Source organism: Streptomyces sp. NPDC034049 (assembly GCF_055575575.1).
In genome coordinates this window covers 109,953-167,210 of record NZ_JBVISJ010000003.1, presented here as the reverse complement: position 1 = coordinate 167,210, position 57,258 = coordinate 109,953, and the positions used below count along the sequence as shown (strand labels likewise).

Here is a 57,258-nt window from a genome sequence, read left to right as displayed (position 1 = left end):
GCGCCGCTCATGTTGACGTAGCCGTTCTCCGGCCGCCAGCCGACGGTGTCGTACGACTTTCCGATCTTCACCTCGCCCTCCAGGACGGAGAGCGCCCCGCGCTTGTACCAGCCGGCGTTGGGGTCGGTGGTCGCGCCGTTCATCATGACGATCTGGCCGCCGTCGGCCTTGTCGCCCATGGCCTTCAGGAGTTCCTCGGCCTGGAGTCTGCCGACCGTGTCGCCGTCGAAGGTGACGTAGCCGGAGATGGGGCCCTGGGCGAGCCGGTCGTAGGCGACGACCGGGATGTCGGCCCGCTCGGCGGCCTCGATCGACGAGCGCAGCGCCTTGGGGTCGACGGCGGCGACGATCAGGACGTCGACGCCTCTGGTGATCATGGCGTCGAGCTGTTGCCGCTGGACGGCCGGTTCGGCGGTGGCGGCGACGCGCGCCGCCGGGCAGCCGGGGCACAGCTCCTTCAGGCGTTTCTCGATCAGGGGCCGGTCGAACTGCCCGAAGCGGGAGGCTCCGCCGCCCGGCAGCAGCACGCCGACGCTGAGGTCGTCACCCCCGCTCCCGCCGCCCCCGTCCCCGCCGCCACACGCCCCGGTCAGGACCAGCCCGACGGCGACCACGACCGCCGCGCCCGCCCGCCCGAGGGCCCTACGTTTCACGGCCGAAAGGCCGACACCGAGACCCATGTTCGGTTCCTTAGGGAAATTGCCCGCTCTTGCCCTGCTATGGGCGCCTCTCCTCCAGCGTAGCCAAGCGTGGGGGACGGCGGCCTCCGCGCGGTCGGCGTCCGTGTCCTCGTTGAGGGCGGCCGGTTGATCGTGTGGGTCCTGGCCGGGGGCAACCGTCGCGAGATCTACCGGCAAGTTCCGTAGCTTCCGTGGCGCGGCTGGCTTCGTGGCGAGGTTGCGGTGCCCGCGTGCGGCGCTGAGCATGGGCCGAGGGGCCGCGACGGAGGTCGGTGCCTGTATGAGCGCGAACCGTGCGTACCGCGACGACCGCCCCCAGCGCTGTCTGGTCACCGGGGCCACCGGGTACATCGGGGGGCGGCTCGCGCCGGAGCTGCTGGACGCCGGGTACGAGGTGCGGTGTCTGGCGCGTTCGCCCGGGAAGCTGCGGGATCATCCGTGGGCCGGGCGGGCGGAGGTCGTGCGCGGGGACGTGACCGACGGGGAGTCCGTCGGGGCGGCCATGGAGGGCGTCGACGTCGCGTACTACCTCGTGCACGCCCTCGGCACCGGGCGGGGGTTCGAGGAGACCGACCGGCGGGCGGCCGAGGTCTTCGGGGAGCGGGCGCGCGCCGCCGGGGTGCGGCGGATCGTCTACCTCGGCGGACTCACCCCGGCCGGAGTGCCCGAGCACGAGCTCTCGCCCCATCTGCGGTCCCGCGCCGAGGTCGGCCGGGTGCTGCTGGCCTCGGGCGTGCCGACCGCCGTGCTCCGCGCCGCCGTGATCATCGGGTCGGGCTCGGCCTCGTTCGAGATGCTGCGGCATCTCACGGAGCGGCTCCCCGTGATGGTGACGCCGAGCTGGGTGCGTACCCGTATCCAGCCGATCGCCGTCCGGGACGTGCTCCGTCTCCTCGTGGGCTGCGCGGGGCTGCCGGGCGACGTGAACCGGACCTTCGACATCGGCGGGCCGGACGTCGTGACGTACGAGGAGATGATGCGGCGGTACGCGGCCGTCGCGGAGCTGCCGAGGCGGGTGATCGTGCCCGTGCCGCCGCTCACCCCCTGGCTGTCCAGCCTCTGGGTCGGGCTGGTCACCCCCGTGCCGGGCGCACTCGCCCGCCCGCTCGTCGAGTCGCTGCGACACGAAGTGGTCTGCGGCGAGCGGGACATCGTCCGCTACGTGCCCGACCCGCCGGAGGGGCCGGTCGGCCTGGACCGGGCGATCGCGCTGGCCCTGCGGCGGGTGCGGGACGCCGACGTGGCGACCCGGTGGTCCTCCGCCGCGACGCCCCGCGCCCCGAGCGACCCGCTGCCGACCGACCCCGACTGGGCGGGCGGCAGCCTGTACGAGGATCGCCGGGAGCGGGTGGTGGCGGCGTCGCCGCGGGCGCTGTGGCGGGTGGTGGAGGCGATCGGCGGCGAGAACGGCTGGTACTCCTCGCCCGTGGCCTGGTCCCTGCGCGGCTGGGCGGACCGCCTGGTCGGCGGGGTCGGTCTGCGCCGGGGCCGCCGCGACGCCACCCGGCTGCGCGTCGGCGACAGCCTCGATTTCTGGCGGGTCGAGGAGATCGAGCCGGGCCGGCTGCTGCGGCTGCGCGCGGAGATGCGGCTGCCGGGCCTGGCCTGGCTGGAGATGACCGTCGACCGGGACGAGGAGGGTCGTACGGTCTACCGGCAGCGGGCGCTGTTCCACCCGCACGGTCTCGCCGGGCACGCGTACTGGTGGAGCGTGGCCCCCTTCCACGCGGCGGTCTTCGGCGCCATGGCCCGCAACATCGCCGCGGCGGCCGAGAGCACCGCCCACGAAGCGGTCCGTACGCGCTGACGGACCGGTTCGTGGGCGGGTTCCAGGCGTCTCTCAGAACATGGTGTTGTCGTTCGCCGAGGTCTCGGGGACGTTCTGGGTCACGTCCCAGTGCTCGACGATCTTCCCGTTCCGTACCCGGAACAGGTCGACGACGGCCTGGCCCCGCTCGCCGGGCGCGTTGACGTAGTGGGCGTGGACCGCGACCAGGTCACCCTCGGCGACGACGCGCTTCCGGGTGATGGTCAGCTGCGGGAACTGGTTGAAGTAGCCGCCCAGCCCGGACCTCCTGGCCGGTGTCCCAGTGCTCGGCGAGCTTCCCGCCCTGGACGCGGAAGATGTCGAAGACGGCAAAGCCGCGCGTGCCGGGGGTGAAGACGAGGTTGGAGTGCACGACGACGAGGTCGCCCTCGGAGATCACCCGCTTGACGTCGTACTTCGCGTCGGGGAACTGCTGGGGGAACGTCTGGGCGAGGTTCTTCAGCGGCTCCTTGCCGTCGGGGGCCTGCGGGCTCGGGTTGCCGACCCTCGCGGCCCACAACACGGCGATGATCGCCATCGCTGCTGATCTCCCACCGAAACGTCACCAGCGACCTCTTCGGCGTCCACGTCAACACCGCCGTCGAGTGGTCCGTACTGGCGCAGGACAGCTGGGCGGACTACCTGGCAGCCCGGAAAGCCACCGAATAGCGCACGGCCGGAACGCTGCCGCTTCATCAGTAGACCAGGCCGCCGTCGACGCGTTCCGCGCGATGCTCACCGCCCGCAAGAACCCGCAGCCCTGAACGCCGCGCTGCGACCAGGACGTCGCCATATTCGCCGACCACTAGCTTGACCTTGACACCGTGACAAGGTTTTCACTTGGGCGCAGGAGGTGGTCCCGATCAACACGACCGACATAACCCCGCAGAACACCCGTGTGACCAACGCCCTGGGCGCCGAGGACTCGTCGGTCCGGCTTCAGACGGCCCTGGCGGTCGGCTCGAACCCCGACCCCGTGTTTCTGGAGACGCTCGTCGAGCGGTGTGCGGTAGAGCCGGACTTCTTCGTACGAGACATGCTGTCCTGGGCGCTGACCCGCCTCCCGCCGGAGACCACCCTGCCCCGGATCCGCCATGAGCTCGACTCCGAGCGTACCCAGGCCCGCAGCCAGGCGCTGCACACACTCTCCAAGATCGGCGACAAGAGCACGTGGGCCTGGGTCACCCGCGACATGTTGCGGGACGCCGACGACGAGGTCGCGCGGACCGCGTGGCGCGTCGCGGTCGTCCTCGTGCCCGACGGCGAGGAGAAGGACCTGGCCGACGAACTGGTTCTGCAACTCGGCCGTGGCGACCGCACCGTGCAGCTGAGTCTCAGCCGGGCCTTGGCCGACCTCGGTGACGTGATCAGGTCGGCCCTGGAGAGGGCCGCGGAGAGTTCCGACCCGGCGGTGGCCGCGCACGCCCGTGCCACCGAGTTGCTCCGGCAGAACCCGGAGACCGGTTTCGACGTGGCCCTGGACGAGGCGAAGCGCGTGGTCGCACTCGGTCCGGAACGAGCCGCTGCCGCCGCGGCTGCGTCGGCAGGCACCGAAACCTCGGAGGCCGCCGAGCCCGCGGAGACGACCGAGTCGATGGAGGCCGCGAAGGCTGCAGAGGCATCGGAGGGCGGGGATTGCTGATCGGCGATGTGGCCCGCCGCTCCGGGGTGAGCACCCGGATGCTCCGGCACTATGACGCCCTGGGGTTGGTGCGGCCCACGGGCCGCACTGTCGGTGGCTACCGGGAGTACTCCGCCGAGGATGTCCGCAGGATCTTCCATGTGGAGAGCCTGCGGTCCCTCGGGCTCTCGCTCAAGCAGATCGGGCGCGCGCTGGAGGACCCGGCCTTCACGCCGTCCACCCTGGTCAGCGACCTCATCCGGCGGACTGAGGACCGCCTGGCGCGGGAACAGGAGCTGCTCGAGCGGCTCCGTGCGATCGACGCGTCGGCGCCCACCGACTGGCAGGGAGTTCTACGCATCGTCGCACTCATGCGGGAACTCAACTCGCCCAGCGCCGCGCGCAGACAGCAGGCCGTCCTGGCCCGGCCGGAGGACGTGTCGGTACCCGCCGACCTGCTGGCTGGGGCGGTCCTGACCGAATCAGACCCGCACGTCGCAGGCGCCCTGCGCTGGGCGCTCGCCCGATCGGGCGGCGACGGTGTGGCGACACTGTATGCCGGCACCCACTCGGGGGACGCCGACATCCGGCGGCGCGCGGTGCTGGCGATCGCCGAGCTGCCAGAGGCTCCGGGTGCTACCGCGATGCTCGCGGACGCCCTCGGGGACCCGGACACGACGGTGCGCAGGCACGCTGCTCTGGCTCTGGGCAGGCAGGGCGTGGCCGCGGCCGTGCCCACACTCGTCAGCATGGTGGTGGAGGGCTCCAACGACGTGGACGCGGCGGAGGTTCTGGGAACGCTATCCCTGGACCCCCGGTGCAGGGACTGGATCACGACCGCCCTGGTCGACGAACTGGCCGCGCCCACCGCGGACTCCGTGACACGGATCCGCCTTACCCAGGCGCTGGTCGAGCTCGCGGGAACCACCGCGCAGGAGGTCCTGCGCCGACTGGCCCACGACGACGACAGCGCTGTCGCCCTCGTCGCCTCAGCCCTTGTCGGAGTTCTCAAAGAGAGGTCCCTCGAAGACCAAGCTGACGAGCATTCCTGAAAGCGCGATCTGAACGAGGCATCAGCCATGGCCTCTCAAGGCGCTTCACGAGAGGCTCGCCTGGGAGGCAGAAGGTGTCACGGGCATAGCTGGACGGCAGTGTGTGCACACCGCAGGTGCGTCTCGGCCCGGGAACCGCCGGGTGAGCGCCTCGGCCACCCGGACGCTGGCAGAGGGTCGGTGCTCATACGTCGATCCTCCAGGCGGCCGAATAGCGCAGCCCTGGAAAACTGCCCCTTCACCAGTCACTACTACACCCCCGCATAGGCCGGCGGGAGGACTGTCCGTGAGCTCAGGCGGCGATGGCCACCCGGAACCGGATCGGAGCCAGAGCGGTACTCCTGGAAAGAGGTGCTCTTGGGGGCCATGGTGGCGGCCGTGAACCTGAGCAGCAAGATGGCTGAGGCGTGAGTGGCACCCGACTCGCGAGACCATGGCTCGGACCTCCTACGCGTCCGGCAGGGATGCCGTCAGCTGCTCCCACGCCCCGTGTGTCTGCTCCCCCACCATCCCGAACTGGGTGATCACCGCGACGCAGTCGCCGTGTTCGTCGTCGAGTTCGAGGGCGGACGTGGGGCCGTGGGCGGCGGGGGAGCGGACGAGGTGGCAGGAGTGGACGGCGGGGAGGTCCAGCTCCAGGGAGGCGTTCGCCACCGCCGCGTACACGCGTCCTTTGACCGTGCGGTCGGTGACGTGGACCTGGCCCGCGCACGCCTGCATCGCCGACGGGGCGAACACCGCGACGCCGATGGGCAGGCCGACCGAGCAGACATGGTCCAGGACGGAGGGGATGAGGGCGGGATCCACCTCGCGGTGCTCGCCGCCGTGGCGGGTGAACGCCGCGCGCCGGGCTGAACCGCCGTCCGCGAGGATCGCGTCCAGCTGGGCGAGTTGGTCACCGTTCTCCCAGGTGGGGACGGGGGGTGACGGGGCCGTCCTCGTCCCTGACCCCGCCTCGACCGTCCCCGCGAGTCCGGCCAGGAGGCGGTCTCCCTCCGACAGCAGGCGCCCCTCGTGCACGGCCCGGCCGTACGGGTCGAGCAGGCGTATCGAGACCGCGTCCTCGGCGTCCCGGGTGACCACCGCCGAGGTCACCCCGTCGGCGTCCAGGCGCAGCGCGATCGAGTCCGAGCCCGGATGGACGGCGAACGCCTCGCCGCGCAGGCTCGGTACCGCGTAGCTGCCCGCCTGGTCGATCCGGGCGACCGGGCCGCCGGTGAGTGCCTGGACGTAGCGGAAGAGGGTCAGGCTGCGGGCCAGTTCCGGCATCCGGGGATCGATCAGGCGTGCGGTGCCGGACCGTCGGCCGCAGCATGCCTCGAAGCCGCAGCCGTGCTGGTCGGTCATGGTCAGTACACGTCCCGTACGTAGCGCTTCGCCCGGCGGAGCGCGGCCAGGTACTCCGCCGCGTCGTCGTCGCCGCGCCCACGCTGCTCGGCGATGACGCCCAGCAGGGCCGCCTCGACGTCCTTCGCCATCCGGGAGGCGTCGCCGCAGACGTAGACGTGCGCGCCGTCCTCCAGCCACGCGTACAGCTCCCGCGACCGCTCCCGCATCCGCGTCTGGACGTAGACCTTCTCGGCCTGGTCGCGGGAGAAGGCGAGGTCGAGTTCGGTGAGGACGCCGCGTCGGCGGAGGTCCGTCAGCTCGTCCTCGTAGACGAAGTCCGTCTCGCGGTGCCGGTCGCCGAAGAACAGCCAGTTGCGGCCGGTGGCGCCCCGCGCGGCCCGCTCGTGCAGGAAGCCGCGGAAGGGCGCGATGCCGGTGCCGGGGCCGATCATGACCATCGGGGCGTCGTCGTCGGCCGGGACGCCGAAGGCGGCGTTCGGCTGGAGGTAGACGCCCACCGTGGCGTCCGCGCCGACCCGGTCCGCGAGGTAGGTCGACGCGACGCCCCCGTAGCGGCCGTAGCGGACGGACGCGACCGTGAGGTGGACGCTGCCCGGGTGGGCCAGCGGGCTCGACGAGATCGAGTACTGGCGGGCCTGCAACGGCCGCAGGAGGGGGAGGAGTTCGGCGAGGGTGGGGGCCTTGGAGCCGGCGTCCCGGAGCAGGTCCAGTACGTCCCGGCCCCAGAGCCAGGAGTCCAGGTCCGAGCGGTCGCCGTGGGCGACGACCGAGGCCAGCTCGCTCGTGGGGGCCCGGTCCACGAGGTCGGCGATCAGCTCCTTCGACGGAGTGCGGATCTCCCGCTCGGTGCGCAGGAGTTCGGCCGTCTCCGCGTCGCCGCCCGCGCCCAGGTGCTCCAGCAACGCCCCGACCAGCGCCTCGTCGTTCAGCGGTACGACGGCCAGTGCGTCGCCGGCCTCGTAGGTGATGCCGCTGTCGCCGAGGTCGAACTCGTAGTGGCGGATCTCCTTCGCGCTGTGCGGGGAGGACAGCAACCGGTTCTCGGTGAGCCGGGACGGGTACGGGGTGCGCTTGTTCCACGGGGAGCGCGGGCGTGCGGGCGCCTCCGGCGACTTCGACGCGGTCGTGCCCGTGCCCGGCGCGCCGGTCTCCGCGACCAGGCGCTCCAGGACCGCCGCCGTCCACTCGGCCGCCGGCTCCTCGAAGTCCACGTCGCAGTCGACGCGTTCGTGCAGCCGGGTCGCCCCCAACTGCTCCAGCCGGGTGTCGATGACCTTCGCGGCCTGGCAGAAGTCGTCGTAGCCCCGGTCGCCGAGCCCGAGGACGGCGTAGCGCACGCCCTCCAGACGGGGCGCGGTGTCGGACTGCATCGCCTCCCAGAACAGCCCGGCGTTGTCGGGCATCTCGCCCTCGCCGTACGTCGAGGTGACGACGAGGACGTGGGACATCGCGGCGAGCGCCTCGGGGGTGACGTCGTCGAGGGCGGTGGTCCGGCCGCCGAGGCCGCGGGCGCGGGCGCCGGCGACGACGTCCTCGGCGACCAGCTCGGCGTTGCCGGTCTGGGTGCCGATCAGGACGTCGATCGTCGCCGTGGGCGCGTCGGAGCCCGCGCCCTGCCGGCGTCCGGCGGCCGCCACACCGGCGAGGAACCCGGCGAGCCAGGCCTCCTGCTGGGCGGAGAACGGCGCGTCGGCCGGGATGAGGGAGCCGGTCGGGGGGAGGGCCGAACCGGTCGCGGGCAGGGCCGGGGGCAGGAGGGTCACGCGGTCACCGTCTCGGTCGGGGCCTGCGGGGCGAGGCGCGCGGCGAGGTCGTCGAGCGCGGCGTTCGCGAGCAGTTCGTCGAACCGGGCGGCGCGCACGCGGCCCGCGTTCTTCGTGGTCTGGTGGACGATCCAGCCGTAGGTGCCGGGCGCGTCCACGCTGAGGTTGTTGCGCTGCTTCAGCGCGCGCTTGTAGTCGTCGAGCCGCAGAATCGCGATGAGCGTGGCGAGTTCGCCGTCGTCGAAGCGGTCCAGCGTGCCGCGCAGGTACTTCACGACCCGCTGCTTGACGAAGAAGTCCTCGGTGAGGATCAGGTTCCGCACGGCCTCCGTGACCTTCGGGTCGTCCGGGCCGCTCGCGCCGGGCACCCGCTGGAGCGCGAGGTCCTGCGCGACGCCGAGCACCGTGTACGACGACAGCAGGGAGAACATGTCGTCGCTGCCCCGGTCGCCGAAGGCGGGGGCCCGGCCGCCGAGGACGGTGCGGCGGTCGCGGTAGTCGACCTTGAACGCGCGGAGCTTGTCCGTCGCGATGGAGGTCGCCAGTTCGTCCAACAGCTCATTCCGGGTCGCCGCCGCGAGGATCTCACCGGCGTCCTGGTAGAGCAGCAGCGCGCGGGGCATCCCGCAGTACACGTGCTCCCGCTCGCTCGGCCAGTTCTCCAGCAGCCGGGCCGCGAGCGGCGAGCCGGTGGCCTCCACGTGCCAGGTCAGCAGCAGCCGTACGGCCTCCTCGTGGAAGGCGCCGTGCGCGGTGTCGGTCACGGGGAAGACGAGCAGCGAGTCGGCGCTGACCCGGCCGGGCAGCTCGCCGGAGGGGTCGTACTGGTAGAGGAACCCGCCGCTCATGCCGTTGCCGAGGCCCTTGCCGAAGCCGCCGAGGTTGAGGACGGTGCCGCCGGTCATGTACTCGCAGCCGAAGTCGCCGACGCCCTCGACGACGGCCGTCGCGCCGGAGTTGCGCACGGCGAACCGGTCGCCGGCCTCGCCCTGTACGAAGGTCCGGCCGCCGGTCGCGCCGAACAGCGCGAAGTTCCCGACGAGCACGTTGCCGCCGCGTTCGGCGCTGCCGCCGCCGGGGGCGCGGACGACGATCCGGCCGCCGCTCTGGCTCTTGCCGACGCCGTCGTTGGCGGTGCCGGTGTGTTCGAGGGTGATGCCGTCGTTGCAGAACACGCCGTACGACTGTCCGGCCGAGCCGGTGGTGCGGATGCGGACCGCGTCGTCGACGAGGCGGCGGCGGCCGCGGTCGTCCGTCGTGACCGCCGGGACGGCAGCGGCGTCCTGGTGGTTGAGCAGCCGCTCGATGTCGATGCTCAGCTGGCCGCCCACCGACTTGTCGCTGTTGCCGAGGCGAACGTCCTCGACGAGCAGGGACGGCTCGCGCCGGTCGAGGAGCGCCTCGCGGACCCGCTCGATCAGGGCGTCGTCGGTGGTGAAGTCCTTCTCCAGGTACTCCGGGTGCTCGACGACCTTCTCCGGCACGCGGGCCAGCAGCCGCCGTACGTCGAGACGGCCGACGCTCGCCGGGTGGTCGAGGAGCTGGAGCAGGTCCGTACGGCCCCGGGCCTCGCGCAGCGAGCGCAGGCCGAGGCGGGCGAGGATCTGCCGGACGTCGTGCGCGATGTTCAGGAGGTACTGGGCGAGGGCGCGCGGGTCGCCCTCGAAGACCTCCGGGTTGGTGGTGAGCCCGGCCGGGCACTTGACGTTGCAGTTCTTCGCCATGACGCAGCCGAGCATCATCAGCGCGGTCGTGCCGAACTCGAAGCTGTCGCCGCCGAGCAGGGCCGAGGTGACGACGTCACCGCCGGTCTGGTGGGCGCCGGAGCAGCGCAGCACGACCTTCTGCCGCAGCCCGTTGGCGACGAGCGCCTGATGGACCTCGGCGACGCCGATCTCCGCCGAACGCCCGGCGTACTTGAGGCTGGTGACGGCCGCGGCGCCCGTGCCGCCGGTGTTCCCGGCGACGTTGATGACGTCCGCGCCGGCCTTGGCGACGCCGACCGCGATGGTGCCGATGCCCTCCGAGGAGACCAGCTTGACGATGACGCGGACGCGGGCGGCCTTGCAGTCGTGGATGAGCTGGGCGAGGTCCTCGATGGAGTACGTGTCGTGGTGCGGGGGAGGGGAGATCAGCTCGATGCCGGGGGTGCCGCCGCGCGCCGCCGCGATGTCCACGGTGACCTTCGGCGCGGGCAGCTGGCCGCCCTCGCCGGGCTTGGCGCCCTGCCCGATCTTGATCTCCAGCTCCTGGAGCATCGGGTCGGCGAGATAGCCCGCCCAGATGCCGAAGCGGCCGGAGGCGAACTGCTTGATCCGGGAGCCCCGGATGGTGCCGTACCGGGTGTGGTGCTCGCCGCCCTCTCCGCTGTTCGACAGGGCGCCGACCATGTTGGTGCCGTGGGCGACGGCCTCGTGCGCGGTGGCCACGAGCGCGCCGTGGCTCATCGCGCCGGAGGCGAGCGAGCGGGTGATCTCGTGCGCGGGCTGGACCTCGTCGAGCGGGACGCTGTCGGGGGCGCTGTCGAGGAGGGCGAGGAGCCGGGCGGCGGTGCCGGAGGCGGTGACGACGACCCCCTCGGCGTCCACGGCGACGGCCCGGACGTCACCGAGGCGGGCGAGGCCGTCGGCGAGGGCCGCATGACGCTCGGCTGCCTCGGGCCCCGGGGAGGTGAGGCGCAGGTGGACGCCTTCCGCCGTGACCGTCACGGCCATCCCGCGCACCGTGACGCTCGCGTTCCCGTCCGTGGAGAACCGGCCCAGCTCCCGGGCGAAGTCCTCGGCCGTACGCAGGCCCGTGACATCGGCGGGCAGTGCGAGCACGTCCCGCAGCGCGGCCGGGCGGCGGGAACGCTCCTCGTGCGTGGTCCGCAGGAAGGCGCGGTAGCCGGGGGTGATCCGGAACGCGTCGATCTCGGCGTCGCTGAGCGCGTCGTAGCCGGTGTTCCGGTACGCGGTGTCGGTGATGCCGAACGCGTCGTCGAGCTGGCCGAGGGTGAGCAGGCGCAGCGCGTCGGAGTCGTCGGGCTTCCCGAACTCCGGCCGCTCCTCGACCATGTCGCCGAAGCCGCGTACGGCCGTGACGCCGAAGGAGTGCCCGGCGCCGTCCGACCGTTCCTTGAACAGCCCGAGCAGCGGGATCTGCTGCTCGGTCTCCACTGTGCGGGCCCGCTCGTGCCAGTCCGTGGCGGCCTGTGCGATACGGGCGAACCCGACACCGCCGACCGGGGCCTCCATGTGCGGGAAGGTCCGGGCGAAGACGTCGTCGCGGGTGTCGAGGTAGTTGGGCTCGAAGAACTCGCCGCCGATGTAGCTCTCGGCGGTGCACAGACCGACGCGGCCCATGGTCTTGGCGAGGGACTTCTCGGCCGCCTTGCGGAACTTGGCGAGCGCCCGGTCGGTCTCGGTGATCTCGCCGGCGGGTGCCGCGGCGCTGGGGAACTTCTCCTCGGCGCGCAGCCGCGCGCTCAGGCTGTAGACGGCGGAGGCGCCGAAGCCGAGCGCGGTCGCGACATGGTGCGAGGACGCCAGCTGGCCGCTCTCCACGACGAGCGAGACGCGCAGCCGCAGCCCGGTCTCGATGAGCCGCTGGTTGACGGCGGCGACGGCGAGGATCACGGGCAGCGGCGCCCGCGTGGAGGAGACGGCCCGGTCGGTGAGCAGCGCGATGCCGCCCTGCTCGGCGGCGAACCGCTCGACGTCGTCGCAGAGCCGGTGCAGCGCCGTCCGCAGCGCGTCCGCGTTCGCGGTCTCGTCGCCGGCGACGGGCTCGTAGAGCATGGCGAACCGCTCCAGCGGCACGATCCGCTGGTCCCGCAGCCGGACCATGTCGAGATGCCCGAGCACCGGCGAGGAGACGACGAGCTGGCGGCCGTTGGTGGCGTGGGTGCCGTCGGGCTTCGGGCCGAGCGCGACCCGCATGCTCATGCCGTCGGCCTCGCGGATGCTGTCCAGCGGCGGGTTGGTGACCTGGGCGAACCGCTGCGAGAAGTACTTCGCCATGCCGCCCTCGGTGTCGCTGAGCGCGTTGATGGCGTTGCCGTAGCCCATCGCCGAGATCCGCTCCGAGCCGGTGGCGAGCATCGGGTCGAGCATGAACCGGAAGCTCTCCTGGTTCAGCGCGTACGCCACGTACCGGCCCGCGAGGCTCAGATCGCCGTCGTAGCCGAGGGTCGTCGTGCCCCGGTAGTAATCGGGGGCGGGCAGGTCGTCGAGGTTCACCCGGGCCGCGTCGAGCAGCTCGCCGTACGGGCGGCGCGCGGCGAGGGCGTCGAGGACCTCGCGGGTGCGCAGCACGCGTCCGGCGCGGTGGTCGACGACGAGCATGCCGCCGGCCTCGATGCGGCCCCGGTGCACCACCTCGTCGTCGGGGAACGCGACCTGGCCGGCCTCCGAGGCCACCATCAGGTACTCCGCCGTCTCGACCGTACGCAGCGGGCGCAGCCCGAGCCGGTCGAGGCGGGCGCCGACGACGTCGCCGTCGCTGAAGATGAGGGCGGCGGGGCCGTCGTTCTTCTCCTCGTAGAGGGAGAAGTACTCCAGCATGGCGCGGACGGCGTCGGGCAGGGTGCGGTCGTTCTCCCAGGCCGGCGGCATCAGCGACACGACGGCCTCGACGAGGTCCAGACCGTCGTCGAACACGCGGCTCTGCAGGGTCTGGTCGAGGCGGCTGGAGTCGGACTGCCCCGGCGGGCGCACGATGCTGCGGGTCCGGGCGCGCGCCAGGGCCTCGTCGGAGAGCCGGTTCTTGCGGTCGGTGTTCAGCTCGCCGTTGTGCGCCATCAGCCGGAACGGCTGCGCCATGGTCGGGTGCGGCTCGGTGTTCGTGGAGAACCGGGTGTGGAAGTACAGGGACCGGACGGAGTGCCGGGGGTCGGTGAGGTCGCGGAAGTACCGTACGAGTTCACCGGAGTTGAGGCGGCCCTTGAGGACCTGGGTGCGCGCGCTCAGCGACAGGGGGTAGAGCCCGGCGTGGGTGTCGTCGGCGTAGGCGACGGCCTCGACGGCGAGCAGCGCGCGGTGGGCGGCCGCGTCGACGTCCTCGCGCGACCACTCCTCCGGGGCGCGGAACACCCACTGCACGATGGGCAGTTGGTACTGCTCGGCGGCGGGCCGGGCCACGCTGTGGTCGACGGGGACGTCCCGGACGAGCAGTGTCTCGAAGCCCTGCTCGGCGACGCACCGGCCGACGAGGCCGACCGCGTGGGCGCGGCGGTCCGGGTCGGTCGGCACGAAGCAGTTGGCGACGCCGAAGTGCCCGGCGCGCAGCTCCTCGCCGGTGAGCGCGCCGAAGAACTCCACCGACAGATCGACGCTGACGCCCGCGCCGTCGCCGACGCCCTCCGCGGAGGAGCCGCCGCGGTGCGGGATGGCGCGGAGCGCCTCGTCGCCCTTGCGGATGACGTCATGGCTCGCTGTCCCGTCGAGGCGGGTGAGGAAGCCGACACCGCAGTCGCTGTGGTCGCGGGCGGGGTCGTACAGACCGACGGGCGTGGCAGATGCGTGATTCAAGAGAGGGTCCCGTGAGCGTGTTCCGGCTGGGGGTGCCTCCCAGGCCCTCGGGGCACCGGGGAGGAACGGCCAGGCTGCGTCGGTGGAGCGCTCGCCGCGGGCGGACCGGTGTGACGGCCGGGGCCCTGAGTGGTGCGACTGACCATTGTAAGGCTGGCCTAAGTTCCCGGCAAGGGTGTGCGGTGCACGTATGTGGCGGGTGGGGCCTGCGCTCACCATCGCCGTACTCGTCGGCGCCTGGGCCTTGCGCGTGTGGACGTCCGCGAGGAGCGGCGTCATGTCGGACCCACCGGCCCCGGCGAGGGCCTCGTAGACCCCGGCGCACTCCGTGAGCACGTCGAGCGCCTGGTCCGCCCGGTCCGCCTGGTCCGCCTGGTCCGCCCGGTCGGCGCCGGCCGGCATGGAGCCCGGGCCGTACAGAAGGCTGCCGAGCATCCGCCGGGCCTGCTGCTGGAGCGGCACGGAGGTCCCGGACTTCGGCCGACGACGCCGCTTCACACGACCACCCCGCCCCTGTCCCGCCCTGCTCCTCTCCTCTCCCCTCCTCTCAACTCTCCTGTGACCAGAGCGAGTTGCTCCACACTCGCGGGCGGGCGCCGGGGGAGGCGGGGGCGGCCCCGGACCGGATCGTGAGAGGGCGGACCGAGGGGCGGACGGCCGGCCGCCCAAGTGGTCCGAACGGCTCCGCATCGTGCTGCCCCTGGCGTACATCCAAGGCGGCGCCGTGTGCGTCTTACAGGGAAGTCCGTTGCCCGAAAGGGAAGTTCAGAGGGAAGTTCACCGCCACCGGAGGACCCGATGCAACGTCGCCTCGTGATCTCGGCCGTCACCTCAGCCCTGTGTGCCACCACGCTCGTCGGCACCGCCACATCAGCCTCCGCCGCCCCCCGGGCCGTCGACTGCCGCAAGGTGAAGTGCGTCGCCCTGACCTTCGACGACGGGCCGGTCAAGGACACCCAGCGGCTGCTGGGCATGCTGAACGACAGGAACGTCAGAGCCACGTTCTACGCCGTCGGCACGAACGTCCAGAAGAACCCGGCGACGATGCGCGCCGCGTCGCAGGCCGGCCACCAGATAGGCAACCACAGCTGGGACCACGCGAATCTGACCAAGCTCAGCGCCGCGAAGGTCAAGTCGCAGCTCTCCCGCACCGACACGGCCATCAAGCAGGCGACCGGCAAGAAGCCGACCACCTTCCGTGCCCCCTACGGCGCCCACAACGCGACCGTCCGGTCGGCCGCCGGGCGCCCGCTGGTGCACTGGAGCGTCGACACCCTCGACTGGAAGTACAAGGACTCGGCCCGGCTCGTCAAGTACGTCAACGCGGAGACCAGGCCCGGCGACATCGTCCTGATGCACGACATCCACCGGACGACGGTCGACGCGGTGCCGGGCATCATCAAGGCCCTCACGGCCCGCGGCTTCCACTTCGTCACGGTCGACCAGCTCTTCGCCCCCACCACGCTCGCCGCCGGCAAGGTCACGTACCACAACCGCGCCGCCTACCGCCCCTGACCAGCAGCTTCACCGGCGCGGCAGCAGTACGGGGGGCGTGCGGCAGCAACACGGCACCCGGTGCGCCGCCCCGCCGGCGCACCACACTTCCGCACCACCCGCCCCACACGTTTCTGCAACCAATCGTGTTCGTTCCGTTGACACCCTGCACATCCCCTCCTAATGTCTCGCCATCATCCCGACCATGTGACGAGATTTCGAACGGTTGAAGGTCCGTGCCCGCGTATTACCGAAATCAGCCCCTATGTGGTCGGAGTGCCGTGACGCGGCACGACCCGTGTGACGGTGCGTTCCGGTGGCGGGGCCGGAACGGCCGGTGCGCGGCGAGCCCCCGACGACCTCGGCGGCCCCGTGCCGTTCGCGGGGTCGCCGTGCGGCTGCTTGCCGGGACCACTCGTACACCCAGCTCCGCCGCCCGTCCGCGGTCATCCGGCGCGCCGTCAGCCTCCCCCACGACCACCAGAACGGGAAACGATCACCATGCGCAACCGTAGAGCCGCCCTCGCGGCCCTCGCCGGAGCGACCTCCCTCGCTCTCACCGTGTCCGCCTGCGGCGGCGCGGAGGTCGAGGCCCGCTCCGAGGGCGGCACGATCGGTATCGCCATGCCGACCCGGGCTTCCGAGCGCTGGCTCACCGACGGCAAGAGCGTCGTGAGCGACCTCGAGGCCAAGGGGTACAAGGCCAAGCTGGTCTACGGCGACGACGACCCGAAGCGGCAGGTCGCGCAGATCGAGAAGCTGGTCCAGCAGCGGGTCGACGCGCTCATCGTCGCGGCCATCGACAACAAGGCGCTCAACGGGGTGCTCAAGCAGGCCGCCGCCGCGGACATCCCGGTGATCTCCTACGACCGGCTCATCCTCAACACCAAGGACGTCGACTACTACGTCTCGTTCGACAACGAGCAGGTCGGCCGGCTCCAGGCCCGCCACATCATCGACAAGCTCGGCCTGGAGGACGGCAAGGGCCCGTTCAACATCGAGCTGTTCGCCGGCTCGCCCGACGACAACAACACCAAGTTCTTCTTCGACGGCGCGATGCACCTGTTGCAGCCGTACCTGGACAACAAGCAGCTGGTCGTCCGGTCCGGCCAGACCGACATGGCCGACATCACCACGCTGCGGTGGGACGGGCCCACCGCGCAGAAGCGGATGACCGAGATCCTCGCCGAGTCGTACGGCTCCCAGAAGGTCGACGCGGTCCTCTCGCCGTACGACGGCATCTCCATCGGCGTTCTCAACGCCCTGAAGGCGGACGGCTACGGCACCGCCGGCAACCCCCTGCCCGTCATCACGGGCCAGGACGCCGAACTGGCCTCGGTGAAGTCGATCATCGCGGGCGAGCAGTCGCAGACCGTCTACAAGGACCTCCGGCAACTCGCCGAGCGGGCCGCGGAAATGGCCGACGACATCCTCAACGGCGACATTCCCGAGCTGAACAACCGGCGCGCGTACAAGAACGGGGTCAAGGCGGTCCCCGCGTACCTCCTCCAGCCGATCAGCGTCGACAAGTCCAACTACGAGTACGTCCTGCTCGGCAGCGACTACTACACGGCCGAGGATCTGAAGTGACCGACCGGGGCCGGGCCGGGACGGGCCCGGCCGGGACAGGAAGGGACGCGACCGCCATGGCCGAACCTGTGAAGGGCCCCGCCGGCTATTTCCCCTCGATCGAGAAGAAGTACGGCCGTCCGATCGCGGAGTGGAAGGAACTGATCCGGTCGTCGCCGTTGAGCCGGCACATGGAACTCGTCGCCTGGCTCAAGAGCGAACACGGTCTCGGGCACGGCCACGCCAACGCGCTCGTCGCCCACACGCTCGCCGAACAGGCCGGCTGAACCGGGCGCCCCTGACACCCCGCTCGCGTCAGGGGCCGGTCGCCCCGTTCAGCGGTTCGGTCGTCCCCTTCAGTACGGCCAGGAGTTCGCGCATGGCGGCCAGGCCCGCTCTGGCCTGGTCCGCGGCGCCGTCGAGGTCGTCGCGTTCGGCGTGAGCCACCACCTCGTGCGCGTGGCGCAGCACGGCCTGACGCAACTCGGCGGCGATCCGCTGCCGCTCGGCGTGCGCCTCGATGACGGCGGACCACACCACCGCCGTCAGATGGCTGTCCTCCCGCCGGGTGACGTACTCGCGACGCCTGCGCACGAAGACGCCCGCGCCCCACACGCCGGCCGTCACCAGGGCCAGGGGCAGCGTGAGGAGGACGCCGAGGAAGACGTGGAACCAGGGGCCGATGCCCTCCGCCCGGGCCGCGTCGGCGCCGTCCAGCAGGCCCAGCGCGATCGTCGTGGCCGCGAGACCGGCGGCGACCAGCCCGATCGCCGGCCAGGTGCGGCCGGCCGGGCCCGCGAAGGCCGCCACCGCGTACAGGGCGACGCACTCCGCGCCGGCCCCCGCCAAGGTCAGCGCCCACGCCACGTCCGCCGGCAGCAGCCCGAACGCCAGGCAGAGCGCCGGGATCCAGGCGGTGACCAGCACCGCGAGGAGCGCGGTCCAGGGGGCCCGGCGCCGCCACAGCAGCGGCAGCGCGTGCAGGAGGGCGGGCAGGCAGGCCGTGACGGTGGCGCCGGGCCGCTCGATGAGCACGACGACGACCGGGAGCGCGGTCAGGGCCAGCGCGGTCGCCCCGTCGGTCCAACTCCAGTGCGGGCGGGCCGAGTTGACGCCACCCCCCGACGGCGGCCACGGCAGCCGCGCCCGCACCGCCCACCCGGGGACGTCCCCCCGAGCCCCCGCCACGAGCGTCCCCCCGACCCCGCGCGCCCGATCCCGCATACCGGCGGTCCCCCGCCCCCCACCGAGACCCTGCGTGGCCTGCGGCGGGGTGGTGGGGGAGGAGGGCGTCGCCGGGCCGGAGGTGGATGCCGGGCTCGTGGCTTCTGGTGGGGGTGGGGTCGCGTCGTCCTCCACCAGGACGTCCAGGGTGCCGTTCGCGTCGCGGATCGCCACGCGTACCGTCGCGCCGGGGGCGTAGCGCAGTGTGTTGGTGAGGGCCTCGCGGGCGATGCCGAAGGCGGCCTCGGCCACCGGACCCGTCAGGCCGGCCGCGCCGGGGGCGATGTCCAGCTCGACGCGCTGGCCCAGGCGTACGCATCCCGCCGCGAGTTCGGCCACCCGCTCCGCGAGCGGGCTCTCCTCGTCGGCCGCCGCGGTCCGCATCACCGCGACGAGCCGGTGCAGCGCGGCCACGGTCTCCCGCCCGGACTCCGCCGCCAACCGCAGCGCGTCGGCGGTCAGTTGGGGGTTGCGGTCACCGATGTGGCGCGCGGCGTTCGCGGTGACCACCACGGAGGTGAGGTGGTGCGCGCTGACGTCGTGGAGTTCACGGGCGAGCCGGTGGCGCTCCGTGGTCGCCGCGGTGACGCGCACGGCCTCGGCCCGCGCCAACTCCCGTTCGGCGGCCCGCCGTCCGGCGAGCCACCGGCGCCGGCTGCGACCGGCCCCCACGGTTCCCGCGTACACCGCGAGACTCGCCAGGGCCTCACCGCCCACGTCGACCGACGAGTCGTACAGCAGCAGCGCCCTGACCACTCCCGTGGCGACCAGGACGGACGCGACGAGGACGGCCGTACGGGCGGGACGCCGCACCGCCACCGAGTACAGCGCGACCACACCCGCCACCGCCGCGGCCGACAGCGCCCGGTCCGGTACGACGAACCCGGCGGTCAGCAGGGTGTCGATGACGAGCGCCGTGGCGACCGGCCGGCGCCGGCGCAGCTCCAGGACGGCGACGGCCACCACGGTCACGGCCAGGCCCACGACGAGCGCCGTCGTCTCCACCGGCTGCCCGCGCGAGAGCGCGAGCCCCGGCCAGAAGGACAACTGGGCGATCGCCAACAGGGCGGGCAGCAGCCAGTTCCGTAGGAGCCCCATGATGGCGTCGATCATACTTTCGGTTCTCTGTCGGGGCCGTCCCTATCCCAGGGTGGAGACACGGGTCGTGCCCACGGGCGACGTGGGGGCCGCCCGCCACCGGAATGCTGAGAGACATGACGACGAGTCACCCCTCCGGCATCGACGAGCCTCCCCGACACCCGGCCCCGCCGGCCCCGTACGGGAACCCGGCCCCGTACGGAAACGCGACCCCCTACGGGAACCAGACCCCCTACGGCACCCCGGCCCCCGCCCTGCCCTGGCATCCGCCCCCGGCCCCCGCGCCCCCGGCGCAGCCCCTTCCGTACCACCGGATGGCGGTGGCGGCCGGGGCCCGCGGGTGGTGGCGGCCGCTGGTGGGGACCGGTGTGGTGCTCGGCGGCGCGATTCTCGCCGCGGTGGCCGTGCTCGTCGGCGGCGAGATCGCCGGCGCGGTCCTCGACCGCCCCCGCGACGCCGCCGGCAACCTCGTGTGGGGCGGGCTCGGCGACACCGCCCTGGCCCTGCTCTCGCTCGCCCTGTGCCTCCCGGTCGTGCTGCTGGCCGCGCGATGGGTGCAGCGCCGCCCGGCCGGCACGGTCTCCTCCGTGACGGGCGCGCTGCGGTGGCGCTGGCTGGCGCTGTGCCTCGCGGTGGCGCTTCCCGTGTCCGGGGCGATCCTGGGCATCTCCCTGCTCCTGCCCGAGCCCGCGGGAGGCGGGCCGGAGGTGGCCTGGGCCGGGCTGTCCCCGTTCCTGCTCGGCCTGGCGGCCGTCTGTCTGCTCGTCCCCTTCCAGGCCGCGGCCGAGGAGTACGTCTTCCGCGGCTGGCTGTCCCAGGCGGTCGGGGCCTGGTTCCGCTCCCCGTGGGTCGCGGTGGCACCACAGGCGGTCCTCTTCGCCGCCGCGCACGGCTGGGGGACGCCCTGGGGCTTCGTCGACCTGGTGGTGTTCGGCCTCGTCGCGGGCCTGCTGACCGTCCGCACGGGCGGCCTGGAGGCGGCGATCGCCCTGCACGTCCTCAACAACCTCCTCGCCATGGGCTTCATGGCCGCGATCGCCGGTGGCCTCGACACCGACGAGACGGCCGCCGACATGGACGTGCTGATGCTGGCCGTCGACGTCCCGCTGGTCGTCCTCTACGCGGCGGTCGTCCTGTATCTCGCCCGCCGCCGGGGCCTCCGCACCCGTGGTCTTCACCCCGCCGGACGCGGGTACCCGGTGCCGGGCGCGACGACCGCGCCCGACCCCACCCCGTGAGCGATCCCGAACCATCGGGGGCGACACCATGCAGACCTTCCTCCCCTATCCCGACTTCCGCGCCTCGGCCCTGGTCCTGGACCGTCGCCGGCTCGGCAAACAGCGGGTCGAGGCGCTTCAGGTGCTGCGCGGGCTCACCGTGCCGGGGTACGGGTGGCGCAGGCATCCGGCCGTACGGATGTGGTCGGGGTACGAGGAGGCACTGGTCCGGTACGGCCTGGAGGTCTGCGCGGTGTGGTGCGAGCAGGGCCGTCAGGACAGCTGCGCGGCCACCCTGCTCGCCGACTTCGCCGCGTTCCGCCCCGGCGCGCGGACACGTGACCAGGCACGGCTGGCCGCCGTCGGGGAACTCCCGCCCTGGCTCGGCGACGACGCCTTCCACCGCAGCCACCGCTCGGCGCTGCTGCGCAAGGACCCGGACGTCTACGCCCCGTGCTTCCCCGGCGAGCCGGACGACCTGCCGTACGTCTGGCCGACCTCGGACCGGGAGGGCTCTCGGCCGTCCGGCGGGAAGCCGGGCGCTGCCGCGTAGGGCCGGCGTTCAGGCTCAGTCCCCCCGAGGGCGGACGATGTGGCGGGCGTCACGCGCTCCGGGAAATATCTGACGCGTCAGTTACTGTTGTCTCAGGTGAGTCGCTCGCAACCGGCGGGCGCCACGCCGTCGCCGAGGATCCCCATGAAGCTGGTCCATGTCTTCGATGCCTACTGCGGGTGGTCGCACGGTTTCTCCGGCACCCTGAGCGAGGTCGTCGCCCGTCACCCGGACCTGCCCGTCGAGGTGGTCTCCGGTGGTCTGTTCACCGGCTCGCGCCGTGTGCCGATCCGCCAGTTCGGCTACGTCCAGGGCGCCAACGCCCAGATCGCGCAACTGACCGGCGCCGAGTTCGGCGAGGCGTACGAGCGGCTCATCGCGGACGGCTCGTTCGTGATGGACTCCGAGGCCGCCGCACGCGGTCTGGTCGCCCTCCGCGCCGCCGCCCCCGACCGCGCCGCGGAATTCGCCGTCGAACTCCAGCGCGTGTTCTACGTCGACGGCCTGAGCCTCTCCGACCCGGCCACCTACCGGAAGATCGCCGAGGACGCCGGACTGGACGCCGACGCCGTGGTCGCCGCCTTCGAGTCGCCCGGGACGCAGGCGGCGGCGGAGGCCGACTTCCGACGCGCCGCCGCACTCGGGGTCACCGGCTTCCCCACCTTCCTCGCCGTCGACGGCGACCATGTCACCGAGCTGGCCCACGGCCGTGGCACCCCCGACGAGATCGACGCGCGCCTCAAGGCCGCGGGCACCCACTGAACCTCCCCCGTCCCCACCTCCCCTTCCCGTTCACCCACGTCAAGGAGCCAACGACGATGAGCACCCTGTCCTACAAGGTCCTCGACCTCGACTTCCCGGCCGGCAGCAGGAACAAGACCGCCACGCTCGTCACCGGTGAGAACGAGGCGCTGTTGGTGGACGCCGCGTTCACCCGTGCCGACGGGCACCGCCTGGCCGCCGAGATCCTCGACTCCGGCAAGAAGCTGACCACCGTCTTCGTCTCCCACGGCGACCCCGACTTCTACTTCGGCGCCGAAGTGATCGCCGCCGCCTTCCCCGACGCGGTCTTCGTCGCCACCCCGCTCGTCATCGACCACATCCACCACTCCTACGAGGGCAAGCTCAAGGCCTGGGCGGCTCTCGGCGCCAACCTGCCCACCCGGCTGGTCGACCTCGAACCGCTCACCGGCGACCTCACCCTGGAGGGCCACCGCTTCGAGCTCAAGGGCGGCCCGGCCGCTCTGGCCGACCGCCACTACCTGTGGCAGGCCGAGTCCCGCGCGCTGCTCGGCGGTGTCCTGCTCTTCCAGCAGGAGCACGTCTGGGTCGCCGACACCCCCACCCCGGACGACCGTGCCGCCTGGATCGACCTGCTCGACGAGATGGCCGCGCTCCAGCCGGAGCTGGTCGTACCCGGTCACCGGCTGCCCGGCACCGCTGCCGACGCCTCCGCGATCGCCGCCACCCGGGAGTACCTCCTCGCCTTCGAGGAGGAGCTGGACAAGGCCGCCGACGGCGCGTCGCTGACCGAGGCCCTCGTCCGGCGCTACCCCGACAACGGCATGCAGATCGCCGCGCAGATCGGCGCGAAGGTCGCCAAGGGCGAGATGAAGTGGGGCTGACACCGATGGCCACCACCGACTTCGCGACCTCCACCGCCCCCGCCGACGTCGTACGCCGTCAGTACCTGGCCTCGGCGGCGGGTGACCTGGCCGCCCTGCGTGCCACCCTCGCCCCCGACGTGGAGTGGACGGAGATGGCCGGCTTCCCCCTGGCCGGGACCTACCGCACCCCCGAGGGCGTCACCTCCCACGTCATGGAGAAGCTCGGCCAGGACTGGGACGACTGGAGCGCCCACGACGACACCTATGTCGTCGACGGCGAGAACGTCGTCGTCCTGGCCCGCTACACCGCGACCAACAAGGCCACGGGCAAGCCGATCGACGTTCGCGTGGCCCACCACTTCACCGTGCGCGGCGGCCTCATCGTCCGCTTCGAGCAGTTCGTCGACACGGCCCTCGTCCGCGAGGCCATGGAGGACTGAGGCCCGACCTCCTCGGGGTTCACGCCGGGTGCGGCATGCCGTGCGTGTCGGCCGTCAGCCGTCGGCGGGCCGGGCGGGGGCCCGCGGCGGGCGGGTCTCGCCGGGGGTCCGGCCGTAGTGGGCGCGGAAGACGCGGGTGAAGTGGGCCTGGCTCGCGAAACCCCAGCGGTGGGCGATCTCGGCGACCGTGAGGTGGCGGGAGCCCGGGTCGGCGAGCTGCTCACACGCCCGTGCAAGCCGCCGGTCGAGGATGTACCGCGCGGGAGTGACACCGCTGTCCCGGAAGACACGGCTGAGGTGCCGGGCGGACACCCCGATCGCCGCGGCGACCCGTTCCGCGCTCAGCCAGGGGTCGGACAGATGCCGCTCCACGTAGTCGTGCGCCAGGGCCAGCCGCGCGGACCCGGCGGGCGCCGACCCGGCGCCCAGCCGGGGAGCGGCCAGAGCGCGGACGAGGTCCAGCACCGCGGCCTCGGTGCGCGCGGGGTCACCGCTCGCGCGCTGGGCGGCCCAGTCGGTCAGCAGGGCCTCCATGGCCGAGGTCGCCGCCCCCTCGACCGCCGCACCGCGCGCGAACAGCAGGGGCGCCGGCAGATCACCGGAGACACACCGCTCGGCGAAGGTCTCGCGGGGGATGTCCACCAGCAACTGCCGCATGGTGGAAGGGAATCCGAACAGATACGACTGGCGCGTGTCGTAGAGGACGAGGTCGCCCGCCCGTACGGTGAGACAGCCGTCCTCGTGGAAGAACACCGCCTGCCCGGCCGTCAGCAGGCTGACGAAGACCGAGTCCTTCGGGAGGTCCCGGCAGGTCCGCCACGAGCGTTCGACGACGTGCTCGTTGCCGGTGATCTCGGCCAGCCGGAGCCCGCCCAGCCGGAAGTTGGTCTGGGTGGCCAGCAGGCCGTCCCGGGAGTACGAGGAGCAGGTGAGGCCCACCAGCGCCCGCCGGTTGTACTCCTCCCAGAAGTCGATCCGGTCGGCCGGGGCGACGGACCGTGTCGAGACGTGGGACACGAGGGGAGCGCTCATCGGGGTCTCCTTCCGGGCCCGTGCGGGCGTATCCCGCGGCGGCCGCCGGGGTCACGACGGCGGGGGCTCGGTGATGAGGCGGTGGACTCCTTCTAGGGCCGGCGCGGAGTCACCCACAGGGCGGCGGAGATCCCGCAGAGGTCGCCCTCGGCCGTGGCCAGGGCGGCGCCCACCCGGTGTTTGCGTCCCTCCTCCGCGACGACCCACGCGTACGACACCAGTCGCGCGGAGATGGGTACCGGCCGGAGCAGCCGGGCGGCGAGCGAGGCCGTCACCGCCCCCTCCCGCATGGTCCCCAGCAGCCGCCCCGCCGCGTTTCCGGGGCAGTCCAGCGCGCCCCACACGAGCTCCGGCGGCAGCGTCCCGTCGGCGTCGGCGAGCGCGGGTCCGGGTGTCCACGCGGTGGCCACGAGGTCCCGTCCCAGGACTCCGCCGCAGTGCAGGCGGAGTCCGGTGTCGGGCGTACGGCCGAGCCCGCAGCCGAAGCAGTCCACGGACCCCGCCGGCGGTGCCGCACGGTACGCGTCGGCCGCCGCGGATGCCTCCGCCCAGGAAGGGGGCGCGGGGACGTCGAGTGCGGCGAGGTCCGCCTCGTCGGGGACGGCCGCCGCGAGGACTCCGTCCGCGCCGGTCAGTACGGCCCCGCCGTCGGCGGTCCGCGCGAGCCCCACCGGCACCTCGACGGGCGTCGGCCGCCGGAAGTCCACCCGCACGGACCCGGCCTCCGCCCGCCGGGCCAGCACCCCCGCCACGTACCCGCCGAACGCCACCCCGGGATAGCCCCGCAGCAGGTCGGGCACGGTGATCGTCTCGCTGTCGCTCATACCGCCCACTCCACCACACCCCGACGGCCCGGGGTCCGGTGCCGAGGAGTGGGGCCAGGCCCGGCCGCCGCGCCTACGGCAGGGGTTCGGGCCGGGGGTGCGGGGCCGGGCTTGGTACACGGAAGGTGGGGCTCGTGGTGGTGCAGCCGGGCTCGCGGTGGTGGGGCCGGGCTTGGAAGGTGGGGGTCGTGATGGTGGGGCTGGGCTTGGAAGGTGGGGGTCGTGATGGTGGGGCCGGGCTCGGCAGGTGGGCTCGCGGTGGTGAGGCCGGGTGCGGGGGTCAGCTCCGGCAGGCGCAGCCCGCGGCTGCCTTGGCTTCGGCCACCGTCGTCGTCGGGGAGGCGGACAGCTCGGCCACGGTCAGCGCGAACACCTCGACCGTACGGTGCTCCCCGTCCGCGCCGACCACCGCCGGGCGCAGGATGCCGACGTCCAGTTCGGCGACCGGCCGCCGATGCCGTACGGCCAGTCGCTCGCGTACGACGACACTCGGCCTCGGCGCCGGGACCGCGCCGAGCCCGCAGGCGGTGAGCATGGCGCCCAACTCGGCCTGGTCCGACGGGAAGACGAGCAGCGCGGCATGGGAGAAACGGCAGCGCTCCGCGAGCGCCCGCAGCTCCGGGCCGTCGAGCCCGGGCAGCAGCAGCGGGAGCAGTGCGGCGGTGTCCTGTTCCTTGACGAAGTCGACCGTCGCGCGGGATCAGCCCGTCGCGGGTAGTTGGTTCCGGGTCCGGCAGTCCCGGCAGTGGCTGTGTCCCGCGGAGCGGAAGCCCCGGTCGCAGCCGTCGCAGTTCCGCATTTCCAGGACCACCGGGCGTTCTGGGGTTTGGGGACTTCCGTTCGCCGGTGCCGGTGCGGTCAGTGGGGTCTCCTTGAGCCGGTAGGCGAGGATGCCGACCGGGCGGACGAGGAGGTCCGCCGGGAGTCGTGCGGTGAGGTGGTCGGTGATCTGGGTGGGCAGCAGGCCTGCGCCGAGCCACCGGGTGACGGCCGGGGCGAGGCGGGCGGCTTCCCGCTCGGACAGGACGAGGCGGGGATCGACCCGGCGGAGCCCGGCGAGCAGGCCGATGGCTCGGGGGTCGGCGGCGGTGAGTGGGGCCGGTGCCTTCTCCGTCTCCACCTCCGTCTGTACGGGCGTCTGTACGGGCGTCTCCACTGCGTCCCGCACGGCCCCGGACGCGGGTGCGGGCGTGGCCGCGGCGGGCCGTTTCCGGGGGCGACGAGGCTTGGGCGGCCTGGGAGACCCGCCGGGATCCGGGTCGGGCTCGCTGTCGGGTACGTCGTAGAAGTACGTCCGGGTGCGGACCTGGCCGGTGGGCGTCCGTTCGCGGCGGCGTTCCAGGTATCCGGCCGCTTCCAGTTCCCTCAGCGCTCGCGAGACGAGGATCTCGCCCTCGTCGAAGTGCGCGCACAGGGCGGCGATGCTCACGCAAGTGCCGTCCGGCAGGGAGGAGATGTACGCCGCGACGCCGACCGTGACCGCGCTGCCGCGCCGCTGCGCGAGGGCATTGGAGATCACGGTGAAGTCGGCCGTCAGCCGGGTGCGTACATGGATCACACCGGAGGTCGGAGCAGGTCCGGCGTCGGCGCGCAGGGGCGCGTTAGACTGCGAATCAGCCATCGGGAAGGTGTTGTCTTCCTGGTTGGTCAGGCCCTCGTTCGGGATGCCAGTCCCGGCCGGGGGCCGATGTCTGTGTGCGGTTGTCGCGGCGAACGTAACCGTCCGCATCCCGCGCCTGCAAGCCGGTCACTCGGACGGGTGACGCGGGCCTCGCGGCCGGGGAGGGTGGGTGGGCGGGTAGTTCTTTCCCCCGGTTCTTTGGGGAGGTCAGCGGCCCGCCGGACCCTCGTGGGCAAGGGCCCGGCGAGCCCGGAAGACGGACAGCGGCCGGGGCCCGGCCGCCTCAGGGGCGGTCGTGCCGCCCAGCCTTCAACTCGCCTATGAAGGCGGCCCAGGAGGCGGCGTGGAAGCACAATGCCGGACCGTACGGGACCTTGCTGTCACGGACCGGGACGACGGCCTCTCGGAACCCGTCGGCCACCTCCACGCAGTCGCCCCCCGCCTGATTGCTGTAGCTGCTCCTGCGCCAAGCGGCGCCGTTCAGATCGAGACGGGAGATTCGAGCCACGGTAGTTGCCCTCCATCGTGGACCGGATCATGTCGATTGACATGACCGGGGGCAGGGCTGCCGCCCGCAGCCGATCGTAAATCACCTTGTGGGGCTACCCGGCGGCGTCCGACGTGTCGTGCAGCGTCGCTCTCGTCGTCGGCGAACTCGCCGCGAACGCCGTACAGCACGGCCGAGTCCCCGGACGGGACTTCGGTCTCCGGCTCGCCCTCGACCCGGCGGCAGGTCTGGTTCGTATCGAGGTCGCCGACGCCGCCTCCGCGAAGCGACCACCCATGGCCCCGCCCTCGTCGTGCCCCGAGGGCGAGTCCGGTCGAGGGCTGCTGCTGGTGGACGTCCTGGCCGCGCGCTGGGGACCGGAGCCTCGTCGCCCGGTGGGCAAGACGGTGTGGGCGGAGGTGCCCTTGAAGCACAGCCGGTGTTGAGGTGGTAGCCGCGTGCCTCCGCCTCTTGCTGCCCGTGCGAGGCAGGCGCGGGCACGCCAACAAGGTGTGTGACAGCGGTGATTCAGGTCGTCGGACGTGCCGTCAGGCGGCCGTGGCGGGGCGCGGGGTGCCGTGGAAGACCTGGCTGAGGTGCCAGGCGAGGTGGTCGGCCGCCACGGGGCGCACGCCGGGCTGCGGGCCGACCAGGGGGCGGCCCGCCAGCGCGAGGACCTGCTCGCGGGCGGCGGTGCTGTGCCCGACGAAGCGCTGGGAGACCAGGACGCGGTGGTCGCCGTCGACGCCGAGGACACCCTTGTCGAAGAGCTTGTGGTGGAGCGAGCACAGGCACAGCCCGTTGTCGACGTCGTCCGGTCCGCCCAGCGCCCACCAGCGCACATGGGCGGCCTCCAGGCCGACCGGGACGGGCCCGAGCCTGCCGTCGTAGCCGCAGAAGGCGCACCGGTACTCGTAGGCGGTCAGCACGAGGTCCCGCATGCGGCGGTCCCGCTGCCTGCGCGCGGCCGAGAGGTGCACGACCTCCGCCGGCTCCGGTTCCAGGCCGACCGCTTCGCACAATTCGGCGTGCACGGACGGGGGGAAGTGCCGGTCGAGCAGCAACCGCGTGATCCGGCCCAGCAGTTCCGGCTCGCCGCGCAGCGCGGCGCCGAGTTGCGGGGCGAGCCGTCCGGTGGCACCCGACTCGCGCAGGTCCCGGACCCCGCTGCCGGGACTGCCGGGGCCGCGATCCGTCCTGACCTCCCACACCCCGTCGTTGACCAGGTGGTGGAACGGGTACGCGGGCGACGTCCTGTGGGGTGGGCCGTACTCGGTCAGCAGACGCTGGAGGTCCTCCTCGACGGCGCTGTACCGCAGTTCGCCGTCGGGGTCCTGCTGGAACCGGCCGAGGGCGTGCAGGAGCAGCAACGGCTTGTGCGGAGCGCGCGTCCCGTTCCTGGTCCACTGCCGCAGTCCCGCGATCCGCTCCAACCAGTCCATGGCCGCTGATCGTAGTGAGGCTCGACGGCCCGGGTGAAGGGGCGGCGGCCGGGGTGAAGTCGGTCGCAGCTGACCTTGTTGATGGAAACCCGGCTTGGCGAGTTGTCCCATGGAGATTCTCCACCTTCCGGAATCGACAGATTGCGAATCGGTGGACGCTCTTTCAGCCTGCCCTTTGGGGCAACTCCGGGGGCGGAAAGGGCATTGGCGCGGGCATTGACGCCAGCGGTCACAAAAGATTTCCCGCGCCGCTGAACCTCTTACATGTATCGCGCATCTGGAGGGGCGCAGAAGCGCACCGAGGCGTGCGCCGATTCGTGTTCGAGGGGAATTCGAGATCTCATGAAGAGCAAGCTGACCGCCATGGCCCTCGCGGCGATCGTCGTCACCGGCACCGCCGCTGCCGCCGCTCCGGCCTCCGCCGCCGCGCAGGCCGAGCCGACCCGCTGCCACACCGCGGACCTGAAGGCCGGCTTCGCCACGGGCGGTGACGCGACGCCCGAGATGCAGCAGACCGAGAAGCAGACCCAGGCGTACATCTGGTTCACCAACAAGAGCGAGCGCACCTGCACGCTCTCCGGGTTCGCCGGGGTCGACATGGTCGGCGCGCAGACGACCGACGGCACGTGGTCGCTGGTGCGCTCCGCCCAGAAGCCGCAGAAGCTGACCCTGGAGAAGGGGGACACGGTGGACTTCAGCATCACCCTGCTCCCGGTGGCCGCGTCGACGCCCCGGGCGGAGAAGTTCGTCCCCGCGAAGTTCCTGGTGACCCCGCCGAACGAGACGGACCACTTCACCCTGACGTGGCCCTTCGGCGGCCAGATCCTCAAGCAGGACGCCGCCACCCGCCCGGCCACCTACCTCAACCCGATCGGTCTGTAACCGACGCGGAAGGGAGGGGGGTGGCCTCGCACAACGAGGCCGCCCCTCCTCAGCGCTCACGACCGGGGACGGCCCCGGACGGGCGGACCCGGAAGCCACCACAGACGACGAACCCACCGCCCACCGCCCCGTCCGAGACGAGCAGGGCGGTGAACTTGGACCGATGCCTTTCCGGGACAGGCACGAACGCGTCGATACCGGCGGCGGCAGCCGTGCCGCGTGCCGGGGCGGGGGTGATCAGAAGCTGCGAGTAATGGGACTTCACCTGCATGCCCAGGACACCCACGAACTCGACCTCCCCCACCCCGCCGACAACGCCTCCCGGCTCTGCCCGCAGCACGAGACGGCGATGTGACACCTCGTAGGACCACAGCAGGAAGGGCCGCTCGATGCGCAGGGGGAGGTCCAGTTCCTGTTCCTGGCCCGCGACTTCAGGTTGCACAGCGGTCCCCTCCGGAGGCTCGGGGACGGCGTCCCCGTGACGGTCGGCATCGGATCGGGCATGTCGTTGGCGCGGAGGGTAGGTCACCGGCCCCGGCGCGTGCTGGACGGTTGGAGGAGTTGGTCGACGGGGGCGTAGTCGTCGGTCAGGGGGCGGGCGTCGGCGGTCCAGGTCGTGAGGGGGTCGCCGGTGGTGATCCGCCAACCGGTCCGGCGGGCGTCCAGCGCTTGCTGGGTCGCGCGCAGGTCGACGGGCTGGTCGGAGGCGAGCACCACGAGGTTGCCGCCCTCGGAGGTGGCCGTCGGGTCGAGGCCGATGTTCGCGGGGGCGCCGACGAGGGCGACGTGCTCGAAGGTCTCGGCGAGGGTCGCCACCTCGGCGCGGGCGAAGGCCAGGTCACCGTGGTCGATGAGGTTGGCGACGTACAGGCCGTCGGGGTCGAGGACCCGTCGTACGTCGGTCATCGCCTCCACCGTGGTGAGGTGCCACGGCACGCTGACGCCCCCGAAGGCGTCACCGACGACGAGGTCCCGGCTGTCGTCGGGCAGCGCCCGCAGGCCCAGCCTGCCGTCCTCCACGCGTACGTCGATCCGGGCCTCCGCGCGCAGAGCGAGCCGCTCACGGTCGATGCGTACGACCCCGCTGTCGATCTCGGACACGAGGCTGCGCGTCCCCGGCCGTGTGGCGGCGAGGTAGCGGGGGAGGGTGAGTCCGCCACCGCCCAGATGGTGGGCGGCGAGCGGCTCCCCCTCGGGAAAGGCCGCGTCGACCGCCGACGCGATGGCGCGCACGTACGTGAACTCCAGGAACGTCGGATCGTCGACGTCGACGTAGGAGTGCCGCACGCCGTCCAGCACGAGCGTGCGGCCGCCGTCCCGGTCGGGGTCCGCCACGACCCGGGCGCAGTGGTACCTGGTCTCCGCGTCGCAGCCACCGGGCGCGACCGCGGTGCCGAGGCCGCCGGCGACGACCGCGAGCGTCAGGGCGGGCGTGCCGCCCCACCGGCGCGTACGCCACTCGACCAGCGCCGAGCCGACCACCAGCAGGATGCCCAGGCCGATCAGGATGCCGCTCACCGGCAGCCGCGACACGAGGACGAAGCCGGTGAGGACGGTGCCGACGATGGCGCCGACCGTGCCGACGCCGGACAGCCGGCCGACGACCGTCCCGGTCTCGGCGAGGCGGGTGAGACGCAGCTTCGTCACGATCGGCGTCACCGCGGAGAGCAGCGCGCCCGGTACGAGGATGGTCAGCGACGCGATCAGCAGCAGCATCGCCGGTGCCCACTCCGCGGTGGTGCGCAGCACGGCGGGGGTGAGCGCCACGACCGCTCCCGACACCCCGAGCGAGGGGCCGATCAGGCGGCGCGGATCGACCTGGTCGGCGAGGATCCCACCCAGCCACGAGCCGACGGCGATCGCCGTGAGGGCGATGCCGATCACCATGGTGCTGGTCTCCAGGGTGAGGCCGAGATAGGGAGCCAGCAGCCGCAGGGCGACGATCTCGACCACCAGGACCGCCGCCGAGGACCCGAACACGAGCGCGGCGGCGGTGCGGGAACCCACTCCGGGGTCGCGAGGACTGCCCTCGGCGCCGGGTGAGGACGACGATCCGGTCACGGCCGCCATCCTCGCACGCGCCCGATCGACCAGACAGAACCCGTGGCTGACTGCCCGGCGGCGGCCGTTCAGCGGCCGTTCGGCGTCCGCCGCCGGAAAACCGTTGGCGGCGGACGTACGACCGCGCTAGCCTCCCGGTGGCCGTGCGAGAGAACGAGGAGGTGGTACCCGTGAACGCAGTATCGACATGGGTGCTCCCCTCCGGGGTCACGGTCGGGCGATAGGTCGTCGTCCGGGAGCGCCGTTCACGCGCACTCCCGAAAGGCACGATCATGCGCTTCACTTCCGAGCAACGCCTCGAAGACGGCGTCCTCGAACGCGAATTCACCCTCGGCGAGATCCCCGGCACCCTGTGGACGCCCGAATCCGCCGCACCGCTCCCGCTGATCCTGATGGCCCACAACAACGGCCTGCCCAAGGCGGACCCCCGGCTCGTCGCCCGCGCCCGGTACACCGCGGCACGCGGCTACGCGGTGGCCACCATCGACGCCGCCGGATGCGGTGACCGTCCCCGGTCCGCCGCCGACGAGCAGGTCCGGGCCGAGCTGCGGCGCGCGATGGGGGCCGGCGAGCCGGTCGACGACATCTTCGAGTCGTTCATCGGCCCCCTGGTCGAGAACGCCGTCCCGGACTGGCGGACCACCCTGGACGCCCTCCTCGAACTGCCCGGCATCGGCGGCCCCGTCGGGTACTCCGGCGGTTGGGCGGCCCTCGGCATCCGGCTGGCCGTGGTCGAGCCGCGCATCGTGGCCGCGGGCTTCCACACCGGGGGATACGTGCCCCGCGCCCAGCGCGAGGAGGCCCGGCAGGTCACCGTTCCGCTGCTGCTCCTGTTGCAGTGGGACGACGAGGGGAACCCCCGGCAACGGGCCCTGGACCTCTTCGACGCGTTCGGCAGCAAGGAGAAGACCCTGCACGCCAACCCGGGCGGCCACACCGGCACGCCGTGGTTCGAACTGGAAGACGGCTGCCGCTTCTTCGACCGCCACCTGAAGTGAGACCGACCGTACGTCAGCACGGCGGGTCCTGACGTCAGGTTCTGACGGCAGGACCCGCTGTCGTCGCGCGGTCACGGCACCGCACACCGCGTTCGGACCGAGGCCAGGCGAGGAGGGACGGGTCGTCCGCCGGCGCCGAGGCGACCGCGCCGAACTCCCGGAGGACGGCGAGGAATCCGGCCTCGCCCCACAGGGCCGACCCCCTTGCGGTGGGGCGGGGCGGAAGCGGCGAGTTCGTCGGCCCGGCCCACCAGGTCGTCCACCTTCCACGGCCTGCCGCTCAGCTCCATGACGCTGATGGTGGAGCGCAGCAGCCCGTTCAGGACGACGTACACCTCGACCAGGACGACGTCACCTCGACCAGGCCGCCCCCGCCCCCGCCCCGCCCCCGCCCGCGTCGGCACCCGCACCCGTGCCCTGACCCAGGCCCTCCGACACCTCCCCGACCGCGCGGCACGGTCCTGATCCACGTAGCCGCGCACGAGGGCCATGGCCCGGTCGCGGGAGGTCTGGTGCGCTGCGTCGCTCATGCCTCCTCCCACGCTAGGGACCGCCGTCCGGACCCGCACCGGTCGCCCGGCGCAACGTCCGTCGTAAGAAAGCACCAGAACCACCGAACGCCCGCAATACGCGAGCCAGTTGGCATCCCGGACCCCCAACTCTCCCTGCTCACGCGTGACTTGTTCTGCACTGGAGACGGAACTTGTGCGAATACTGTGCGAAGACGTGACAGGGCGATGAGGAGGAACAAGAAGTGATCCGTGTCTCGCGCGTGACGACCGCCGTGGCAGCGGTCCTCGCGCTGGCGCTGGCGGCGCCGGGGGCGGCGCTGGCGGCGCCGGAACCGGACCCCGGGCGGCCGTCGGCCCCCGCGTCCGCAGGACTTCCCGAGGGCTGGCGGACCACCGGCTCCGGGGCGTCGGCGGAGCTGGTGTGGCGCTCGCCCGAGAAGGTGCCGGTGGGTGACGCCCAGGTCGAGTTCCGCAGTGGGGACCGCCTGTTGGGCACCCCCAGACCCGCCCCGGACGGGCGCACCTTCCGGCTGCCGCTCGACGGTGTGCGCCTCGGCAGCACCGACGACCTGCGGGTCGAGGCCGCCGGACGCCGGCTGGACGCGGCCGGAGCGAAGGCCGCGGCCCGTGAGCGCCGCGCGCTCGACGCCGCGTCGGACCCGTCGCGCCTGCCCCGTACGGCGGCCGTGAACAAGGTCGACCCCGGTGTGCCCGGCCCGTTCCGTACGACCAGCGGCGAGTACTCCCTGCCGTCGGTCCACCTGCCCGGCTACGACACCGACGTCGAGATGAAGGCCGTGGTGGTCGCGCCGGAGAACGCCTCGGGCAGCCACCCGCTGGCGCTGTTCCTCCACGGGCGCCACGTCACCTGCTTCCAGGGCGACGACGTGACCCTCGAATGGCCCTGCCCGGCCGGCCACGAACCGGTCCCGAGCTACCGCGGCTACCAGCACGACCAGCGACTCCTCGCCTCCCAGGGCTATGTGACGGTCTCGATCTCGGCCAATTCGATCAACGCCCAGGACTGGCGGGCCGACGACGCCGGGGCCCAGGCCCGCTCCTCGCTGATACGGCTGCACCTGGCCCACTGGGCGGACTGGGCCGCCGACCCGTCCACCGCCCCCGACGTCGTACGCCGGGCGCCCCGCGCCGACCTCGGCCGGGTCATGCTGGTGGGCCACTCCCGGGGCGGCGAGGGCGCCGACCGGGCCGCGCTGGACAGCCTCACCCCGCCGCCCGCCGACCGGGACGGCTACCACGGCGAGACCCGCTGGACGATACGGGGAACCGTCCTCATAGGTCCCACGATCTTCGGCCAGAACCCGTCCCCCGACGTGCCGTCCGTGACGATCCTGCCGGGCTGCGACGGGGACGTCATCGACCTCCAGGGCGAGCTCTACGTCGACGGCACCCGAGGCGTCAGCCGCGGCAAGGCCCTGCACAGCGCGGTCTACATGACCGGCGCCAACCACAACTACTTCAACAGCGAGTGGACGCCCGGCCAGGCCACGGCACCGGCCAACGACGACTTCCTGTACGGCGGCGACGAGCACGACCCGCTGTGCTCGCCGGGCACCGCGACCCGGCTGACCGCCGAGCAGCAGCAGAAGGCCGGCTCGACGTACATAGCCGCCGCGGCCCGGCTGTTCGTCGCCGGTGACGACGCGGCCCGCCCGCTGCTCGACGGCTCGCCCGTGCGCGCCGCGTCCGCCGGTCCCGCCCGCGTCCTCACCCACGCCGTCGGCGCCGCCCGCTCGGGGGCGTTCCTGCCCGTGCCCTCCGCCACGGTCGGCGGCGGCCGGCTGTGCGCCCAGGTGGACCCGGACCCCGGCTCCTCCTGCCTCGACCCCGATCTCAGGACCGCTTCCCCGCACTTCGCCCAGTGGCGCGGGGTGACGCCCGGCAAGGAGCCGGACCGGTACGCGCTGGCCATGGACTGGAGCCGAGCCGGCACCGCCACCACGCTCAGCCCCGCCCGCCCGGTCTCCCTGTCCGGCGCGCGGCAGCTGAGCCTGCGTGTGATCGTCCCGCCGAACACCACCGGCACCGAGCTGGACGTGGCCCTCACCGACACCGCCGGCAAGCGGGCGGACCTCGGCCGGGTGACCGTCGACGGCCTGCCGGGCACCTCCCGCACCTCCTCCTACTGGGCGCGCGAGGTCCGTGTACCGCTGTCCGCCGAGACCCGGGAACGCATCGACCTCGGCCACGTCGAGACGCTGCGCCTGACCCCGCGTACCGCCTCCGGGACGGCCTGGCTGATGGACGCCCACGGCTGGCGCCCCGGCACCCCCGTCGTCGAGCCCGCGCGGCTCGCGCGCGTGGACGTCGGGCACCTGAGCGTCGAGGAGGGCGACTCCGGCACCCGCACCTACCAGGTGCCGGTCCAGGTCTCCGGGTCGGGCACCGGCGAGGTCCGGATGTTCGTGGACGAGCCGGGCGCCGACCGGCCGGTCGCGCGCACGGTGCGGGTCCGGGCGGGCACCCGTGTCGACGTGCCGGTGTCGGTCGAGGGCAACACCCGCTACGGCTCCGACGATCTCCACCTGGTGGCCGTCAAGTCCGTACGCGGCGCGGTCGTCGGCTCCTACCTGGGCGGCGTCACCGCGCGCAACGACGACCCCCAGCCCGAGGTGACCGTGACCCCGGTCGCCGACCAGGTCACCGAGGGCCGGACGCTGGTCTGGCGGATCAGCCTCTCCGCCCCCGCCGACGTCGTCACCTGGGCGGATCTGGAGCTGCTGCCCATCTCCGCCGGCCCCGAACTGTCCACCACGGACGTCTCCGCGGCGTGGCTGGAGGAGACCTTCAAGGCCTCGCCGGATCCGGAGCGGCCCCTGTCCGCGCTGGCGGACGGCGCGCTGATCATGTCCGAGGTGCCGGCGGGCAGCCTGAGCATCGACGTGTCCGTACCGACCGTCACCGACGGGCTGAGCGAGGACACGGAGTCGCTGCGCCTGCGCCTGTGGACCTACGCCCCCGACGGAGCGGCGGTCGAGGGCCCGCAGTTCACGGGCACGGTCCGCGACGCCGCCTAGCCGATCCCACACACACCGCGCATCTCCATGAGGCGCCGTCGGCTCTCCCGCTCCCTGGGGAGGGCCGACGGCGCCACCGCGGACGCGGGCGCCGCCACCTCAGCCCTAAGGGACTGTTAGGACTTCGTTCCCGCTGTTGAGCGGCGCTGCTCCGCCGTCGACTCTGTGTGCTCCCGGGCCGCTGACAAGGGAGTTCCGATGGCCACACAGACCACGACCGAGAGCGCGCGCGAGCCGCGCCACGACGAACGCAGGGTCGTCAGCAACATCGTGCGCGGATCGATCGGCAATCTGATCGAGTGGTACGACTGGTACGCGTACACCGCCTTCAGCGTCTACTTCGCCTCCGTCTTCTTCCCCTCGGGCGACCAGACCGCCCAACTGCTGAACACCGCCGCCGTGTTCGCCGTCGGCTTCCTGATGCGGCCGATCGGCGGCTGGGTCCTCGGCCGCTACGCCGACCGCCGCGGCCGGCGCGCGGCGCTCACCCTGTCGGTGACGCTCATGGCGGCCGGTTCGCTGATCGTGGCGCTGACCCCGTCGTACGGCTCGATCGGGGTCGCCGCGCCGGTGCTCCTGGTGGCCGCGCGGCTGCTCCAGGGCCTGTCGGTCGGCGGCGAGTACTCCACCTCGGCCACCTATATGTCCGAGGTGGCCTCGCCCGGCCGCCGCGGCTACTACTCCAGCTTCCAGTACGTCACCCTCATCGCCGGCCAGCTGACGGCGCTCGGCCTGCAGATCGTCCTCCAGCAGGTGCTCAGCACCGCGCAGATGGAGGCGTGGGGCTGGCGGATCGCGTTCGTCGTCGGCGCCGCGGGCGCGGTCGTCGTGCTGTGGCTGCGGCGCGGCATGGACGAGTCGGAGAGCTTCCAGCGCGCGGCGGCCGAGGCCGGGGGCGAGGACGGGAAGCGGCAGGACGGCGAGCCGGCCCGTGGCAGCCTGCGGCTGCTGCTGTCCTACCCGCGGCAGTGCCTGGTCGTCGTCGGCCTCACCATGGGCGGCACCCTGTTCTTCTACACGTACACCACCTATCTGCAGAAGTTCATGGTCAACACCAGCGGCATCGCCAAGCCCACGGCGGCCTGGATCAATTTCTTCGCGCTGCTCGTGTTCGTCGTGCTCCAGCCGGTCATGGGGTTGCTCTCCGACCGGGTGGGACGCCGTCCGATGCTGATCGCGTTCGGGGTGCTGGGCGCCGTGACGGTGGTGCCCTCGCTCACCCTGCTCTCCCGCATCAGCGACCCCGTGTACGCGTTCCTGCTCATGGTCGTACCGCTCGCCGTCAGCTCCCTCTACACCTCGATCAGCGCCATCGTGAAGGCCGAGCTGTTCCCGACCTCGATCCGGGCCCTCGGCGTCGGCCTGCCCTACGCGCTGACCGTGGCCCTGTTCGGCGGGACCGCCGAATACGTCGCCCTCTGGTTCAAGAACGCCGGGCACGAGAGCTGGTACTTCTACTACGTCACCGCCTGCGTCCTGATCTCGCTGCTCGTCTACATTCGGATGCGCGAGACGTCGGACGGATCGCCGCTGGACGAGGAAGCCGCCCGCTCGTAGGGCGGACAGGCCCTGAGGGACGGAAGGAGGCGACCGTGCGCGTACTGCTGGCCGAGGACGACGACGGCGTGGCCGGTGCCCTGGCCGAGGCCCTGTACGAGCACGGCCACCTGCCGACCCGGGTACGGCGTGGCGAGGACGTCCTCGCCCGCCACCGCCAGGCCGACCTGCTCCTCCTCGACCTCGGCCTGCCCGACGTCGACGGACTGGAGGTACTGCGCAAGCTGCGCGCCGTGAGCGGCCTGCCGGTGGTGGTCCTCACCGCCCGGGGCGACGAGCGGTCCGTGGTGCGCGGGCTGCGGCTGGGCGCGGACGACTACCTGGTCAAGCCGGTACGGCTGGCCGAGCTGCTGGCCCGCATCGACGCCGTCACCCGCCGCGCCGGGGCACCCGCCGCCCCGGCGCCGCGCACGGTCCGCGTCGACGACGTCGAGGTCGACCTCGACGCCCGCCGGGTGACGGTCGGCGGCGCCGAGGTGCGGCTGACCACGAAGGAGTTCGCGGTGCTGGCGGTGCTGGCGGCCCGCGCCGGTACGGCCGTCAGCCGCCAGCAGCTGATGGACGAGGTGTGGGGCGACGCCTACCTCGCCGTCTCCCGCTCCCTCGACGTCCACCTCACCCAGGTGCGGGCCAAGCTCGGCCGCCCCGACGTGCTGACCACCATCCGGGGCTTCGGCTACCGGTTCGGCGGCTGAGCGGGCCGGGGCCGACGTGCGCACCCGGGTCCTGACCGTCGTCCTGGCCTTCGCCGTGCTCGCGGTGGCCGGGTTCGCCGTCCCCCTGCTGGGCGTCACCGCGTCCCAGCGCACCCAGCAGCTCGTCGCGGCCCGCACCGCCGACCTCGACCGCTTCGCCGGACTGGCCGAGCAGGCCGCCGAGAGCGGCGACACGGGCGCGCTGACCGCCGAGGTGACCCGCTACACCGAGCTGTACGGCGAGGCCGTCGTGGTCGTCGACGCCCGCCGCGCCCCGGTGGCGCAGACGGGCGGCATGCGCGCCGCCGACCCCGCCGTCGCCCGCCTGGTCGACGCGGCGCTGCGCAACCAGCGCGTCTCGCCGGGGGGCACCCTGCGGCCCTGGTCGCGCGGCACCCATCTGCTCGCCCGCCCGGTGGGCACCGGCACCCGGGTCTCCGGTGCCGTGGTCCTGCGGGTCGCGGTACGGGCCGCCGCGGACGACATCGCCCTGCGCTGGGCGCTGGTCCTGGCGGGCGCGGGCCTGTTCGCGGTGACCTGTGTACTGCTCGCCCGCTCCGCCACGCGGTGGGTCGTACGCCCCCTGCACCGCCTGGACCGCGCGGTCGGCGCCCTGGCGGCCGGGCTGCCGGCCGAGCACGCCCGGGCCGGCGGCCCACCCGAACTGCGTCAGCTGGCCACCGGCTTCAACCGCATGGCCGACGCGGTGACCACCGCGCTGGAACAGCAGCGCCGCCTGGTGGCCGACACCTCGCACCAGCTGCGCAATCCGCTCGCCGCACTGCGCCTGCGCATCGACTCGCTCCAGTCCCGGCTGCCCGTCTCCGCCACCCGCACCTACACCGGCGTCACGGCCGAACTCGAACGCATGGAGCACCTCCTCGACGACCTGCTCACCCTCGCGAACGCCGAACACCGCGCCGGTGAACTGTCCGTCACGGACGCGCGTCAGGCTTCCTGCGACGCGACGGCGGTCGCCGCGGCCCAGGCCCAGCTGTGGCGTCCGGTCGCCGAACAGGCCGGAGTCCGGCTGGAGTTCGTCCCCGGCCCGCCCGTCCTCATGACCTGCGCGGAGGGCGACCTGGCGCAGGTGGCCGACATCCTCCTGGACAACGCGATCAAGTACGCCGGGAGCGGCGCCCACGTCGCCACGCGCTGCTCCACCGAGGGCCCCGACGCCGTGTTCGAGGTACGGGACGACGGGCCGGGCCTCGCCACCGGCGAGCTCACCCAGGCGGGCACCCGCTTCTGGCGCTCGGAGCGCCACCGCGACGTACGCGGCAGCGGGCTGGGCCTGGCGATCGCCGAACAACTGGTGACCGGCCACGGCGGCCACGTCGAGTTCGCGACGACGGACCCGCACGGTCTGCGGGCGAGGGTCGTACTGCCGAGGGGGCGACCGGAGTGAACGGCGACGGGGCGTACGGCGGGGACGGCGACGGGGCGTACGCCATGACCGGCGAAGCGGCGCGCGGCGCCAGCGGCCCCGTCCCTCGCACCGCCCGCCGCCCCACCCGCCGCACCGCCCTGCGCGCCGCCCTGGGCGCGGCCGTGTGCACCGGGCTGCTGGCAGGGGCCGCGACGGCCGACGTACGGCACGCGGACCGTGGCCCGGAGGGTGAGCTGAGGATCGCGACCGGCGAGCCCGACGGGTTCTACACGGCCTTCGGCCGGCTCCTCGCCGACCAGGTCACGACCGTCTACCCCCGGCTCTCCTGCGAGGTGATCAACAGCGAGGGCAGCGTGGCCAACGTACGGCTGCTCCAGGCGCGCCGGGCCGAGGCCGCGCTGGCCCTGGCGGACATCGCGTGGGCCGCGTACGGCGGCACCGCGCCGTTCGACCGCGCCGTCCCGCTCCGCGCCATCGGCAGGGTCTACGAGAACTACATACAGCTGGCCGTGCGCGCCGACTCGACCGTCCGCGGCGTCGCCGACCTGGCGGGGTGCACCGTCTCCCTGGGCGCGCCCGGCTCCGGCGGCGCGGTCCTCGGCGACCGCCTGCTGCGCGCCGCGGGGCTGACCCCGGGCAGCGACGTGCGGGTCCGCCACCTGCTGATGCCGCGGGCGGCGCGCGCGATGCGGGACGGCGCCATCGACGCCCTGCTGGTCGCGGGCGGCGTCCCGCTGCCCGTGCTCTCCGGCCTCGAAGCCCGCCCCGGCATCCGCCTCCTGCCGCTGGCCGGCCTGCTGCCCCGGCTGCGCGGCGGCCCGGGACCGACCGGCTCGGGACCGACCGGCTCGGGACCGACCGGCTCGGGACCGACCGGCTCGGGTCTGGAAGCGGTGACGGTGCCGGCCGGGGCGTACCGGGGGACCCCCGAGGTGGCGACCATCGGGGTGGCCAACCTGCTCCTGTGCCGCCCCGACCTGCCCGTGCCCGTCGCCGCCGCCCTCACCCGCGTACTGGTCCGCCGAGCGACCCGCCTCGTCCCCACCACCGCCCTCGGCACCCAGTTCCTCGACGTCCGCAGCCTGATCTCCACCGGCGCGGTCCCCCTGCACCCGGGCGCGGTCGCCGCCTACCGCGAACTGCACGGTTAGGGCCCTCGTGATGAATGACCAGCGGTGATCTTCGCGTACGACGCGGGCCTGGTCCGACCCTCCTGAGCCCCCGACACCCGCTGCCCCGCCGCCCGCTCGTCGTCGGTGGTCGCCCCCGACCCGGCGGGAGCACGGGCGGCGTTGCGCTCGTACGACACCACGGCGGGCCCTCTACGCTCGGCCCGTGGGACAAGCCGAGCAGCGCGCCGAGGGTTCGGGACCGTTCACCACCAGGCTCACCTGGTCCCTCCCGGACGGAGGAACGGCCGTATGGGAGTCCCGGCCCGCCCGTCGGCGCGGGATCATCGCCGTCAGTCCGCCCGGCTCACCCACCGCACGGCACACCAGCGCCGACGACGTCGCGCTGCACCGGCTGCGCGGGCTCAACGCCGCCGCCGCGAGCGCCTTCGTCATCGGTGGAGCCCTCTTCGCGGTGGGCGCCGGCCTCGCCCAGTTCGGCTCCGGCGACGCGACCACCTGCGCGTCCGTCTACTTCGCCGGCGGCCTCTTCTTCAACACCGGCGGCTACGTCTCCCTGCTCCAGGTCGTCGACGCGCCCCGCCATGTGCCGGGCGGCGAGGGCCGGCTCGTCACCCACGGCTGGCGCTGGTGGAGCTACGAGCCCGCGCGACTCGACTGGCTGAGCGCGTTCGTCCTCTTCGCCGGCACCCTGGTGTTCGCCGTCGATCTGATCGACTCCTTCCTCCAAGGGCTGAGCGCGCAGCAGGTCAACCGGCTGATCTGGGCCCCGGACGTGATCGGATGCGCGCTCTTCCTGATCTCCGGTCATCTCGCGTTCGCCGAGATCTGTCACGGCCGGCTCTGCGTCCGCCGGCGCAGTCTCGGCTGGTGGATCGTCGCCGTGAACCAGTTCGGCTCGGTCCTCTTCATGCTCTCGGCGCTCGCCGCCTTCACCCGGCCCTCCACCGGCAGCCTGATCAACGCCGACATCGCCGACTGGGCCACCCTGATCGGCGCCGCCTGCTTCTCCGTCGGTGGCCTCCTCCAGTTCTACGAGCGCCCCTGACGCGCCCTGCCCTGGAACGGCGAGGCGGACGCCGAGGGGGGCCCGAGGCCGTCGCCGCCCATCCCGCCCGGCAGGCGTGACCACCGGCCCGAGACCTCCGGGTCAGGGAGGCGGGCGGGAAGACCGGCGGGAAGGCGGGGCCCGATTCTCAGCGCAGCGCGCTCTTCCCCTGCCACTCGGTCCACGAGAGGTTCCACGCGCCGAAGCCGTTCCCAGGCGCGACCACGCCCTTGGTGTCCTCGCCGGTTATCTCGAACGGGTCGCCCGGCCGCACCTGCCCGTAGAACCAGGCCGCGTCCGCGTCACTCATCCCTATGCAGCCGGAACTCCGGTTGGCGTTGCCGAAGTAGCGCGCGTTCCACGGGGCGGCGTGCGCGTACATGCCCGACCAGGTCAGCCGCATCGAGTGGTCGACCATCTTGTCGTAGGCGTTGCCCAGGCCCACCGTCTCGGAGTTCATGTTGATCGTGCCCTCCTTGGCCATGAGCACGGCGGTTCCGCGCCAGGAGCGCTTGTCACCGCCGGGCGTGCCGCCGGAGACGGGTATGGTCCGGACCGTCTCGCCGTCGCGTACGAGGGTGAGCCGATGGCTGTCGAGGTCGACCTCGACGACCTGCCGGGCGCCGATGGTGAAGGTGGTCGTGTAGTCGCGTACGAACCAGCCGCCGTCCGCGCCCGAGTCGGTGCCGTTCAACTCGGCGTTCAGCGTGACCTCGGTGCCGGGCTTCCAGTACGTCCTGGGCCGCCAGTCCACCCTGTCCTTGCCCGACCAGTCGCTGATCCAGCCCCAGGAGCCCTCGGTGTCGTTCGAGGTGGTGATCCGGAGCTGCTTCTCGACCTCGGCCCGGTTCTTGACCGGATGGTCGAAGACCAGGGAGATCGGCTGGGCGACTCCGACGGTCGAGTCGGCGCCCGGCCGCCAGTCGACCTTGTTCACCTTGCCCGCCGCAGCCGTGGTGAAGGCGGCCCTGGTGCTCCCGGCCGTTCCGCCCTCGGTCCGGGTCGCCGCCGTCACCGTGTAGGCAGCGCCGGGTACGGCCTTGCGGTCGGAGACCCAGGACCGGCCGTCGGCCGCGACCTTGCCGGTCAGCCGGTGGTTCTCGGCGTCGGTGACGGTCACCGAGGTGAGTCGGCCGCCTGCCGCCGTGACCCGCACGGGCACGCCCGCCGGGACCTGTTCTCCCGTGGGCGAGACGGTGACCGTGACAGGACGGTCGTCGGCGCCCGGCGCCCTCTCGGTGTCCGGGGCGCCGGGGCCGGCGCTCGGCGAGCAGGCGGCGAGCGGCATCAGCAGGGCGGCCACGACGACGGCCCGGAGGCGGGCAGGGGCGAGTACGGGTGTGCGGGGCAAGAGGATCTCCGGGAGGACGGGAGGACGGGAAGGGGGCGGGGGCGAGGGAAGGCCGTGTGCAGGCCTCGGTCGTCGGCCGCTGGGCAGCGGCCGACGACCGAGGCCGCCCGTCACTTCGACATGATGAAGTCCAGGGCGAAGCCGGGAGCGGTCGTCCAGTAGGTGACCCGCTGGAAGTCGTTGGCGTACAACGTCTCGACGGGCATGGGGACATCGATCGGCTTGCTCGCGGCGCTGCCGGGCTTACGGCCCTGGAGGCTGAGGGTGATGCTCTTCGCCTCGTACTCGTCCATGGGGCCGTTGACGAGCACACCGGCGTACGCCTCCTTGCCCGGGGCGAGGGTGACGGGCTTCCCCGGGTGCGGGTCGCTCTCCTCGATCACGCGGGACGTGTTCCGGCCGTCGCCGAGTCGCACGAGCGGGTAGCGGTAGAGGTCGCACTTCTTGGTGCCGGTGTTCTGGACGGTGAGGAGGAGGTGCCTGGCGTCCTGGCTGTCCGCGGGCTCCTTCGAGGAGGACACCGCGAGGACCTGCGGGGAGCAGGCGGCCACGGCGACACTGCCGCCCGAGCGGAGCTTCGCCACATCAGCGGCCCTGCCGGCGGCCGTCCCCGGCCCGATGGCGGAGGCCTGCGCCGCCACGCCCCACCCGAGAGCCAGGACGAGACCCGTGCCCACGGCCACCCGACGACTCACAAGAGACTTCACATTCATGTGCGTATTCCTTTTCTGATCTGATCTGATCGGTACGGGGCCGCACGCGGCCCGATCGGTACGAGGGCGCATGCGTTCTGGTCGGTACGGCGGCGGACGCGACCGAGGTCCGGTGTCCCTCCGAGAGCCCGCGCCCTGGGCCGCGGCCGCTTCAGCCGGTGCGACAGCCAGAGCTTCGAACGTCATGCGGGTCGGGGACAACAGCCGCCGCCACCCTGCAACGTCGGAACGGTCCCACCCCCGGCGACCTGCGGAAACGCGGAAGCCTGGGATGCCGCTCCGGGATGGCGGACCCCTCTCGGGCGGACGGCCGGACCCGCGCGCGCCGCACGGTCCTGCCCCGCGCCCGCCACTCTTGGCGGAACCATGTCAGCCGTGTCGGCGTGCAGGTAGGGGGGAAGGGCCCGGGGCGCTGCCCGGATCGGGACATGACCGCACAGGCCGGTGACGCACAGGCCGACGGACGGATGCGAGTACGGACCACATGGCTGCAATCCACGAGGACGTAGTGGAGTTCGCGTTACTGCTGACGCGTCTGAAGGAGCGCACGGATCGCAGCTACGCGGCGCTGGGCCGTCGGCTGGGCATGAACGCCTCCACGCTGCACCGCTACTGCGCGGGGGAGGCGGTCCCCCCGGACTTCAGCGGGATCGAGCAGTTCGCGGCGCTCTGCGGGGCCTCCCCGGAGGAACGCGTGGAGGTGCACCGCCGTTGGATCCTGGCAGTCGCCGCCCGGCAACGAGCACGCTCGTCCGACGCCCGGCGGACACCGACGCCGCCCCGCGCGACCAGGAACACCGAGCCGTCGTCGTCGGCATCGCCGAGCCCCGACGGCCCGGCGGACGAGGCACCCGAGCCGACGGACCCGACCGAGCCGCGCACGGAGCCGACTTCACCGTCCGGGAGGGGCTCGGGTCCGACCTCGCCGTCCGACGCGCGCCCGGAGCCGATCACGCCGTCCGACCCGCGCCTGCGGCCCGCCGCGCCGGCCGACCGGCGGCCCGGCACCGGGCACGACCGGCGCTCTCGCCGACGGGCCGCGCGATCGATAGGGCTGGCGGCCTCGCTCGCCGTCGCGCTCGCCTGCCTCACCGCGTCCGCGGCCGGAACCCCCGCCGACGGCCGCGACACGTCGGCCTCCGCCCCCGGCACCCCGAAACCCTCGACGTCGCCGACCCGCGGTGACACCGGTCCGCGCGCCACCGGTCCCTCCTCCGACGGCGGTGAGCCGTCGGCCTCGGTGCCGGCCGCGACCGACGGCGGCGGCCCGCGGGAGAACCGGACGGACGACGACACGGCCGTCCCCCCGCGAACCCCGCTCACCTGGACGGCCAACTCGTATGACTGGGCGACACTCGCATGCCAGCACGACTACGTCATCGCCAAGCCGCCGCGGCAGGTCCCGCCGCCGCCGGCCCCGCAGGACAACGAGGTGTGGGCCACGTCCCTGGGCGCGGTGCACGGACGTAACACGCCTGCGCGGATCACGGTGCAGGGACGCGGCTCGGCGGCCGTCGTGCTGGAGGCACTGCACGTACGGGTGGTCAACCGTGGCCCCGTCCCCGCCGCCGGCGGGGCCATCGCCTACTCCCTGGGCGATGGCTGCGGCGCCGGCATCGAGCCCCGCTACTTCTCCGTGGACCTCGACGCGCGCCGGCCCCTGCCCCGTGCCGTACCGGCCGGCCGGCCGGACTCACCGAGCTACGCGGTCGACTTCCCCTACCGTGTGTCCTTGCAGGAGCCGGAGGTCCTGCTGATCGACGCGGGCACCGAGTCCTGCACCTGCGACTGGTATCTGGAACTCGACTGGTCCTCACAGGGCCGGAGCGGCACGGTCCGCATCGACGACCACGGCCGACCGTTCCGCACCACCGCCGTCGAGGGGCTACCGCACTACAGGTACGACGACTCTTCCGGCTGGGTACCCGTGACCACCGTCTACGACGAGCAGGAGCCCGACGAGTCGGAGCCCGACAAGTCGCAGACCGGCGAGTCGCAGACCGACAGATCGAAGGCCGGCGACCAGCGCAGCGGCCCGGCACTTGAGGGAGCCCCACCTCTGTCGGCCGCGTCATCGGACCCCTCGACATCGGCCACCCAGGACCGGCCCGATGCCACCAGCGCGGCCGATTGACCGTCTTGATCCTGCGAAGAGCAACTTCTCGATCTGACGAAGCCGGAAGGACAACGTGTGAGTGGGAACTTGGTCCGGGGATTCGCGGTGGCCTCCGCCACCGCGGTCACCACGGTCGGTGCCGTAGCGGGAGTCGGCCAGAGCGGCACCGGCCAGGCGGTGGCCGACGCTGATCCGACGGCGAGCGGTTCGACGCTCCTCGCCGACCTCCCCATGGGAGAGCAGGCTCGGATACAGACGGCCTCCCTGACGCAACAGGCCGACGCGCAGTCCGTCGCCGCGGACACCAGCGCGAGGCAGACCGCGGCGGAGGCTGCCCGCAGGCAGGCCGCCAAGGACGCGATCGCCAAGCAGAAGAAGGCGGAGCAGAAAGCCCAGCAGGAGGCCAAAGTCAGAGAGGAGGCCAGAGAGGAGGCCAGAGAGCAGGCCCGGGAGCAGGCCCGGGAGGAGGCTCGGCAGCAGGCCGGCGACTCGTCGACGGGCTCCTCCAGCGTCGCACCGCCGCCGCAGCAGTCCTCGTACACCGTCGCCCAAGTGCAGGCCATCGCGCGGCAGATGGTGCCCGGCGGACAGTTCCAGTGCTTCAGCAACATCGTGGACCACGAGTCCGGCTGGAACTACAAGGCGGTCAACCCCTCTTCCGGGGCCTACGGTCTCGTGCAGGCCTATCCCGGCTCCAAGATGTCGTCCGCCGGAGCCGACTGGCAGACCAACCCGGCCACGCAGATCAAGTGGGGCCTGAACTACATGAACGACCGCTACGGCAGCCCCTGCGACGCATGGGCGTTCTGGCAGGCCAACGGCTCCTACTGAACCGCCCCCGAACGCCCCGTGAGGCCCCTGGTCCCGCTGTGGTTCCTCACCGCCCCACGGTGAGGAACCACAGCACACTACGGTCCGACCGGAGCGTCAGCGCGTGAGGTCGAACGTGGCGGCGTGGGGCACGAACGTCGTGCCCCCGTCCTCGGCCGTCGCCAGTGCCGAGACGTACCAGGTGCCCTTGGGCAGTTCGGCCGCCTCCTGCTTCGTGACCTTCAGCGTGTAGGTGCAGCGGGTGGTCTCGTCCGAGGTGCTCCGGCACTTGGCGCTGTCCGCCGAGCGCAGCTCCGCCGCGGTCGGGTCGAGCTTCGAACTCGCGGGCCAGACAAGGACCTTGAGGCCGCTGACGCCCGAGTCGTCGCTCACGTCCACGGTGTAGGCGAACGAGCCCGCGCTGCCGCCGGACGGAGCCGTGTAGCGAGCCGAGCCGTGCTCCAGGGTCGGCTCCGTGGGGGAGGCGGCCAGAGCGAGGCCGCCGGCGGCCACTGCGCCGAGGGCGACGGCGCCGATGAGCGAGGAGAGGACAATGCGCTTGGACATGGGAGATCCCCCTGGATTCGTCGGAAAGCTCGGAAAGTGCGGATGGTTCGGCCGGTACGGAAAGCTGGGCCGACCGCGTTCTCGATGTGATCGAGCCTATGGCCGTGGGTACGGCGCCGGCTTCGCGCTGCAGAACGAGTGGCGCCTCGAACCACAGGTAGAGAGCCTGTAACCCACGGAGGAGGCCGGGATCCGCCTCAGGCGGGAGCCGGGCCCGCTCACCTGCGGTCATGACCTCGGGGGAGGAGCCACGCGTGCGGCGGCGGGGTGCTCTTCGAGGAGGTGACCCCGCCGCTGCCGCAGGGGAGCACCCTCGTGCACTACACCGACGGACTGGCCGAACGCCCTGGCACCCCCACGCATCCGGAGGGCCTCACCGCCGCACGTTCGGCGCCCCCGGCCCTTCTCCAGCGGTCGACTCAACTCCCGTTCGCCGAACGGCACTTGGCAGGGCGACGGTGCGTACGCCGGTGGGCGCCCGGGCCGCGGTGACGGCACTGCCGACCGGACTGCGATCCCTGGGCCCGGTCACCGACGCCGGCGCACGCGGCCTCGAACGCAACGGGCGTGGGGGCGCCCGCAGAGATGGATCACCAGGGCATCTCACCGTGACGGTCACGGAAGGTTCCGGTCGGCCCGTCCGCCCCGATGGTGGCGAGTGCGACGATCGCGTCGGTGCCCTCGGTCACGGTCTGCGGACCGCTGTGCCCGTTGAAGTCGGTCGCGGTGTAGCCCGGGTCGGCCGCGTTGACCTTCATGTCCGGCCAGGACTTGGCGTACTGCGTGGTCAGCATGGTCACGGCGGCCTTCGACGCCGTGTAGAGCGGCGCGAGGTTCCGGCCCTCGGCGCGCTCGGTGTCATGGGTCCGCGTGAACGACCCCATGCCGCTGGAGACGTTGACGATGACGGGCTGCGCGGACTTGCGCAGCAGCGGCAGGAAGGCGTGCGTCACCCGGACGATCCCCACGACGTTGACCTCGAACACCTCCCTGGCGTCAGCGGCCGTGATCTGGTCGGCGGGGCTGTGTGTCCCGAGGACACCGGCGTTGTTGATCAGGACGTCGATGCTCCCCTCGCGAGCCCCGATGTCGGCGGCGGCAGCGGCCACCGACGCGTCGTCCGTCACGTCGATCTGCACGAAACGGGCCCCGAGCGCGTCGGCGGCGGCCCGGCCGCGCTCCGGATCGCGCGCCCCGAGGAGGACGGTGTGGCCGGCCTCGATCAGGCGTCGGGCGGTCTCGTAGCCGAGGGACTTGTTGGCTCCGGTGATGAATGTTGTCGTCATGCGTCCACTGTCGGCCCGTGACGAGGGGACAACCAGTGCCCTCCGTGACGGTAGGACAGCCAGTACCAGGCACGGCGACTGCGGGGCGGACACAATGGCGGAGTGGACGAGACCCTGGGCACGGCACTGCACCGCTGGCGCGACCGCCTTTCCCCCGCCGACGTCGGACTGACCTCCCGGCCCGGACGACGCGCGGTGGGACTGCGACGCGAGGAACTGGCCGAACTCGCCGGGCTGTCGGTCGACTACGTGGTCCGCCTGGAACAGGGGCGTGCCACCAGCCCGTCGCCGCAGGTCGTCGCGAGCCTGACCAGGGCACTGCAACTACAGCCCATGGAACGCGATCACGCCTACCGGCTGGCCGGCCTCCTCCCACCCCAGGAGGGAACGGTCTCCACGCATGTCCCGGCCGGGGTCCAGCGGATGCTGGCCCGCCTCGGGGAATTCCCCGTGGGCGTGTTCAGCGCCGACTGGACCCTGCTGTCCTGGTCCCCCGCATGGTCGGTCCTGATGGGCGACCCCGGCGCACGGACACACGACGAGCGCAACCTGGCACGGGCGGTCTTCGCCGCGGGTCCCAGCCGGCTCGCGTCCTGGCCCGTCCTCCAGAACGACGACGCCCTCGGACCCGCCCTCGTCGCCGACCTGCGCACAGCACTCATCGACTACCCCCGCGACCGCGGCCTGGCCGACCTCGTCGAGGAACTGCGGTCCACCAGCGCGGAGTTCGCCCGACTGTGGGACGAGGGCACGGTCGGCCCGCACGTCTCGGCCCGCAAGACCGTCGTACACCCCCAGGTGGGCGAGGTGATCTGCGACTGCGACGTACTCACCGTCCCGGGCTGCGACATCCGACTCGTCGTCTACACCGTCGCCGCGGGTTCCCCCGACGCCGAAAAACTGGAGTTCCTCCGAGTCACAGGCGGCGCCCGCACCGACGGCCCCACGCCTTCGGGCCCCGGCCTGTTCTCCACGCCGTAACACCGGACCGACCGGAGAAGCAGCCACGCGAGGTAGACCACCGACCTCGAACGACCTGGTCCGCGCCGATCGTGCGAAGCACCGCGACGACGCCCCCGCACCCACCCCGTATGCCAGCGGAGGCAGGCCGCGGGAGCGCCCCTGCAACTCGGCCGTGGCGGCCACCACCAGATCGACGGCCCCGGCGCTGCGGTGGTGGCCGCGTCGGGTGAGGATCTCCTGGACCTGCCAGGCGCGGTCATGGGCGCGGTCGTCGACCGGTACCCAGCCGAAGAGCAGACGAAGGTCCTCGATACCTCGGGCAAGGTCTTCGGCAGAGCGTGCGCTGTAGAAGAACTCCAGCTCGGTGATGGGACAGGTGGCAATGAGCCCGGCGGCCGCCGCCTGGTCCCAGCCGTACTGCTCGGCGCCGCCGCGCAGCAGCCGGGCCAACGCGCTGGTGTCGATCAGGAACTGCGCGCCGTTCACCGGCGGTAGTTCCCCTTGTCCTCGAAGAGCTCCAGGTCGAAGGCGCACTCTTCCGCCGACGCCCGCAGGCGGGTGAGCGCCAAGGCCCGCCGCCGGTTCTCCAGTACCTCACGCAGCGCGGTGTTCACCGTCTCCTTCTTGGTGCTGGTACCGAGGGCCTTGGCCACGTCCGCGACGTCAGGACGGGTCGCCGTACTGGAGGCCGCGTCCGTTGGTGCCGACGTAGACCCGGCCGTAGGTGTCGGGGTCGCCGGTGATGACACCGACGCTGCCGATGGCGCCCCACTGATGGGCCTTGTCGTTGACGCGGAGCCAGGTGGCGCCCCTGTCCGTGGAGCGGAAGACTCCGGTGACGTCCTTGACGGTGCCGATCAGATACAGCGCCTGGTAGTTGGCGCCCGGCTTGGCCTTGCCGAAGCCGAGGGCGGAGGCGGACTGCACCGTCTTGAGCGTGACGAAGGTGCGGCCCCCGTCGGTGGAGTGCAGCAGCCCCTTACCTCCGCCCGCGATCCACACGTCACCGGCGATGCCGGGGACGGCGGTGAGCTTGCCGGCGGGCAGGTTGCCGGCGCGGGCGGTGAAGGTCGCGCCGCCGTCGGTGCTGGCGTAGAGCGTGCCGCCGGACAGTGAGTAGAACGTCCTGGCCGAGGAGCGGTCGGCGACGACCACGGCATCGGCGCCCAGGCCGTGGACCCTGGACCAGCTCGACCCGTTGTCGGTCGAGCGGTACGGGGCCTGACCGGCCTGGGTCCAGACGACGGCGGAGCCGTCCGCCGCGAGTGCGACACGGCCGTCCCGGGCACTGGCCACCGGCTCCGTCTCGAAGCCCTTCCAGCTGCGGCCGCCGTCGGTGGAGTAGGCGCCGTCCTGCTCGCCACCGCGGCCGACGCGGACCATCAGCGCGGGCTTGGACTGCGCGAAGTCGATGTCGGTGCTGTTGGCCATCATCGGGTTCTTCAGCCGCCCGGAGGGCACCTTGGTCAGGGAGTCGTGCCGGAAGCCGCCCTGATCGCCCATGGAGGTGATGACGGTGGCGCCGCCGGGCGGGGCGATGGCGTCCATCAGCGCGGTCTCCTCCAGCCCCCGGGCGCCCATGCTCCAGTGGCTGGTGCCGCCACTGTCGGAGGCATGGGCGTCCTTGCTGCGCAGGATGCCGTTGCCGGTGCCGTACAGCACGTGCCCGGAGTCGAAGGGGTCGATGGCCAGGGCGGTCATCCAGTGCCCGGTGTGCGTGCCGACGTAAGGCGCGGCGGAGGCGTTGCGCACCGACTTGTCGGCCAGTGCCTTCCAGGTCGTGCCGCCGTCGGTGGTCCGGTAGATCTCGTCCTCGGGCCACCAGCGCCCGAGGGTGGTGACCATCACCGTGGACGGCTTGCGCGGGTCGACGGCCAGACCGGAGAACCCGTAACTGCCCCGGGAGGGGGAGATGTTCTTCCACGCCCCGCCGGCCGGCGCGTATTTCCACACCGAGCCGGCCGTCACGCCGTTGGGTCCGAGGTTGTCGGTGTACGTCAGGTACAGCGAGCCGTCACCGGAGAGCACCCCGTGCTGCGGCAACTGGCCGGTGGGCTGCCCGGAGACGGCTCGCCAGGTGCCGCCGCCGTCGGTGGAGCGGTACAGGGAGGTGGACCTGTCGTTGACACCGACGTAGATCGTCTTGCTGCCGGGCGGGCCGTACGTCACGAAGGAGATGCCCGCACCGCTGCTCGCCCCGTCCTTCACGGGGAACGAGGAGACCTGGCTCCATGTGACGCCGTGGTCGGTGCTGCGCCACAGGCCGTTCCTACGGGTGCCCAGAAGCAGGGTGCCGTTGTCCGCGGGGTCGACCACCAGCCGCTCGCCCGCCCCGCGGCCGTCCTCGTTGCCGCCCACCTTGAAGGGCAGGTCGGTGCGCTTGAAGGTGCGGCCCTTGTCGGTGGAGCGCAGGATCGCGCCGTTCCCGGCCCACTCGTTGGTGTAGGTGCCGGCCGCGAGGTAGAGGCGCTCGGGGTCGACGGGGTCGGTGGCCACCGAGTCGATGCCCAGCAGGTTCCAGTCCTTCTCGCCGACCCAGTCGGTCAGCGGGATCCACTGCTCGGCCCCGGTGTCCCAGCGATAGGCGCCACCCATGTCGGTCCGCGCGTACAGCAGGCCCTTCTCGCGCTGGTTGAAGACCAGCCCGGTGACGTAACCGCCGCCCACCACCTGGGCGTTCTTCCACACATACGGTCCTGCCGCAGCCGTGGTCCGCCCGCTGTCGGCCCCGGCCGCCGGGGCCTCGACCACCTTCTCCAGCTTCCACTGCTGGTTGGTGGTGCCCCGGCTCGGATACTGGATGACCGCCGCGCCCTGGGCCGTCGAGCCCCCGGCCACGTCCAGGACCTGGCCGCTCCTGCGGGAGGTGAAGGTGACGGCGTCGGAACCGCTCACGCTGCTGATCCGCCATTCCTGCGAGGTGGCGGAACTGTCGGTCTGCTGCTCGGCGGCGCCCCCCTGCGCGGTGGAATCGCCTGCTATGCCCAGCACTTTGCCGCTGTTGCGGTTCACCAGCTCGTAGTAGCCGTCCCCGCTGGGCTTCAGCTTCCACTGCTGGTTGGCGGTGTTCTGGTCGCTGTATTGCTGGATACGGGTGCCGTCGGCGGTGGAGAAGCCGCCGACGTCCAGGACCTTGCCGCTGCGCACGGAAACCAGCCGGTAGTAGGCACTACCGTCGACCGTCGCGGCCTGTGACTCCTCCTGCGCGTAGAGGAGATACGGCACGAGGACGGCGGGCACGCCGAGGACCAGACCGGTGGCGGTCCAGCGACGGCGATGACGCCCGCGGCGCCCGCCGTTCGTGGGGTTGTTCATGAGGGGGTGTTCTCCTTGCAAGCCGTGCACGAGAGAAAGCCGGATCCGGCCACCGGAACTGGCCGGATCCGCTTCCTTGTGGTCACAGGCTCCGCACAGGGTTGCCGCGAGCCGGGAGCTTTTTTCCAGGTCACGTCGGCTGCGCCAGGTGTCGTCGAGTCGCAACCGGCGAGAGGGACTTCGGCAGCCGTCGCCTCCGCGGCGCCCGGGAAAGCCGATCAGCCTTGCTTCGAGGGAACAGCAGGCTGAGGGCTTCTCGCGCTGGAAGGTGGCGATGCGTCCCACGGGGCCCCAGGTCAGCGGCGCGTTTCGATGGTGGGAGCGGTGAGGGCGTGGCGCCCGGCCCAGCACTCGTGCCCTCTGTTCACTGACCTGGGGTTCTGCGGGGTGGGGGTGACGAGAATCGAACTCGCGCTCTCAGCTTGGGAAGCGACGGCGCTTGCGGTGCGGAAGTTGCCCTGCTGCGGATCACGATGTCGCGGCATCCTCAGCGGGGTCGGTGCTCGGCCCCGCGGCCGTGGCGGCCACCCCGAGGTCGACGGTTCCGGCGCTGCGGTGCTGTCCGGGTCGGATGTGGCTCGGGTTGGCGTCTGGGGTGGGTGGTGAGACCGGCCCGGCTCAGTGGTCCGTTGGTGTTCTCGACGTCCGGTCAGGGGGGGCGGCGAGGGCGGCCAACGCGTTGACGAGCTGGGCGCATTCGGTGCGTTGCCCGGTCGGTGAGGCTGGTGTGGAGCGGCGCCTGCGGCTCGTTGGTGTATTGCTCGGCACGCCGCCATCGGGGATCAGGGTTGCGGCCACGGGATGCGGCTCCTGCCGGCCGTGGTGGGTCGCCTGCTCCGTGCCGAGGTCGATGACCCTTGCCTCTCGGGCGCTCGGCCCGGACAGACGCACCGCCGCCACAGTGAGCCACGCCTACCGCAGTGGGACGGTCTCCAGCAGTTCGCGGGCCATGCGCAGTGCGGGTGCCTCGGTCTCTTGCGCGACACGTCTGAAGGTTCTCTGGGCGGCGTGAGCCGGCCAGTCGGGGGGAAGGTGCCGAGCGGGAAGCCTGGGGTCCGTACGGATGGTCCAGATCCATTCGCTGACCAGCCGCAGCCGGGTCCCGATCGGGTCCTCTCCGGCCCCGGCGTTCAGGTGGGCGGTCCAGCGCTTGTCGAAGGTGACGTAGCGGGCGGCGATGCCGTCCAGGTCCCAGGTGTCGCGGATCATCGATCCGATGTCGGTGGCCACGTCGGCTCGGGCGTGGAAGATCTTGACGTGGTCGGTGAGTCCGAGCTCCGCGACGGCACCGGCGATGTCGACGTTCCCGGGGGCGATCCACAGCCCGCTGTACAGGGTGCCGAACCCGGACCAGGCGAGCCGGGAGCGCAGGTCGTGCCGCTGGCGCTTCCAGGAGTCGGGGAGGGAGAACCCGAGGAGGGTCCAGGTGCCGTCCCAGTCGTCGTTGACGGCGCCCTGCTTCCAGATGCGGGTGCGGCCGTCCATGAGGACACGGGTCGCCTGCGGGGTGAGGCCGAAGTACATCCTGCGGCCCTCGCGTTGGCGCCGCAGCAGCCCGCGATTGACCATGCGGGTCAGCGTGGAACGTACGGCCTGTTCACCGACGCCGACGCGGCCGAGTACGTCGATGATGCTGCCCGAGTAGACACACAGATCACGGTCGCCCTCCTCCAGCACGTGATTGCCGAAGAAGGCGAGCATGAGCGACTGCGGGCGCGGCTGCGGGCCGTCCGAGGTGTCGCTGTCCGGGGTGTCCAGGATGTCGTAGTCCTCCACGGTGGCCAGCGTACGGCCGCCGTCCGACGATGCGGCAGGCGGCCGTACCGCATCACCGGCCGTCGGCGGGGTGGGCAAGGTCGTAGGGCCGCAGGTACGGGCTGGGGCGGTACGCGACGTAGCGGGCGGGGGTCGTGGAATCGGCCGCTGCGGCACGGGAGTTGAGGGAACCGGGGTCGGTTGCCTGCCACTTGCCGGTGGTGAGGCGGTCCTCCAGGGTGTGCAGGGCGGCGAGCTGCTCAGCGGGGCTGAAGGTGCAGTGCCCGGCGTTGTCGACGTACGCCTGGCGCAGCAGGGACGCCGACCCGGCGGCGGTGACGGCCCGGCGCAGGGCACTCTCGGTCTGGACCGGGACGAGGGCGTCGCCGATGGTGTGGATGGTGAGCTGCGGCTTGGTCAGCTCGCCGGTGAAGGAGCTGGTGCGGCTCATCCACTCGACGGCGTCCGGGTCGGCGCTGACGCGCGGGGCGCGGTTGAGGGTGGCGAGGTCGGCCTTCAGGGAGAGCCCGGCCTTCTTGTACAGCTCGGTGACCTCCTTGCGGACCGAGGACTGGCCGAGCAGCTTCGCGTAGTCGACGCCGGTGTTCCAGGACATGTTGCCGCCCGCCCGGACCTCGGCCTCCTGCCGTCGGTTGAAGCCGGCCTGCAACAGGCCCTTGACGGCGCTGTACTGGTTGGCCTGCTGGGCGTCCCAGTCGGTCGCGGCGGGCCGGGTCTGGGTCGGCTGGTTCCAACCCGGGATGTTGTGCAGCGCCGCGGCCAGCGCGATCCGGGCGCGGCCTTGGGGCGTCGACTGCGCCGAGTCGACCGCGGACGTCAGGGCGCCCGCCGCACTGGTGGCGGCCGCCTGGTCCGCCAGGTCGGTCAGCGGGATGTCGGAGTCGGGTGCGAGGAGCGTCTTGACGGCGAAGACGGGGTCGAGGGTGTTGTTCCAGTTGGCGACACCGCCGTGGACCAGGCCACACATGGACAGGGAACCGTCGATGCGGTCCGGGTGCCGCTCGGCGATGGCGGTGGTGACCAGCCCGCCGTACGACCTGCCCCACGCGATGGTGCGATCGGCCGCGCCGAAGCGGTCGGTGAAGGCGGACAGGGTGGCGACCTGGTCGGGCACGGCGTCGGCGACCGCCCAGCCCGTCGTGGCGTACGAGGAACCGATGAGCGCGTAGCCCTTCTCCAGCAGGAGGGCCTTCGTGGCGGCGTCCGGGGCGTCCTGGGCGGGGTTGGCCGGGCCGGCGTTGTAGCCGTGGCTGAAGAGCAGGACGGTGCCGTTCCAGGATGCGGGCACGTCCATCATGTACGTCGCGCCCGAGGCGAGGGTGCCCTCGATGTGGCTCGTGTCCGCGGCGGCCGCCACGGTCGAGGTGGGCAGCGCGGTCGCGGCGAGCAGGAGCGCCGCCGCGCAGGCGGTGCGACGGGCGGTACGGACGCGGGTGCGGGCGCCGGTCGTCATACGGAGATCTCCTCGGTGTGGGGGGCGGTGGGGCGTTCGGTGGCTTCGGCGAGTGACGCCTTGCTGGTCTCGCGTACGAAGCAGACGGTCAGCGCGGTGATGAGGGAGCCGCCGCAGAGCAGCAGGGCGACGGGTGTGCCGCTCCCGCTCCCGGCCACCAGGCTGCCGGCGATCATCGGGGAGAAGCCGGCGCCGATGAGGGTGGCGCCCTGGTAGCCGAGGGAGGCGCCGGTGTAGCGGACCCGGGTGCCGAACATCTCGCTGAAGAGGGCGCCCAGGGGGCCGTACATCGTGGACTGGGCGATGCCATGGCCGAGGACGACGGCGAGAATCAGCAGTCCCGGCGACTTCGAGTCGACCAACGCCAGGACCGGGAAGGCGAGCGCCGCCGAGGCGAGGGCGCCGGTGAGGACGACCGGGCGGCGGCCGATCCGGTCGGAGAGCGCGGAGGCGCAGGGCAGCACGACCAGGGCGACGGCGGCGGAGACCGTGAGGGCGGTGAGCACCTGCGGGCGCGCGTATCCGATGTCGGTGGCGTACGAGATCAGGTAGCTGGTCAGCAGGGACTGGGCGGTGAAGGCGCCGATGCCGACGCAGCACGCCAGCAGCACGGGACGCGGATGCCGCAGCACGTCGAGGATCGGCAGCCGCGACTCGGCGTGATCCTTTTTCACCTCGGCGAAGAGGGGGCTTTCGACGACCCTGAGCCGTACGAAGAGCCCGACTCCGAGCAGCACCACGCTCAGCAGGAACGGCACGCGCCAGCCCCAGGCCGCGAACTCGTCCTTGGGCAGCGTGACGACGAGCGCGACGACGGCGGCGGAGATCAGGGAGCCGAGCGGGGCTCCCATCTGCGTGAAACTGGACCACAGGCCACGCCGCCGTTCTCCGGCGTGCTCGACGACCATCAGGGTGGCACCGCCCCACTCACCGCCGATGGCGATGCCCTGCACGACGCGCAGGGTGATCAGCAGGACCGGCGCCCAGACGCCGATGGTGTCGTACGTGGGCAGCAGGCCGATGAGGAAGCTGGCGGCGCCCATGAGGCCCATCGTGAGCAGCAGCATGGACTTGCGGCCGAGCCGGTCGCCGAAGTGCCCGAAGAGGATGCCGCCGAGGGGGCGGGCGACATAGCCGGCGGCGAAGGTGCCGAAGGCGGCGATGGTGCCGACGGCTGGGTCGGCGCCGGGGAAGAACAGTTCGCCG

The 57,258-nt window shown here is 72.6% G+C and carries 47 protein-coding genes and 2 pseudogenes (2 of these 49 running past the window's edge); 23 read left to right on the top strand and 26 right to left on the bottom strand.

The genetic code is table 11. The features are described 5' to 3' along the window. Nucleotides 1-680, bottom strand: the 5' portion of a protein-coding gene (locus tag ACZ52C_RS10390) for a sugar ABC transporter substrate-binding protein (protein WP_469074321.1). 442 nt of this gene lie to the left of the window's left edge; the window shows 680 of its 1,122 coding nt (coding positions 1-680); the start codon lies at nt 678-680; the stop codon falls past the left edge of the window. Nucleotides 681-960: 280 nt separating this feature from the next. On the opposite strand from ACZ52C_RS10390, the gene ACZ52C_RS10385 reads away from it, so the two are divergent. Next, on the top strand, nt 961-2,487 hold the full coding sequence (locus ACZ52C_RS10385; protein ID WP_469074320.1) for an SDR family oxidoreductase: 1,527 nt from the start codon (nt 961-963) through the stop codon (nt 2,485-2,487). A gap of 33 nt (nt 2,488-2,520) precedes the next feature. Here ACZ52C_RS10385 and ACZ52C_RS10380 read toward each other — a convergent pair whose 3' ends face one another. Further along, nucleotides 2,521-2,745, bottom strand: a complete 225-nt coding sequence (locus ACZ52C_RS10380) for a nuclear transport factor 2 family protein (RefSeq protein WP_469074785.1) — start codon at nt 2,743-2,745, stop codon at nt 2,521-2,523. Then, nucleotides 2,678-3,025, bottom strand: coding sequence for a nuclear transport factor 2 family protein (locus ACZ52C_RS10375; RefSeq protein ID WP_469074319.1), 348 nt, complete (start codon nt 3,023-3,025; stop codon nt 2,678-2,680). The genes ACZ52C_RS10380 and ACZ52C_RS10375 overlap by 68 nt, the downstream gene beginning before the upstream one ends. A 360-nt stretch (nt 3,026-3,385) precedes the next feature. Here ACZ52C_RS10375 and ACZ52C_RS10370 point away from each other — a divergent pair, with 360 nt between their 5' ends. Both ACZ52C_RS10370 and ACZ52C_RS10365 read left to right on the top strand, forming a co-directional pair. Continuing rightward, complete coding sequence (locus ACZ52C_RS10370; protein WP_469074318.1) at nt 3,386-4,129, top strand: HEAT repeat domain-containing protein; 744 nt, start codon at nt 3,386-3,388, stop codon at nt 4,127-4,129. Beyond that, nucleotides 4,123-5,160, top strand: a complete 1,038-nt coding sequence (locus ACZ52C_RS10365) for a MerR family transcriptional regulator (RefSeq protein ID WP_469074317.1) — start codon at nt 4,123-4,125, stop codon at nt 5,158-5,160. Before ACZ52C_RS10370 ends, ACZ52C_RS10365 begins: the two co-directional genes overlap by 7 nt. A gap of 447 nt (nt 5,161-5,607) precedes the next feature. Here the strand turns inward: ACZ52C_RS10365 and ACZ52C_RS10360 are convergent, their stop codons facing one another. The 3 genes from ACZ52C_RS10360 to ACZ52C_RS10350 are packed head-to-tail and all read right to left on the bottom strand — an operon-like array spanning nt 5,608 to nt 13,783. Continuing rightward, nucleotides 5,608-6,507 carry a hypothetical protein gene (locus ACZ52C_RS10360; protein WP_469074316.1) on the bottom strand — a complete coding sequence of 300 codons (900 nt, stop codon included), beginning with the start codon at nt 6,505-6,507 and terminating at the stop codon, nt 5,608-5,610. Nucleotides 6,508-6,509: 2 nt separating this feature from the next. Then, nucleotides 6,510-8,273 (bottom strand): diflavin oxidoreductase, encoded by a 1,764-nt coding sequence (locus ACZ52C_RS10355; RefSeq protein ID WP_469074315.1) that lies wholly within the window; start codon nt 8,271-8,273, stop codon nt 6,510-6,512. Further along, complete coding sequence (locus ACZ52C_RS10350) at nt 8,270-13,783, bottom strand: glutamate synthase-related protein (RefSeq protein ID WP_469074314.1); 5,514 nt, start codon at nt 13,781-13,783, stop codon at nt 8,270-8,272. The genes ACZ52C_RS10355 and ACZ52C_RS10350 overlap by 4 nt, the downstream gene beginning before the upstream one ends. 798 nt (nt 13,784-14,581) lie before the next feature. Between ACZ52C_RS10350 and ACZ52C_RS10345 the strand changes: the two genes are divergently transcribed. The 3 genes from ACZ52C_RS10345 (at nt 14,582) to ACZ52C_RS10335 (ending at nt 17,133) form a co-directional block, all read left to right on the top strand. Continuing rightward, nucleotides 14,582-15,298: a polysaccharide deacetylase family protein gene (locus tag ACZ52C_RS10345; RefSeq protein WP_469074313.1), complete on the top strand. Its 717-nt coding sequence runs from the start codon at nt 14,582-14,584 to the stop codon at nt 15,296-15,298. Between the two features lie 480 nt (nt 15,299-15,778). Beyond that, entirely contained in the window at nt 15,779-16,867 is a 1,089-nt protein-coding gene (chvE, locus tag ACZ52C_RS10340) for a multiple monosaccharide ABC transporter substrate-binding protein (protein WP_469074312.1), read from the top strand. Nucleotides 16,868-16,923: 56 nt separating this feature from the next. Next, nucleotides 16,924-17,133 (top strand): DUF4287 domain-containing protein, encoded by a 210-nt coding sequence (locus ACZ52C_RS10335; protein ID WP_045558738.1) that lies wholly within the window; start codon nt 16,924-16,926, stop codon nt 17,131-17,133. A 28-nt stretch (nt 17,134-17,161) separates the two neighbouring features. On the opposite strand, the gene ACZ52C_RS10330 is transcribed toward ACZ52C_RS10335, so the two are convergent. Continuing rightward, nucleotides 17,162-19,183, bottom strand: coding sequence for a sensor histidine kinase (locus ACZ52C_RS10330; protein WP_469074311.1), 2,022 nt, complete (start codon nt 19,181-19,183; stop codon nt 17,162-17,164). Nucleotides 19,184-19,284: 101 nt separating this feature from the next. Between ACZ52C_RS10330 and ACZ52C_RS10325 the strand changes: the two genes are divergently transcribed. From ACZ52C_RS10325 to ACZ52C_RS10305, 5 genes are all read left to right on the top strand, one after another. Then, nucleotides 19,285-20,406, top strand: coding sequence for a lysostaphin resistance A-like protein (locus ACZ52C_RS10325; RefSeq protein WP_469074310.1), 1,122 nt, complete (start codon nt 19,285-19,287; stop codon nt 20,404-20,406). Nucleotides 20,407-20,434: 28 nt separating this feature from the next. Further along, nucleotides 20,435-20,938: an MSMEG_6728 family protein gene (locus ACZ52C_RS10320; RefSeq protein ID WP_469074309.1), complete on the top strand. Its 504-nt coding sequence runs from the start codon at nt 20,435-20,437 to the stop codon at nt 20,936-20,938. Between the two features lie 144 nt (nt 20,939-21,082). After that, nucleotides 21,083-21,700 (top strand): DsbA family protein, encoded by a 618-nt coding sequence (locus ACZ52C_RS10315; protein WP_469074308.1) that lies wholly within the window; start codon nt 21,083-21,085, stop codon nt 21,698-21,700. A gap of 56 nt (nt 21,701-21,756) precedes the next feature. Continuing rightward, nucleotides 21,757-22,563 carry an MBL fold metallo-hydrolase gene (locus tag ACZ52C_RS10310; RefSeq protein ID WP_469074307.1) on the top strand — a complete coding sequence of 269 codons (807 nt, stop codon included), beginning with the start codon at nt 21,757-21,759 and terminating at the stop codon, nt 22,561-22,563. A 5-nt stretch (nt 22,564-22,568) separates the two neighbouring features. After that, on the top strand, nt 22,569-22,985 hold the full coding sequence (locus tag ACZ52C_RS10305) for a nuclear transport factor 2 family protein (protein WP_469074306.1): 417 nt from the start codon (nt 22,569-22,571) through the stop codon (nt 22,983-22,985). A 54-nt stretch (nt 22,986-23,039) separates the two neighbouring features. On the opposite strand, the gene ACZ52C_RS10300 is transcribed toward ACZ52C_RS10305, so the two are convergent. The 5 genes from ACZ52C_RS10300 to ACZ52C_RS10280 all read right to left on the bottom strand — a co-directional run bounded on the left by ACZ52C_RS10300 (nt 23,040) and on the right by ACZ52C_RS10280 (nt 26,970). After that, complete coding sequence (locus ACZ52C_RS10300; RefSeq protein WP_469074305.1) at nt 23,040-24,017, bottom strand: helix-turn-helix domain-containing protein; 978 nt, start codon at nt 24,015-24,017, stop codon at nt 23,040-23,042. A 92-nt stretch (nt 24,018-24,109) separates the two neighbouring features. Further along, the gene (locus tag ACZ52C_RS10295; protein WP_469074304.1) at nt 24,110-24,841 is read right to left on the bottom strand and encodes a hypothetical protein; all 732 of its coding nucleotides are present in this window, start codon (nt 24,839-24,841) and stop codon (nt 24,110-24,112) included. 280 nt (nt 24,842-25,121) lie between these two features. Continuing rightward, on the bottom strand, nt 25,122-25,385 hold the full coding sequence (locus tag ACZ52C_RS10290) for a hypothetical protein (protein ID WP_469074303.1): 264 nt from the start codon (nt 25,383-25,385) through the stop codon (nt 25,122-25,124). 156 nt (nt 25,386-25,541) lie between these two features. Continuing rightward, entirely contained in the window at nt 25,542-26,462 is a 921-nt protein-coding gene (locus ACZ52C_RS10285) for a hypothetical protein (RefSeq protein ID WP_469074302.1), read from the bottom strand. A gap of 283 nt (nt 26,463-26,745) precedes the next feature. Then, complete coding sequence (locus ACZ52C_RS10280; RefSeq protein WP_469074301.1) at nt 26,746-26,970, bottom strand: DUF397 domain-containing protein; 225 nt, start codon at nt 26,968-26,970, stop codon at nt 26,746-26,748. A gap of 89 nt (nt 26,971-27,059) precedes the next feature. Here ACZ52C_RS10280 and ACZ52C_RS10275 point away from each other — a divergent pair. Next, nucleotides 27,060-27,395 (top strand): annotated as a pseudogene (locus ACZ52C_RS10275) (ATP-binding protein); the annotation flags it as partial. A 102-nt stretch (nt 27,396-27,497) separates the two neighbouring features. Here ACZ52C_RS10275 and ACZ52C_RS10270 read toward each other — a convergent pair. Beyond that, nucleotides 27,498-28,391, bottom strand: a complete 894-nt coding sequence (locus ACZ52C_RS10270; RefSeq protein WP_469074300.1) for a phosphorothioated DNA-binding restriction endonuclease — start codon at nt 28,389-28,391, stop codon at nt 27,498-27,500. A gap of 342 nt (nt 28,392-28,733) precedes the next feature. Between ACZ52C_RS10270 and ACZ52C_RS10265 the strand changes: the two genes are divergently transcribed. Beyond that, on the top strand, nt 28,734-29,273 hold the full coding sequence (locus tag ACZ52C_RS10265; RefSeq protein ID WP_469074299.1) for a DUF4232 domain-containing protein: 540 nt from the start codon (nt 28,734-28,736) through the stop codon (nt 29,271-29,273). A gap of 49 nt (nt 29,274-29,322) precedes the next feature. Here ACZ52C_RS10265 and ACZ52C_RS10260 read toward each other — a convergent pair whose 3' ends face one another. Together ACZ52C_RS10260 and ACZ52C_RS10255 are read right to left on the bottom strand one after the other, a co-directional pair. Further along, nucleotides 29,323-29,715, bottom strand: a complete 393-nt coding sequence (locus ACZ52C_RS10260) for a hypothetical protein (protein WP_469074298.1) — start codon at nt 29,713-29,715, stop codon at nt 29,323-29,325. An 83-nt stretch (nt 29,716-29,798) separates the two neighbouring features. Then, a complete protein-coding gene (locus ACZ52C_RS10255) occupies nt 29,799-31,343 on the bottom strand; it encodes a fused MFS/spermidine synthase (RefSeq protein ID WP_469074297.1) in 1,545 nt (514 codons plus the stop codon). Between the two features lie 263 nt (nt 31,344-31,606). Between ACZ52C_RS10255 and ACZ52C_RS10250 the strand changes: the two genes are divergently transcribed. After that, nucleotides 31,607-32,332: a dienelactone hydrolase family protein gene (locus ACZ52C_RS10250; protein WP_469074296.1), complete on the top strand. Its 726-nt coding sequence runs from the start codon at nt 31,607-31,609 to the stop codon at nt 32,330-32,332. A gap of 71 nt (nt 32,333-32,403) precedes the next feature. Here the strand turns inward: ACZ52C_RS10250 and ACZ52C_RS10245 are convergent, their stop codons facing one another. Next, on the bottom strand, nt 32,404-32,862 hold the full coding sequence (locus ACZ52C_RS10245; RefSeq protein WP_469074295.1) for a hypothetical protein: 459 nt from the start codon (nt 32,860-32,862) through the stop codon (nt 32,404-32,406). A gap of 224 nt (nt 32,863-33,086) precedes the next feature. On the opposite strand from ACZ52C_RS10245, the gene ACZ52C_RS10240 reads away from it, so the two are divergent. From ACZ52C_RS10240 to ACZ52C_RS10215, 6 genes are all read left to right on the top strand, one after another. Then, entirely contained in the window at nt 33,087-35,882 is a 2,796-nt protein-coding gene (locus ACZ52C_RS10240) for an alpha/beta hydrolase (protein ID WP_469074294.1), read from the top strand. A 198-nt stretch (nt 35,883-36,080) separates the two neighbouring features. Next, a complete protein-coding gene (locus ACZ52C_RS10235; RefSeq protein WP_469074293.1) occupies nt 36,081-37,439 on the top strand; it encodes an MFS transporter in 1,359 nt (452 codons plus the stop codon). 35 nt (nt 37,440-37,474) lie between these two features. Beyond that, entirely contained in the window at nt 37,475-38,134 is a 660-nt protein-coding gene (locus tag ACZ52C_RS10230) for a response regulator transcription factor (RefSeq protein WP_469074292.1), read from the top strand. A 16-nt stretch (nt 38,135-38,150) separates the two neighbouring features. Then, nucleotides 38,151-39,542 carry a sensor histidine kinase gene (locus ACZ52C_RS10225; RefSeq protein WP_469074291.1) on the top strand — a complete coding sequence of 464 codons (1,392 nt, stop codon included), beginning with the start codon at nt 38,151-38,153 and terminating at the stop codon, nt 39,540-39,542. Nucleotides 39,543-39,586: 44 nt separating this feature from the next. Beyond that, nucleotides 39,587-40,675 carry a TAXI family TRAP transporter solute-binding subunit gene (locus ACZ52C_RS10220; protein ID WP_469074784.1) on the top strand — a complete coding sequence of 363 codons (1,089 nt, stop codon included), beginning with the start codon at nt 39,587-39,589 and terminating at the stop codon, nt 40,673-40,675. A gap of 184 nt (nt 40,676-40,859) precedes the next feature. Then, entirely contained in the window at nt 40,860-41,702 is an 843-nt protein-coding gene (locus ACZ52C_RS10215; protein ID WP_469074290.1) for a hypothetical protein, read from the top strand. Between the two features lie 148 nt (nt 41,703-41,850). Here ACZ52C_RS10215 and ACZ52C_RS10210 read toward each other — a convergent pair whose 3' ends face one another. Both ACZ52C_RS10210 and ACZ52C_RS10205 read right to left on the bottom strand, forming a co-directional pair. After that, nucleotides 41,851-42,990 carry a L,D-transpeptidase gene (locus tag ACZ52C_RS10210; protein ID WP_469074783.1) on the bottom strand — a complete coding sequence of 380 codons (1,140 nt, stop codon included), beginning with the start codon at nt 42,988-42,990 and terminating at the stop codon, nt 41,851-41,853. A 173-nt stretch (nt 42,991-43,163) separates the two neighbouring features. Continuing rightward, nucleotides 43,164-43,766: a DUF4232 domain-containing protein gene (locus tag ACZ52C_RS10205; RefSeq protein ID WP_469074289.1), complete on the bottom strand. Its 603-nt coding sequence runs from the start codon at nt 43,764-43,766 to the stop codon at nt 43,164-43,166. Between the two features lie 484 nt (nt 43,767-44,250). On the opposite strand from ACZ52C_RS10205, the gene ACZ52C_RS10200 reads away from it, so the two are divergent. Then, nucleotides 44,251-45,900 (top strand): helix-turn-helix domain-containing protein, encoded by a 1,650-nt coding sequence (locus tag ACZ52C_RS10200; RefSeq protein WP_469074288.1) that lies wholly within the window; start codon nt 44,251-44,253, stop codon nt 45,898-45,900. A 57-nt stretch (nt 45,901-45,957) separates the two neighbouring features. After that, nucleotides 45,958-46,713: an aggregation-promoting factor C-terminal-like domain-containing protein gene (locus tag ACZ52C_RS10195; protein ID WP_469074287.1), complete on the top strand. Its 756-nt coding sequence runs from the start codon at nt 45,958-45,960 to the stop codon at nt 46,711-46,713. Between the two features lie 96 nt (nt 46,714-46,809). Here ACZ52C_RS10195 and ACZ52C_RS10190 read toward each other — a convergent pair whose 3' ends face one another. After that, nucleotides 46,810-47,259, bottom strand: coding sequence for a DUF5707 domain-containing protein (locus ACZ52C_RS10190; protein WP_469074286.1), 450 nt, complete (start codon nt 47,257-47,259; stop codon nt 46,810-46,812). A gap of 590 nt (nt 47,260-47,849) precedes the next feature. After that, the gene (locus ACZ52C_RS10185; RefSeq protein ID WP_469074285.1) at nt 47,850-48,545 is read right to left on the bottom strand and encodes an SDR family NAD(P)-dependent oxidoreductase; all 696 of its coding nucleotides are present in this window, start codon (nt 48,543-48,545) and stop codon (nt 47,850-47,852) included. Between the two features lie 102 nt (nt 48,546-48,647). Between ACZ52C_RS10185 and ACZ52C_RS10180 the strand changes: the two genes are divergently transcribed. Then, a complete protein-coding gene (locus ACZ52C_RS10180) occupies nt 48,648-49,526 on the top strand; it encodes a helix-turn-helix transcriptional regulator (RefSeq protein WP_469074284.1) in 879 nt (292 codons plus the stop codon). Between the two features lie 138 nt (nt 49,527-49,664). Here the strand turns inward: ACZ52C_RS10180 and ACZ52C_RS10175 are convergent. The 6 genes and pseudogenes from ACZ52C_RS10175 to ACZ52C_RS10150 all read right to left on the bottom strand — a co-directional run. Beyond that, nucleotides 49,665-49,994 (bottom strand): annotated as a pseudogene (locus ACZ52C_RS10175) (PIN domain-containing protein); the annotation flags it as partial. Next, nucleotides 49,991-50,161, bottom strand: coding sequence for a type II toxin-antitoxin system VapB family antitoxin (locus ACZ52C_RS10170; RefSeq protein WP_469074283.1), 171 nt, complete (start codon nt 50,159-50,161; stop codon nt 49,991-49,993). The pseudogene ACZ52C_RS10175 and the gene ACZ52C_RS10170, both read right to left, overlap by 4 nt. Nucleotides 50,162-50,171: 10 nt before the next feature. Then, nucleotides 50,172-52,823, bottom strand: a complete 2,652-nt coding sequence (locus ACZ52C_RS10165) for an RICIN domain-containing protein (RefSeq protein WP_469074282.1) — start codon at nt 52,821-52,823, stop codon at nt 50,172-50,174. Between the two features lie 912 nt (nt 52,824-53,735). Next, a complete protein-coding gene (locus ACZ52C_RS10160) occupies nt 53,736-54,599 on the bottom strand; it encodes a PaaX family transcriptional regulator (RefSeq protein WP_469074281.1) in 864 nt (287 codons plus the stop codon). Between the two features lie 52 nt (nt 54,600-54,651). Next, nucleotides 54,652-56,052: an alpha/beta hydrolase family protein gene (locus tag ACZ52C_RS10155; RefSeq protein WP_469074280.1), complete on the bottom strand. Its 1,401-nt coding sequence runs from the start codon at nt 56,050-56,052 to the stop codon at nt 54,652-54,654. After that, nucleotides 56,049-57,258: the 3' portion of an MFS transporter gene (locus ACZ52C_RS10150; protein WP_469074279.1), read on the bottom strand. The gene runs 143 nt beyond the window's last position; 1,210 of the gene's 1,353 nt are visible here — the last part of the coding sequence; its start codon lies beyond the right edge, outside the window; its stop codon occupies nt 56,049-56,051. Before ACZ52C_RS10150 ends, ACZ52C_RS10155 begins: the two co-directional genes overlap by 4 nt.

Coding starts and splice junctions, on each gene's coding strand:
- ACZ52C_RS10295 (WP_469074304.1), bottom strand. CDS start 24,841: ATGAGCGACAGCGAGACGATCACCGTGCCCGACCTGCTGCGGGGCTAT.
- ACZ52C_RS10205 (WP_469074289.1), bottom strand. CDS start 43,766: ATGAATGTGAAGTCTCTTGTGAGTCGTCGGGTGGCCGTGGGCACGGGT.
- ACZ52C_RS10305 (WP_469074306.1), top strand. CDS start 22,569: ATGGCCACCACCGACTTCGCGACCTCCACCGCCCCCGCCGACGTCGTA.
- ACZ52C_RS10330 (WP_469074311.1), bottom strand. CDS start 19,183: ATGATCGACGCCATCATGGGGCTCCTACGGAACTGGCTGCTGCCCGCC.
- ACZ52C_RS10310 (WP_469074307.1), top strand. CDS start 21,757: ATGAGCACCCTGTCCTACAAGGTCCTCGACCTCGACTTCCCGGCCGGC.
- ACZ52C_RS10375 (WP_469074319.1), bottom strand. CDS start 3,025: ATGGCGATCATCGCCGTGTTGTGGGCCGCGAGGGTCGGCAACCCGAGC.
- ACZ52C_RS10165 (WP_469074282.1), bottom strand. CDS start 52,823: ATGAACAACCCCACGAACGGCGGGCGCCGCGGGCGTCATCGCCGTCGC.
- ACZ52C_RS10235 (WP_469074293.1), top strand. CDS start 36,081: ATGGCCACACAGACCACGACCGAGAGCGCGCGCGAGCCGCGCCACGAC.
- ACZ52C_RS10200 (WP_469074288.1), top strand. CDS start 44,251: ATGGCTGCAATCCACGAGGACGTAGTGGAGTTCGCGTTACTGCTGACG.
- ACZ52C_RS10250 (WP_469074296.1), top strand. CDS start 31,607: ATGCGCTTCACTTCCGAGCAACGCCTCGAAGACGGCGTCCTCGAACGC.
- ACZ52C_RS10385 (WP_469074320.1), top strand. CDS start 961: ATGAGCGCGAACCGTGCGTACCGCGACGACCGCCCCCAGCGCTGTCTG.
- ACZ52C_RS10315 (WP_469074308.1), top strand. CDS start 21,083: ATGAAGCTGGTCCATGTCTTCGATGCCTACTGCGGGTGGTCGCACGGT.
- ACZ52C_RS10220 (WP_469074784.1), top strand. CDS start 39,587: ATGACCGGCGAAGCGGCGCGCGGCGCCAGCGGCCCCGTCCCTCGCACC.
- ACZ52C_RS10285 (WP_469074302.1), bottom strand. CDS start 26,462: ATGGCTGATTCGCAGTCTAACGCGCCCCTGCGCGCCGACGCCGGACCT.
- ACZ52C_RS10155 (WP_469074280.1), bottom strand. CDS start 56,052: ATGACGACCGGCGCCCGCACCCGCGTCCGTACCGCCCGTCGCACCGCC.
- ACZ52C_RS10265 (WP_469074299.1), top strand. CDS start 28,734: ATGAAGAGCAAGCTGACCGCCATGGCCCTCGCGGCGATCGTCGTCACC.
- ACZ52C_RS10245 (WP_469074295.1), bottom strand. CDS start 32,862: ATGAGCGACGCAGCGCACCAGACCTCCCGCGACCGGGCCATGGCCCTC.
- ACZ52C_RS10255 (WP_469074297.1), bottom strand. CDS start 31,343: ATGGCGGCCGTGACCGGATCGTCGTCCTCACCCGGCGCCGAGGGCAGT.
- ACZ52C_RS10190 (WP_469074286.1), bottom strand. CDS start 47,259: ATGTCCAAGCGCATTGTCCTCTCCTCGCTCATCGGCGCCGTCGCCCTC.
- ACZ52C_RS10320 (WP_469074309.1), top strand. CDS start 20,435: ATGCAGACCTTCCTCCCCTATCCCGACTTCCGCGCCTCGGCCCTGGTC.
- ACZ52C_RS10270 (WP_469074300.1), bottom strand. CDS start 28,391: ATGGACTGGTTGGAGCGGATCGCGGGACTGCGGCAGTGGACCAGGAAC.
- chvE (WP_469074312.1), top strand. CDS start 15,779: ATGCGCAACCGTAGAGCCGCCCTCGCGGCCCTCGCCGGAGCGACCTCC.
- ACZ52C_RS10325 (WP_469074310.1), top strand. CDS start 19,285: ATGACGACGAGTCACCCCTCCGGCATCGACGAGCCTCCCCGACACCCG.
- ACZ52C_RS10300 (WP_469074305.1), bottom strand. CDS start 24,017: ATGAGCGCTCCCCTCGTGTCCCACGTCTCGACACGGTCCGTCGCCCCG.
- ACZ52C_RS10210 (WP_469074783.1), bottom strand. CDS start 42,990: ATGCCGCTCGCCGCCTGCTCGCCGAGCGCCGGCCCCGGCGCCCCGGAC.
- ACZ52C_RS10345 (WP_469074313.1), top strand. CDS start 14,582: ATGCAACGTCGCCTCGTGATCTCGGCCGTCACCTCAGCCCTGTGTGCC.
- ACZ52C_RS10185 (WP_469074285.1), bottom strand. CDS start 48,545: ATGACGACAACATTCATCACCGGAGCCAACAAGTCCCTCGGCTACGAG.
- ACZ52C_RS10335 (WP_045558738.1), top strand. CDS start 16,924: ATGGCCGAACCTGTGAAGGGCCCCGCCGGCTATTTCCCCTCGATCGAG.
- ACZ52C_RS10360 (WP_469074316.1), bottom strand. CDS start 6,507: ATGACCGACCAGCACGGCTGCGGCTTCGAGGCATGCTGCGGCCGACGG.